This window comes from Aeromonas sp. 602658, from assembly GCF_049173005.1.
In the GTDB taxonomy this organism is placed as follows: domain Bacteria; phylum Pseudomonadota; class Gammaproteobacteria; order Enterobacterales; family Aeromonadaceae; genus Aeromonas; species Aeromonas veronii_A.
In genome coordinates this window covers 1-55,867 of the sequence record NZ_JAAKRF010000005.1, presented here as the reverse complement: position 1 = coordinate 55,867, position 55,867 = coordinate 1, and the positions used below count along the sequence as shown (strand labels likewise).

Here is a 55,867-nt window from a genome sequence, read left to right as displayed (position 1 = left end):
CAGCTCTCCCGCGAGCCGCGCCCGCTGCCGACCCTAGTGATCAAGCGCAAACCTGACTCCATCTTCGATTACAAGTTCGAGGATTTCGAGATCGAGGGTTATGACCCCCACCCAGGCATCAAGGCGCCCGTCGCCATCTGATAGCAAGGCGCCTCAGGGCGCCTTTTTTATGCAGTTAAATAATTGAAAATTCATTTTATTGATTAATAAGACGGTAACCAGAGACGAGGAAAAACCTGCTTATAGCAGGTATGTTCTATTTTGCCTTCGGTTTTTTCGTTGTATTGAGCAGCAAGAAACGATTTTCCATTGGTTGTTGCAAGAGATAGACTCAAACCAAAGCAATACGGTGGAAAATTTAACCATGAGTGATGTAATCAAAAAGTTCCTGAAGCTGGAGGCCGCCTCCGGAATTATTCTGATCATGGCTGCCATGCTGGCAATGATTTTAGCCAATACCGCGCTGGCTGGCGGGTACCAGGCGTTTCTCGACACGCCGGTGCAGGTGCGCATCGCGGCTCTCGACATCAACAAGCCGCTGCTGCTCTGGATCAACGATGGCTTTATGGCGATCTTCTTCCTGCTGGTTGGCCTGGAAGTGAAGCGTGAAATGCTGGAGGGGGCGCTCTCCTCCCGGGTGCAAGCGACTTTTCCGGCCATCGCGGCGGTGGGCGGCATGCTGGCTCCAGCCTTGATCTACGCCTTTTTCAACTATTCGGACGAAGTGGCGCGTGCTGGCTGGGCGATCCCGGCTGCGACCGACATCGCCTTTGCCCTCGGGGTGATGGCGCTGCTCGGCAAGCGGGTGCCGGTGAGCCTCAAGGTATTCCTGCTGGCGCTGGCCATCATGGATGACCTCGGCGTCATCATCATCATCGCACTCTTCTATACCCAGCAGTTGTCGCTTGAGGCGCTGGCGATCGGTCTTCTGGCTACCTTTACCCTGTTCTGGATGAACCGTCGTGGCGAGGACAGGATCAGCCTCTACATGCTGGTTGGTCTGGTGCTCTGGGTTGCGGTGCTCAAGTCTGGCGTCCATGCGACCTTGGCGGGTGTAGTGGTGGGCTTTATGGTTCCGCTTAACGGCAAGCGTTACGCCTCGCCGCTCAAGTATCTGGAGCATCAACTGCACCCCTGGAGTGCCTATCTGATCCTGCCGCTGTTTGCCTTTGCCAACGCAGGGGTATCCCTTGAGGGGATAGGTCTCTCCTCCCTGTTGAATCCGGTGCCCATGGGCATCATGCTGGGGCTGTTTATCGGCAAGCCGCTCGGGGTGTTTACCATCAGCTGGCTGTCGGTCAAACTGGGTATCGCCCAGTTGCCGCCCGGGGTTAACTTCAAGCAGATTTTTGCGGTCAGCATCCTCTGTGGTATCGGATTCACCATGTCGATGTTTATCGCGTCACTGGCCTTTGAGCATGGTGGGCTAGATTACGGCAGCTACTCGCGCCTCGGGATCCTCGTTGGATCCAGCATTGCAGCGCTGGTTGGCTATCTGGCCTTGCGATTGTCACTCCCCAAGAGTGATGGGGACCAGAATGCGGAGGGTTTATGAGAAAACAGGCATGGTTACTGCTCTTCTTGGTCAGTCCTATGGGATTAGCTGGCGGGTTTGAAGAGTGTCGACAGGAGGCTGGTTCGGCCAGCTGTTCGGCCTATCTCAACGGGGTGGTGGAGAGTGCTCTGATGTTGGGGGACAAGCAGGCTAAGGCTCGTTTCGGCGAGACCTTCTCCGAGCGGGCGTTGAGCAGTCGGGCAGGGGAGATGGTCAAGCGTTCCAACAAGCGTTATTGCGCTGACCGAATGCCGGACAAAGCACGCCTCAAGGCCAGTCTGATGGAGCAGTTTGGCGCGAACAAGGTTGACTCGGTTAGCGACATGTATGACATTCTGGCGGTTGAACTCAGCTGCTACCGGAGTCCGCGTCAAGCGGGAACCCCATCGGATGTCACACCTTAATTACAACCATCTCTACTATTTCTGGATGACTCAGAAGAAGGGCTCCGTTACCCAGGCTGCGGAAGCCCTTTTTTTGACCCCGCAAACCGTCACCGGTCAGATCAAGCTGCTGGAGCAGCGCCTCGGGGGCAAGCTACTCAAACGCAAGGGGCGCTCTCTTGAGGCGACCGAGCTGGGCCAGCTGGTGTTTCGCTATGCCGACAAGATGTTCAGCCTCTCCTACGAGATGCTCGATATCGTCAACTACCGCAAGGAGAGCCAGATCCTGTTCGACGTCGGCATCGCCGATGCCCTCTCCAAGCGCCTTGCCAGCCGCGTGCTGCTCTCTGTCATCCCCAATGATGGTTCCATCCATCTGCGCTGTTTCGAATCGACCCACGAACTGCTGCTGGAGCAGCTGAGCGAGCACAAGCTCGATATGATCCTCTCCGACTGTCCGGTGGACTCCAGCCAGCATGCGGGCCTGCTCTCCAAACGGTTGGGCGGCTGTGGCGTCAGCTTCTTCTGCAAGGCGCCGTTGCCTGAAAAGCCCTTTCCCGCCTGTCTGGAAGAGCGCAAGCTGCTGATCCCCGGTCGCCGTACCGCCATGGGGCGTCAGCTGACCCAGTGGTTCGAACAGCAAGGTGTCTCCCCCAGCATTCTTGGCGAGTTTGATGATGCCGCCTTGATGAAGGCGTTTGGCTTCTTCAATCAGGGCATCTTCATGGCGCCGACCATCTATCGGGAGGAGATCCTCGAGGGGGAGGGGGTGATGCTGATCGGGGAAACCCAGGATCTGATGGAGGAGTATTACGTCATCTTCGCCGAGCGGATGATCCAGCATCCGGCGGTGAAGCGGGTCTGCGAGAGCGATTTTACCTTTCTCTTTTCCGGCCAGGAGAACTTCTCCGCCATCCAGCCGGCCACCCTGTCGTTTTAAAACGACCCGTCACCACGTATCATCGGCGATGAGTGGTAGAGGAGAGATGTGATGCAACTTGAAGAGATGGAAGCCAATGCGAGTAAAGCGGTGGCCTTGCTCAAGGCGCTGGCCAACGAACGGCGGCTGTTTATTCTGTGCCAGTTGCTGGAGCGCGAACTGTCAGTGGGGGAGCTCAACGAGCGATTGGGATTGAGTCAGTCGGCCTTGTCACAGCATCTTGCGCTGCTGCGGCGGGATGAGCTGGTGATGACTCGCAAAGAGGCCCAGACGGTCTACTATTCGCTGCGCAGCCATGAGGTGCGTGAAATGATCAGTTTGCTGCATCGACTTTATTGCAGCGCAGATAAATAAAAAACCGGCACTAAGGCCGGTTTTTTCAGCTTTGATCAGCAGAAGCTGATTAAGCCATAGCTTTGATCTGGGCAGACAGGCGGCTCTTGTGACGAGCAGCTTTGTTCTTGTGGATCAGGCCTTTGGTCGCCATACGATCCATGATCGGCTGAGCAACAGCGAAAGCGGCAGTCGCAGCAGCTTTGTCGCCAGAGGCGATAGCAGCAATGACTTTCTTCAGGTAGGTACGGGTCATGGAACGACGGCTGGCGTTGTGCTGACGGCGTTTTTCTGACTGAAGAGCGCGCTTCTTAGCAGATTTGATGTTAGCCAAGGTAAAACTCCTAAAACTGTCTTAGCGAGTGTATTGAAAAGGCCCGGAAATATGCCCTTCCAACCACATATTGTCAAATGATTTGTGCAAATAAACACCGCCTCCCGGTGGTGTGTCAGTAGGGAGACGGTTAAACTGTCGGCCGATTCTAGCAGCATTCTTTTCATTCTGACAGTTCCAGAGGCCTCGTCTTGAGTAAGAAATTGATCAAATCCGGCATGATAGTGTCCGGAATGACGCTGGCATCCCGCGTAATGGGCTTGGTTCGCGATGTGGTCATCGCCAATCTGCTTGGTGCCGGGGTGGCCGCCGACGTCTTCTTTTTTGCCAATCGCATTCCCAACTTTCTGCGTCGTCTGTTCGCCGAAGGTGCCTTCAACCAGGCCTTTGTTCCCGTGATGACGGAGTACAAGAAAAATGGCGACGAGGGGGAAGTGCGTGAATTGCTGGCTGCAGTGGCGGGCACGCTGGGGGGGATAGTGACGGTAGTCACCCTGCTTGGTGTGCTGGGGTCGGGTGTGCTGACCGCGCTGTTTGGCTGGGGCTGGTTCTGGGACTGGCTGCATGGCGGCCCTGCGGCCGAGAAGTTCGAGCTCGCCAGTCTGATGCTCAAAATCACCTTCCCCTACCTCTGGTTTATCACTTTTACCGCCATGGCGGGGGCCATCCTCAACACCTTCGGCCGCTTTGCTGTCTCGTCGTTTACGCCGGTGTTTCTCAACATCACAATGATTGCCGCGGCCTGGTGGATTGCACCGCTGATGGACAAACCTGAGATCTCGCTGGCGATTGGTGTCTTTTTGGGCGGTTTGGTGCAGTTTTTGTTCCAATACCCCTTTTTGCGCCAAATCAACATGCTGGTATGGCCCAAGTGGGGATGGAATCACCCTGGGGTAGTGAAGATCCGCACACTGATGATCCCGGCCCTGTTCGGGGTCTCGGTCAGCCAGATCAACCTGCTGGTCAACACCATGCTGGCTTCCTTCCTGGCGACTGGTGCCATCAGCTATCTCTACTACTCGGATCGCCTGCTGGAGTTCCCCCTCGGGCTGTTTGCGGTGGCCATCAGTACCGTGATCCTGCCAGCGCTGGCCAAGAAGCATGTGGATGCCGATCCGGCGGACTTCTCCCGCACTATGGATTGGGGGGTGCGGATGGTGATGCTGCTCGGCCTGCCCGCCATGATAGGCATTGCGGTCATGCGCGAGCCCATTTTGCGAGTGCTGTTCATGCGCGGCGAATTTGGCCTGCATGAAGTGAGCATGTCGAGCGCCAGCCTGCTGGCCTCCACTACCGGTCTGCTCTCCCTGATGCTGATCAAGGTGCTGGCCCCCGGTTATTACGCCCGTCAGGATACCAAGACGCCGGTGCGGATCGGGGTGATGTCGATGATTGCCAACATGGTCTGCAACCTCATCTTCATCTACCCGCTCGGTTACGTGGGGCTGGCGCTCTCGACCGCCTGCTCGGGCACTCTGAATGCGGCCTTGCTGTTCAAGGGGTTGTACCAGCAGTGCGTCTATCGTCCCTCCCGCCATACTGGCGTGTTCTGCCTCAAGTTGCTGGTCGCCAGCGTGCTGATGGGCTGTGTGCTCGCCTATCTGTCGCCGGATTTGGCCCAGTGGGGGGCGTGGAGCATGGGCAAGGCCAGTTTGCAGCTGACCATGCTGCTGTCGCTGGGGGCTGCGGTCTATGCCGTGGTGTTGCTGCTGCTGGGCATTCGGCCGCGTCACCTTAAATCGGGGCAGCAGTAGCCGTGATCCTGCGGCGCCATGGGGATAGTGCCTCATGGCGCCGCAGGGGGGCGTGATTGGGCCCGGATAGTTGAAATCAGGCTATGAGGGCTGACCCTGCCTGCTGCCTGATATATAATCCGCCGATTTCCATGGCAGCAACGCACAAGGCACTGATGGAGCTTATTCGCGGCATTCACAATCTCAAGCCCCGTCACCGGGGATGTGTATTAACCATTGGCAACTTTGATGGGGTTCATCAGGGTCACCATGCGGTATTGGCACGTCTCAAGGAGAAAGCGGCCCAGCTGGGATTGCCCGCCTGCGTCATGCTGTTTGAGCCGCAGCCGCTGGAACTGTTTGCCGGCACGGCAGCGCCCGCCCGGCTGAGCCGGTTGCGGGAAAAGTACGAAGCGCTGCAGGGGCTGCATATCGATCGCATGCTCTGCGTGCGCTTCAGCCACCGTTTTGCCGAGCAGGCGGCCTCGACCTTCATCGAGCAGTTGCTGGTGGAGAAGCTCGGGGTGCGCTATCTGGTGGTCGGCGATGATTTTCGCTTCGGCAAGGGGCGGGAAGGGGATTTCCACCTGCTGGAGGAGGCGGGCCATCGCTTCGGCTTCGAGGTGATCAGCACCCAGAGCTTCCAGCTCGAACGGCAGCGGGTCAGCAGCACCCTGGTGCGTGAAGCCCTTAAGGCGGGCCGGATGGCTGAGGTGGAGCTGATGCTTGGCCGCCCCTACACCATCAGCGGCCGGGTGGCCCACGGCGACAAGCTAGGGCGCACCATAGGTTTTCCCACCGCCAATCTGGCCCTCAAACGCCAGGTTGTCCCGGTCGGTGGCGTGTTTGCGGTGGAAGTGATATGTTCCGGCAAGACCTTCCCCGGTGTCGCCAATGTGGGTGTACGGCCGACCTTGAGCGGTACACAAGCCAGATTGGAAGTACATCTATTTGATTTTTCTGGTGATCTATATGGTCAGCAGGTCAAGGTGCTGCTTCGCCACAAGCTGCGCGAAGAGCAGAAGTTTGACTCTTTCTCCGCCTTGAAAGAGCAGATCGAACGAGATGCCCTGGCGGCCCGAGCCTGGTTCGGGCTGCCACAATTCAATTTACCCAGCACTCTTTTAGAAAAGAAGGGAACCCAGGACTGATGAGCGACTATAAACACACCCTGAATCTTCCGGAAACCGAGTTTCCGATGCGTGGCGATCTGGCCAAGCGCGAACCCAACATGCTGAAACGTTGGTACGATCAGGATCTCTACGGCGCTATTCGCCGCGCCAAAGCGGGCAAGCCTTCTTTCATTCTGCATGATGGCCCCCCCTATGCGAACGGCAACATTCACATCGGTCACTCGGTCAACAAGATCCTCAAAGACATCATCATCAAGTCCAAGGGCCTCTCCGGTTTCGATTCCCCCTATGTGCCGGGTTGGGATTGCCACGGTCTGCCTATCGAACTGAAAGTGGAAGGCATGGTCGGCAAGCCGGGCGAGAAGGTTTCCGCTGCCGAATTCCGCGCCGAGTGCCGCAAATACGCCAAGACCCAGATCGAAGCGCAGAAGACCGACTTCATCCGTCTGGGTGTGCTGGGTGACTGGGAACATCCCTACCTGACCATGGATTTTGGCACCGAAGCCAACATCATCCGCTCCATGGCCAAGATCGTTGAAAACGGCCACCTGCACAAAGGTTCCAAACCGGTGCACTGGTGTACCGATTGTGGCTCTGCGCTGGCTGAAGCCGAAGTGGAGTACTACGACAAGAACTCCCCCTCCATCGACGTGCGCTTCAAGGCCGTTGACGAGGCTGCCGTTGCCGCCAAGTTTGACTGCGCCGAAGGCCACACCGGCAAGGGCCTGATCTCTGCGGTGATCTGGACCACCACTCCGTGGACCCTGCCAGCCAACCGCGCCATCGCTATGCACGCCGATCTGGACTACGCACTGGTGCAGGTTGAAGGTGAGCACCCCGAGCGTCTGATCCTGGCCGCAGAGCTGGTCAAGGATGTGATGGATCGCGCCGGTATCGAGAAGTTCCACAATCTGGGCTATGCCAAGGGTGCCGCGCTTGAGCTGCTGCGCTTCAACCACCCCTTCTACAGCTTCGATGTGCCTGTGGTACTGGGTGATCACGTTACCCTGGATGCCGGTACCGGCGCCGTACACACCGCCCCTGGCCACGGTCAGGAAGACTTCGTGGTCGGCCAGAAATACGGTCTGGAAGTGGCCAACCCGGTTGGCAGCAATGGCGTTTACCTGCCTGATACCGAACTGTTTGCCGGCCAGCATGTGTTCAAGGCCAATGCTTCCGTGATCGAAGTGCTGACCGAACGCGGTGCCCTACTGCATCACAAGGTGTTCAACCACTCCTATCCGCACTGCTGGCGTCACAAGACCCCGATCATCTTCCGTGCTACTCCGCAGTGGTTCATCAGCATGGAGCAGAAGGGTCTGCGCAAGCGCGCGCTGGAAGAGATCGAGCGCATCGAGAAGGACGGTATTGCCCAGCAAGGCCAGAGCGGCTGGGTACCGGCCTGGGGTAAAAACCGTATTCAGGCGATGGTTGAGAACCGTCCTGACTGGTGTATCTCCCGTCAGCGCACCTGGGGTGTGCCTATCTCCCTGTTCGTCCACAAAGAGACCCAGGAACTGCATCCGGAATCCGTGCGCCTGATGCACGAAGTAGCCAAGCGGGTCGAGCAGTCCGGCATTCAGGCATGGTGGGATCTGGACAAGGCCGAGCTGCTGGGTAGCGACGCCGACATGTTCGACAAGGTGCCTGACACTCTGGATGTCTGGTTTGACTCCGGTTCTACCCACGCTTCCGTGGTTGATGCCCGTCCCGAGTTCAACGGCAAGCCGGCCGACATGTATCTGGAAGGTTCTGACCAGCACCGTGGCTGGTTCATGTCCTCCCTGATGATCGGTGTGGCCATGAAAGACAAGGCTCCCTACAACCAGGTGCTGACTCACGGCTTCACCGTGGATGGTCAGGGTCGCAAGATGTCCAAGTCCATCGGCAACGTGGTGAGCCCGCAAGACGTAATGAACAAGCTGGGTGCCGACATCCTGCGTCTGTGGGTAGCGAGCACTGACTACACCGGCGAGATGACTGTCTCCGATGAGATCCTCAAGCGCTCTGCCGATGCTTATCGCCGTATTCGCAATACAGCCCGCTTCCTGCTGGCCAACCTGAACGGCTTCAATCCGGCGACCGACATGGTGGCACCTGCCGACATGGTGGTGGTGGATCGCTGGGCTGTGGGTCGTGCCAAAGCGGTACAGGCCGAGATCATGGCGGCATTCGACGAGTACAACTTCCACGGTGTAACCCAGAAGCTGATGCAGTTCTGCTCCATCGAGATGGGCTCCTTCTATCTGGATGTCATCAAGGATCGCCAGTACACCGCCAAGGCTGACAGCCTGGCCCGTCGCTCCTGCCAGACCGCCCTTTATCACATCGCCGAGGCCATGGTGCGCTGGATGGCGCCAATCATGAGCTTCACCGCTGATGAAATCTGGGCCCTGCTGCCGGGTGAGCGCGGCGAGTTCGTCTTCACCGAAGAGTGGTACGACGGCCTGTTCGGTCTGGAAGCGGGTGAATCCCTCAACGACGAGTTCTGGGCCGAGATCCTCACCGTGCGTGGTGAAGTGAACAAGGCGCTGGAAGTGGCCCGTGGCGAGAAGCGTATCGGCGGCTCCCTGCAGGCCGAACTGACCCTGTTCGCCAAGCCGGAGCTGGCTGCACGCCTGAATGCCCTGGCCGATGAGCTGCGTTTCGTGCTGCTCACCTCCAAAGCCAAGGTTGTGGAGGCTGACACTGCGCCGGAAGGCTCTGTGGCGACCGAGCGTGATGACCTGTGGCTGAGCGTGGCCCAGTCTGCTGCCGCCAAGTGCGACCGCTGCTGGCACCATGTAGAAGATGTGGGCACTATCGCGGGTCACGAAGAGATCTGTGGTCGCTGTGTGACCAACGTTGAGGGTGACGGCGAAACTCGTCAATTTGCCTGATGAACATGACTCAACATAAAAGCGGCCTGCGTTGGCTGTGGCTGGCAGTGCTGGCCTTTGTACTGGACCAGGCGAGCAAGCTCGCCGTGGTCAAGTTGCTGCCATTTGGCTACCCGGGGGTGGAGATCACCCCCTTCTTCAATCTGGTTCACGTCTACAACAAGGGCGCCGCATTCAGCTTTCTGGCTGATCAGGGGGGCTGGCAGCGCTGGTTCTTCGCGGTGCTGGCTTTTGCCATCTGTGGATTGCTGATCCACTGGCTGCGCAAGCAGTCGGTGACCCAGCGTTGGAGCGGTATCGCCTATTCACTCATCATCGGCGGCGCCCTCGGCAACGTCTTTGATCGACTGGTGTTGGGCCATGTGGTCGATTTCCTCGACTTCTACTGGCAGCGTGCGCACTGGCCGGCATTCAATCTGGCCGACAGCTTTATCTTTATCGGGGCCGCCATGATCGTGCTGGACGGTTTCCGTGGTGAGAAAAAGGAGCAGGCATGAGCCAGCAGATCACCGCTAACAGCAGCGTGCTGTTCCACTTCTCCATCAAGCTGGAAGATGGCTCGGTTGCCGACAGCACGGCGCTGCACGGCAAACCTGCCCGCCTGCGGATGGGCGATGGCAGCCTGACCCCCACCTTCGAGCAGTGTCTGCTGGGCCTGTGCGAAGGGGAGAGCAAGAGTTTTACTCTGGCGCCGGAAGAGGCCTTTGGTCTCTCCAATCCCGACAACATCTACCATCTCGACCGTGCCAAATTTGGCGCCGATGTGGAGCCAAAAGTCGGCACTATCATCCTGTTCGACCAGCCCAACGGCAGCGAGTTGCCGGGCATCATCCGGGCGGTAGCCGGGATGTCGGTGACGGTCGATTTCAACCACCCGCTGGCCGGTCATACCGTCACCTTCGAGGTGGAGATCCTGGGCGTTGATGATGAGGAGAAGGTGCATTAATGGATATTCTGCTCGCTAACCCTCGCGGTTTTTGCGCCGGTGTCGATCGCGCCATCAGCATTGTCGAGAGCGCGCTGGAGAAGTTTGGGGCCCCCATCTATGTCCGCCACGAAGTGGTGCATAACCGTTATGTGGTGAACAAGCTGAAAGATGCGGGCGCCGTCTTCGTCGAGGAGCTCGACGAGGTGCCGGACGACAGCATCGTCATCTTCTCTGCTCACGGCGTGGCCAAAACAGTGCGCGAGATGGCCAAGTCCCGCGCCCTCAAGGTATTCGATGCCACCTGTCCGCTGGTGACCAAGGTGCATATGGAGGTGCATCGTGCCAGCCGCAAGGGCTCCGAGGCTGTGCTCATCGGCCACGCCGGTCACCCCGAGGTGATCGGGACCATGGGGCAGTACGAGAATCGCGAAGGCGGCATGTATCTGGTGGAGACGCCTGAAGATGTCGCCAAGCTCAAGGTGAAGAATCCGGATGACCTCTGCTTCGTCACCCAGACTACCCTGAGCGTGGATGAGACCTCTGACGTGATCGATGCGCTGCGCAAGCACTTCCCCAAGATCCAGGGGCCGCGCAAGGATGATATCTGCTACGCCACCCAGAACCGTCAGGATGCGGTGCGGGAGATGGCAGGGCTGGTGGACGCCATGTTGGTGGTGGGGTCTCGCAACTCCTCCAACTCCAACCGGCTGCGCGAGCTGGCCGAGAAGGTGGGCGCCAGAGCCTATCTTATCGACGATGCGTCGATGATCGAGGCGAGCTGGTTGGAAGGGGTGAAGGCGATCGGCGTCACTGCTGGCGCATCTGCTCCCGAGGTGCTGGTGCAGTCTGTGATTGCACGCCTGCGGGAGTTGGGTGGCAAGGTGGTCGCCGAGCATCCAGGCCGTGAAGAGAACGTGGTGTTTGAAGTGCCGCCAGAGCTGCGGATCCTCTGATCCCTCTCATCTCGCTGGATGTCGGTTTATTGCCAGAGCCACCTCGTTGAGGTGGCTTTGTTTTTTTTGGCTCTAACGAGTCCTATTTTCATGTTCGCAACCAGATTGCAGCGAAAATTGATGATGCAGCTCGAACTTTTGCATTGCCGGGATTGAAACACCAAGTGCCCGGCATAGACTGCCAGCAAGCCCTTACTCTGGCTTAGCACACATGGAGTGTGTCTGTCCTCCTGGAACAAATCAGAGCGAAACAGGATGTTTTTGCGTTCAGGTTTTAGCCTTATCGAGCTTATGGTCACCATAGCGCTCGTTTCTTTGTTACTCACGTTGGGGGTTCCTTCCTTCAACGCTTTGCTGCGCACTATTTCTCTCAATACTCAGGCTAACAACTTTGTTGCGGCCATCAACCTTGCCCGCTCAGAAGCCATTCGCCGCAACACGGTAGTGACCCTCTCCGCCTCTGCCGATAACCTGACCCAGCATCACTGGGAGGCTGGCTGGCAGATCTGGGTCGATGGCAACGGTAACGGCATACTGGATAATGGTGAGTTGTTGCGAGGCTTTCCCGACATGGGGGGCGGGGTATTGAGCAGCAATACCTCCCTGCTGCGTTTTAATAGCGAGGGTTTTCTTGATGGCCGCACTCCGTTGGCACGGGTATTTTCCCTGCGTCCTGATGAGTGTCGGAATGAGCCCTCCCGTGATATCAACATCACAGTGGCTGGTCGCCCTTCCATTACCGAGGCTAGCTGCCCATGATGCGAGAACGGGGTTTGTCACTGCTTGAAATCATGATCTCGGTACTGGTGCTCTCCATCGGTATTCTGGGCATGGCGACTCTGCAACTGCAGGCTCTCAAGAGTAACCAGTCGGCGCTGACGCGTACCGAGGCGACCCAGTATGCATACATGATCAACGACATGATGCGGGCTAATCGCAGCGCGGCTCTGAACGGGCAATACAATATCGACTTGGGCGAAACTGTCTCGGGTAGCTCTATGGCGGTTCAGGATCTGCAACACTGGAAGCGGGTCGTGGCCGAGCTACCAGGTGGCGATGGCGCCGTATCGGTCAGTGCCGGAAGGGCCACCATCACTATTCAGTGGGATAGCAGTCGGCTGTCGACTGATCCTGCGTCGCGCAGCATGATCCTGAGGACGGACCTATGAGCAGGAGCGGTTTGCCGCTACACCAGCACGGGATCGGCTTGGTCGAGGTGATGATCGCCCTGGTGCTCTCGCTGATAACGGTGGGTGTCATGATTCAGGTGTTTCTCGGCAATCACAAAACCTATCTCACCGGCGAGGCCATTGCCCGGGTGCGGGAAGATAGCGGATTTGCCACCAATCTGCTGCAAAAAGAGCTGCGTATGGTGGGCTATCAGGGGTGTCTCAGCAAACAGGGGGTCAATATCACCAATACCCTCAATAACAGTACGGCACAGCCCTACAACTTCACCACCTTTTTGCGTGGTTACGACAATGTGACGTCCACTTTGCCAGCCGAGCTGTCTGCTCTGTTCAGCGGTTCCGAGCCCAGACCCATGCCGGGTAGCGATATCCTGTTGGTTCAGGGGCCGGTTGGGGTTGGGGTTCCGCTCAGTCGTGATAATCATAACAGTGCCGCCCAGCTGTTTGTGCAGCAGCTATCCAGCAAGGCCGACTATTGTGGTTCCGGCGCACAGGGTTATAGCGATCTGTGCGAGGGAGATATTGTCATGGTCTCCGACTGTCAGAAGGCCAGAATATTTCAGGTCACCAAAGTACAGGGCGTGGCAGGGGGGCGTGAGGTCAATATCGTCCACTCCAATGACAACAAATATACGCCAGGCAATGCCAGCAGTTCCTGGGGGGGGGCCAGCAGCCCACCCGAGGAGCGATTCGGTCTTGGCTCGGTCGTGAACAGGGTGGAAACCCGTCTCTACTATATCGCCCGCCCCTCTGCCAACAGCCCCTACGCGCTTTATCGCAAGAACGGGGTGGCTGCAGGTATGCCCCTTATCGAAGGGGTGGCCAATATGCAACTTACATTCGGCGAGGATCAGAACCGGGATCGGGCGGCAGATCGCTATGTGAGCGCCGCCAGCAATCCAAACTGGAACAATGTACTGGGGATTGGAGTACAGCTTCTTATGCGCAGTAACCAAGGCAATGTGGTGTCGTCTCCGCAGGCCCTTAGCTTTGCCGGAGCCACCTTCCGGGCGACCGATCGCAACTGGTACTGGGTCGCCGAAACCACAGTTGCGCTGCGCAACCGGCTACCTTGAGGAGCCCAGTCATGATGGATCGACAGCAGGGGATGGCGCTGGTGATCAGCCTGATTTTTCTGGTCATGGTGAGCCTGCTGGGTATGGCCAGTATGCGTGGGGCGCAGTTGCAAGAGAAGATGGCGGGTAACCAGAAAGAGGCGCTGCAGGCATTGCAGGCGGCAGAAGCGGGCCTGCGCGCTGCCGAGCGCTATATCGAGGCTGGCAACTCGGGTCCCTATGACAACAGCGCGGGCCTGTATGAATTTATCGACACCGCGGTGGATCCTGCCTCCCCTTCGACCGCTTGGCGTACCTATACCAACAGTGGTCTGGCGGGGCGCGCTCCCGAATACTTTATCGAACGGTTGCCCTATACCCAGGGGGGGAGCGAGGATCTGGCAGTCGATGAGCCCATCAGTGAGCGTCGTCTATATCGTATTACTGCAAGGGGATTTGGTCTCTCTGACGAGAGCCGGGTGCTGTTGCAATCGACCTATAGTCGCTAGGAGGCGGTGTATGGGCAAACTTGGTTTTGGCCTTTCGGTGATGCTCTGCTGTGCTTCGGCACAGGCGGCGCTCGATATTGCCCAGGTTCCCCTCTATCTCGGCACCCGGGCCGATCCCAATATCATGTTTACCCTAGATGATTCGGGTTCGATGCATTTCGAGATCATGCCCGAGTCCTTGATCGAGAACGATGCGCGTTATGTCTACCCACGTGCTAACAAGGTCTATGGTAGCGATGATTACGATAATCGTACCGTGACCTTTGCTGCGGGCAGTAATCGTAATGCCTACACCCGTTCCAGCCATAACAACAAGCTTTATTACAATCCGCAGTTGACCTATCGCCCTTGGGTCAAGGCGGATGGCACCTTGATGAGTAATGCCAAAATTACCTGCGCCCCGCACAATCCATTGAAGAATCCCGATAGGTCGTGCCGTGATTTGACCAATGAAGGTACGGAGTACGCAAATGCCGATAACGCTACTTTCTATAAAAAATTTAATGATGATGAAGTAAATAAAACGGAAGAGTTCTGGCCTGCCGTCTATTTCGACTACAAAGGTAGCGGTGATGTCAAGAAGGTGAGTAGCTATAACAGGGTGGAGATAAGTAAAAGCACGTCAAGTTACCTTGGGCGGCCCAATCGCAGCGACTGCAAGAGCGCGCCTGCCTGTAGCTATGACGAGGAGATCCAGAACTTTGCCAACTGGTATACCTATTACCGTTCGCGGATCCTGGCAGCACGAGCTGGCATTGGGCGTGCCTTTGCCAGTCAGGGGCAATCGCTGCGAGTCGGTTTTGCCACCATCAACGCCAGCGGTAGTGTGATCCGTGATGTAGCCGCTTTTTCGGGTACTAATCGCAGTGACTTTTTCAAAGATCTCTATAGCCGAGATATTCCAGCTGCCGGTACTCCACTGCGGACCAGCCTCCAGCATGTGGGAAACTACTTTTCCAAGACGGGTGGCGATGGCCCCTGGGCCGTCAGTGCCGGTAGCACGCTTCCTCATCTTACCTGTCGCCAGAGTTATAACATCCTGATGACCGATGGTTACTGGAGTGAGGGACGAGCTTATGATCCTGACCCTGCGGTCGGTGACCAAGACAATGATGGAACCGCTGATACCTTGGCTGATGTGGCTTACCATTACTGGAAAACGGATCTGCGTCCCGATCTCGCAAACAAGGTTCCGACCAGCACGGAGGATCCCGCTAATTGGCAGCATCTGGTCAACTTCACGGTCGGATTGGGGGTCAACGGCACCTTGAACCCTGCCAGCGGGAAGCCTGTGAGTTGGCCCAGCCCCTACGGCTCCGATGCAAAGAAAATTGATGATCTGTGGCATGCGGCCGTCAACAGCAAAGGGAATTTCTTCAGCGCGGCAGATCCCGATACCTTTGCCGCAGCTCTGAGCAGTACCCTTGCCCAGATCGCAGCGCGCAACAGCTCCGCCAGCTCGGTAACCGCCAACGCAACCCGGCTGGACAGCAATACCCACATCTACCAGGCCCGCTACAACAGCGGCGACTGGTCGGGGCAACTGGTCTCGATCCCGCTTAACAGCGATGGCACCCTTGGGGAGATCGCCTGGGATGCCGCTACCTTGATCCCCGAGCCTTCGGCACGCAATATCTTCACCCGGCAAGATGGTGTCGGCATCCCCTTCCATTGGGATACGCTGAATGTGACCAACCGGGCTCTATTCAATGTCGCTGGTGACAACCAGGGAGAAAGCCGGGTCGCCTATCTGCGCGGTGAGCGCAGTGGCGAGCAGCGCAATGGCGGTGCGTTTCGCAATCGCAGTGATCTGCTCGGCGACATCATCAATTCTGATCCCGTCTACGTGGGCAAGCGTGATTACGGTTACAGCAGTGCAACCGGTCTGACCCAGACCGAGCGGGAGGGTTACCAGGCTTTTCTAGGCTCGACGGCGATTACCCGGCGCCCACCCATGCTCTATGTCGGTGCCAATGACGGTATGCTGCACGGATTTCGAGTCGCCGACGGTGTCGAGCGACTGGCCTATATCCCGTCCAGCCTGCTGGGCGAGCTGAATCAGTTGACCAGACCGAATTACAGCCATCGCTACTATGTGGATGGGACGCCCAAGGTGGGCGATGCCTATCTGGGCAGTCGCTGGAAGAGCATCTTGCTGGGATCCACCGGTGCCGGTGGCAAGGCGGTATTTGCCATAGATGTGACGGCCCCGGATAACTTCACCGCCGACAAGATGCTGTGGGAGTTCACCGATAGCGAAATGGGGGTTGCACTGGCGGCACCCACTCTGGTGCGGGTCAAAGCCGACAACAAATGGGTTGCTCTTGTTGCGAATGGTTACAACAGCACCAGTCAGACTGCGAGGCTGTTTGTGCTGGATCTGGCGACTGGCGCCATCATCAAAGAGATCGATACCGAGGTAGGGTCTTCCAGCGAGCCCAACGGTCTATCTTCCCCCTTGCCGGTAGATCAAGACGGGGACAGGGTTGTCGACTATGTCTATGCCGGTGACCTGCACGGCAATTTGTGGAAATTCGATCTGACTGACAAAAACAGTGCCCAGTGGGGAAGTGCTTTGAAAACGGGCAACAAGCCCAAGCCGCTGTTCCAGGCCTGTAATGGCAGCTGCAGTGCCGGTACGCGTCAGCCGATCACCATGCGTCCTTTGGCTATTCGGCACCCTAAAGGGGGGGTTATGGTGATGATGGGGACTGGCAGTTATTTTACCAATGATGACAAACTGGTCCCCGCCACGCCGAGGCTGGAAGCGGTGTACGGTATCTGGGATACGGGGGCTACCGTACTCAGTAGCCAGCTGTTGCAGCAGAGCATCACCCATGAGTTTGTGGCCAACGGCACCACTATCAAGTTCAACGTGAGGGTTGTCTCCAACCGGAATATCAATTACACCAGCCAAAAGGGTTGGTATCTGCTATTGAAATCGCCAAGCTTGAGCAGGGGGGTCGGTGAGCGGGCCGTCTCAGAGATGCTCTATCGACATAAGCGACTGATCTTCAATACCTTGATCCCGTCGGCGGATGCCTGTGACTTTGGTGGCCGCTCCTGGCTGATGGAGCTGGATCCCATCTCGGGGGCCAGACTCACCTACTCGGTGTTTGACGTTAACGGCGACGGGGCTGTCAACGATGATGATTACGTCGCGATCGAGGATGAAGCCGGCAATGACATCAAGGTGCCGGTAAGCGGCAAGCAATTTGATGAGCTCACCACGACGCCAAGCGTAGTGGAAGATGCCGAGATGGAGCGCAAATATATCAGCGGCTCCAGCGGAAATATCTCGGTCACGCTGGAAGAGGGGGCAGGCGATCTGGGTGGCCGCCAGTCCTGGTTGCAACTGGAGTAGAGGTTGGCATGGAACGTGGTTTTACCCTGATTGAGTTGATGATAGTGGTCGCAGTGGTCGCCATTCTGGCCGCGATCGCGTATCCCAGTTACAACAACTACATGGCGGCTGCCAAGCGGGCCGAAGCCAAGGCAGTGTTGCTGGAAGCGGCGCAATATCTGGAGCGGGAGTTTACTGCCAATGGCAATTACGACGCCGGTAACCTAGCCTCTGCCGGCTTGGCGACCCTGCCGAGGGATGGGGGGGCTGCGTATTACAATGTAGCGCTCAATGCCAGTGGGGCCCGTTATACCCTGACCGCCATTCCGACCGGTGTGATGAATGGCGATCCCTGTGGATTGTTGACTCTCGATCAGAGCGGACTGCAGGGGGTATCACGAGCCACCATGACAGCCACCGAATGCTGGTAGCGTTCAGTTCCAGCACTCGGCAGGCGTCTTGATGTCGGCCTTGTTGATAGTCAGGGTATCACAGGCCGTATTGCCGGCCTTGTCGCCGACCTGGGCCCCCTTGCTGGTGGCCACCAGTGTGTAGGCGGTGGCGCTGGCGCCAGAAATGCTAAAGGTGTAGTAATCGCTGGTTGGGTTGCCCACACTGGCTATCGCACTGCTGTAACTGGCATTGGAGATGCGAAATTCTTCTTGTTTGAGCTGCATGGTCAGCAAGCCCTTGATGGCATCGGCTCGACGAGATTTACGCAGACCGTCAGTAAAGCTCGGGTAGGCGACAGCGGCAATGATGGCAACGATGGCAACGACCACCATCAATTCCAGCAGGGTGATTCCGGATTGTTTGATTCTCATGGGCGCGGCAGGGTTCGTTAAACAGATAGATACTATAGGATAGTACTGACATCATACTCTACTGGCATGTGCGAAAAGAAAGGAGTCTTTAGCCAATGGAATTCGCAGAGGGGCGCTCAGCCGGTTTTACCATGATTGAATTGATGATCGCCATGGCTCTGGTCGCCCTGCTGCTAACCGTAGCCATCCCCAGTTATCAGTCATTGCGCCAGGAGCAGATAGTCAAGGCGGCTACCCAAGCCGTTTACACGGATATCATGCTGCTCAAGTCTGAGGCTATCAAACGTAATAAACCGATAATCTTCAAGATATTCAATGCGGGGCAGGCCAATTGGTGCTATCGCATCGCTCTTGATTCGGCATGTAATAGCTGCTCGGATTCATGTTCTGCTATTGAAGGTCGCAAGGGCGTTGATGCCAGCGAGTTTAACGGCATTACTCTGACGACAAACTATGAATTATCCGGTTCTGAAAATGCTCTTGAAATCAATAACCGTAGAGGCTCATTCAAAGATCTTCACGGCAGTGGCGGTTTGGGCAATGGTTCTATTTGTCTGAAGAACGGGACCTCTGAGCACAGGGTTATTATTGCCACAAATGGGCGAGTGAGAACCGAGCCAGTCACGGGGAGCTCTCCATGCGATTAGGTCTGGCACGAGGCTTTAACATCGTCGAGTTAATGGTGGCCATGGTCGCAGGTCTGTTTTTGGTTGCAGCCGTAACATCCTTGTTCGCCACTATTCTCAAGGCCAATCAAACATCGATGCAGGTAAGTCGTCTAAATCAGGAGTTGCAAAGTATCACGGACATGATTGCCCGTGATGTACAGCGAACTGGTTACGATCAGGGAGCTACTGTGTTTCTCAATGCTGCATCAGGCTCCAGATCCCCCTTCTATTTTGATACTGGCAGCGACCTGATGAATGAGACGATCACTGGTTCCAAGATTTATCGCTGTATCCGGCTGAAATACGATGATGATAACAATGGAACCCTCGGTGCCAATGAGATCTTTATTTACAGCTACGACAGTACCGACAAAGGGGTGCAGCTCGGTACCAGTTGCAGCACGGGGAATTTACTCAGTACCGATGACACCATTGAGGTGACTGACCTCACTTTTTCGCTGCTTGGAAGCAGTGCGTCGGCTGGCGCGAGAACGGTGCGCTTGGCCATATCGGGTCAGTTAAAGGCAAATAGTGCACTTAAACTCACCTTGCAGCGTGATATCAAGCTGCGTAACGACGGGTATTGATGCCATGAAACGTTATCTTGGCTTTACCACATTCACTATTACGCTGCTGCTTATTGTGATCCTGCTTGGCATCTCTTTGCTGGTGGGCAAGCTGATGGTTGCTGACCGTCGTGTCAGTCTTAATGAAGTACAGTACCGGCAGGCGTTGGCACTGGCCGAGCTGGGTCTCTCGGATGGGGTCGGACGGCTTGCGCAGGATGCAGCTTGGCGCACCCCCAGTAGCGGTATATCTATCACTGTTTCGGCTGGCAATTATACCCTGTGGGCTCTGGATGAACCGACCGTGATTGTCGGTGGGGCGAACGTAGTTCCGGTTAAAGTGCGCACTATGGCAACCCTGGTGGACAGTACCGCCAATGCAGAGGTTGAGGTGAAGGCCATCAAGATAAGCGTGTTGGCCGGCACTCCCGCAGCTCCCCTGACAGTTGCCGGTGGTATGGCAGTATCCGGCAACTTCACTGTGGTGGCCAACCCTAACGGTGGGGGGCCAGGGGTTCCGTTATCTGTCTGGACGAATGGCAATGTGGATTTGACCAATGGTTCTGGTCAGACTTGCCACCAGGGAGACTACAGCGGCGGGTGCAGTACCTACATTAGCCAGAAGGGTGATAAGCAGTCGGACATCAAAGATAATGATACGGCATTCCCCACAGACCTGGTCTGGTATCTGTTTAACGAGAATGATGACGCTACGGGGTGGGCCAATCTGGAGTCACGAGCAGTACAACGGTTGAATAATTGCGACTCGCTCTCGACCGCCTCAAGCGGCCTTATTATCGTCGATGGAGACTGCAAACCGGGTGGGTCTATCGGCTCGGTTGCTGCGCCCGTGGTACTCATCGTTCGCAATGGCAATCTGATGGTCAATGGGAGCGCTACCCTCTATGGGCTGGTGTTTGCCTATTCATCCACGCCTGCTACGGCGACTACTGATATCAGCTTGAAGGGGGGGGCTATCGTCAACGGTGCCGTGGTGGCCAACTATCAACTGGGCAAAACGGCTAACGGTACCTTTGATGCCAAGTATGATCAGGCGGTGTTGAGCAATATCGAAAATGGGGCTGCGTTTCAGAGCATCAATCTGGTGCCTGGTAGCTGGCGCGACTGGTAGGAGCATGTATGAAACCGCACAAGGGATTTGGGCTGTTAGAGATTTTGATCACTCTGGTTCTGCTGGGAGTGGGGGTCGCAGGATTGGTGGCTATGTCTCGTTCGTTGCTCAATACCTCCCAGGATAGCCGCCGTTATGAGGTAGCCATGCGTCTGGCGGAGTCAAAACTGGATGCGTTTCGTACCTTCAATGGAGTGGTAAGCGCGGTTTCACCGCTTACTGCTTATAACAGTATCGCGGCAGGTTCCAGTTCGGCAACACCTCCTGATGGCGGTGGGACTTATGCCCTTAGTTGGAGCGTCAGTAATCAGTACTGGAATGGCTCTGGCTGGCAGACGGCTATCCCGGCGGGTTATTTGCATGCCTATCCTGGCCGAAAGGTGGTCAATGTCACTGTCAGTTGGAGCGACAGCGTCGGGCAGTCCCATTCCTTGTTGCTTTCCGGTGCGGTATCGCCTGTTGAGTCATTAACCCAGAATCAGTTTAACGGGGGGTTGGATACCAGTCGTGAACCGCCCCATGTGGTTTATACCCCCGGGGTCGCGCCCGATGTCATTTCCATCCAGATTGACCAGGAAGGGCGCAAGCAAGAGACCAGCAAGCCATTGCCCACCGTGACCTCCAAGGATGGTTCTGTTGGCAAACTGGTGCAATTCGAGACTGTTACCTATAAGCCAGACAATGGTGGCAATACTCAACAGGTGCTGCAGGATCTGGCATCGGTCTCCTGTTCCTGCAGTTATGGCTCGAGTGTCAATGCCTACCTGCCCGGTAAGGCCATTTTGACCAGCAGCAACCTGTTGTACTGGAATGTGGGCTCCCAGGTTACCAAGCAGACCGGGGTACTCAACAGCAGTGTCAGAGATCAACCGAGTCTCTGCACCAGTTGCTGCAAGGATCATTTCGATGGCAGCGGCAGCAGTTTCGAACAGTTTTACGCTCCACTCAATACCAGTCGACTGCGTTACAACAGTGGCCTCTCATCGGTCAATAGTGGCGATTATGTGGATGCCTGCCGCTTTGTCAGACTTGATGGTTACTATCGCCCGCTGCCTGACTGGAACCTGATCAAAGTTGTCGTGACCAGCGCTGATTTTCTTGCCAAGCCCGCAAACCAGACCAGCTATCAGAACTACATCAAGTACGTAGTTACTACCTACATCACCTGGCAGAAAAACACCCTCAACTGGACCGCAAACCCTACGGCCACGCCGCCGACGATCACCGAATTTGCGGATTGGTTGCCTGCCAATGCTGCGACAGGGGGAGATACCAGCACCAAGATCACCATGAATACGGGGACCGCCCAGTTGATTGCTAGAGGTATCTACGTGGATCTGCTCTCGCCGGACAGTCTCTCGAAGCTCGATCTGACCTCTCAGGATCTGTTGGCCAAGGTTCCGTTTCAGGATATCAATCTGACCATGCTGGCGGAGTGGAGCTTGGTGCCATTGAGTGGCCAGTTGACTGGCAGTGCCTCTGACTATGTCGGTGTGACCAACGAGCCTGTCAAGACAGTCGTTGATCTTGGCAGCTATTATTTTGGTAGCTACAGCCGTGGTTATTTGTCCGCCAAGAAGAGCACCAAGGATGCATCCAACGTGTTGCAAAGTGCATCGATCAAGGTGACGGCCTACCAAGGTAACTCGGGGATCACAGCTTCACTTATCTCACCGGTAGATCGAAGTGAGGCCAAGGTCGCCACCATGCCTATCTCGATCGATACCAGCTCCCAGACTGTGCCAACTCTCACGGTATCGGGACGGATCGAGTGTCTTGAGCAGGGGAATGGCAACAATACTGCGCCAGTATCTTGCAGCAAAAATACCTTCGGTGGCTTGAATGTCAGTACCACAACTACGGGGGCTACTTGCCGTATTGATAAACCCCAGGCTAACAACCAGCCGGCTACCTATGTCTGTACGGCAGCGCAAAATAGTAGCTTGGTGGTGAACTTCTCCTACAGTGCACAGGGAAATAAAACTTACTTGTTGAAACCAGCTTCCCTCAGCATCGCCATGACGCCACCCGCCAACGGTCAGGTGATTAGTGGTCCTTGTGCCCTGCTGGTGGATAATGGTGTAACCAATGCGGCCAATCTAAGTTGTACCCCTTGAATCCGGGGCGCTGGCACAGCCAGCGCCTTTTCTTTATCATTCCCCATCATTTTCGAATACAAGATGCATCGCCATGGCAAAAGCCCTCTCTCTGATGCTTGCCCAGTTGAATCTGACGGTAGGCGCCATCGAAGATAACACTGACAAAGTGCTCGCTGCGGCGGCTCAGGCCGAGCAGCAAGGTGCCGATCTGCTGGTCTGCTCCGAGCTGGCCCTGACCGGTTATCCACCGGAAGATCTGCTGCTGCGCGCCGATCTGATGATGCGGGTCGATGCCGCGCTGGCTCGCATTGCCGAATGGCAGGGCAACTGCGCCATTTTGGTCGGGCATCCCTGGCGTGAAGGTGAGGCTCTTTATAACGCAGCCTCCCTCTATGAGCGAGGCAAGTTGATTGCCCGTTACTTCAAGCAGGACCTGCCCAACTACGGGGTATTCGACGAGAAGCGCTACTTCACCGCCGCGGCCGAGACTTGTGTGGTTCCCTTCCGTGGTCACAATCTGGGTCTACTCATCTGCGAAGACCTGTGGCAGCCTGGCCCGGCGCTGGCCGCCAAGGCTGCGGGGGCCGAGCTGCTGCTCACCATCAACGCCTCGCCCTATGATCAGGAAAAACCCTGGATCCGCCGCGAGCTGATGGCCGAGCGCTGCGATCAGACCGGTCTGCCGCTGGTCTACCTCAATCAGGTCTGCGGTCAGGACGAGCTGATTTTCGACGGCTGCTCCAAGGTGTTCAGCAGCCAGGGCGAGTTGACTCACAAGCTGGCCCCGTTTGCCGAAGAGCTGGCGCTGGTACGTTTTGCCGATGGCCAGCCAGTGAAGGCGCGGGAACCCGCTGCACCGCTGGAGCCGTTGGCCGAGACCTATAAGGCGTTGGTGCTGGCAGTGCGCGACTACGTTACCAAAAACGGCTTCCACGGCGCTGTGCTGGGCCTCTCCGGCGGCATCGACTCGGCGCTGACGCTGGCCATTGCAGCCGATGCCATCGGTGCCGACAAGGTGCAGGCGGTGATGATGCCGTTCCGCTACACCGCCCAGATGAGCGTGGAGGATGCCAAGGAGCAGGCCGAGCGGATGGGGGTCGAGTTCAACATCATCTCCATCGAGCCGATGTTCGAAGGGTTTATGACCCAGCTGGCGCCGCTGTTTGAAGGTACCGCTCGCGATACAACCGAAGAGAACCTGCAGGCGCGCTGCCGTGGTGTGCTGCTGATGGCGCTCTCCAACAAGCGTCGCCGTATCGTGCTGACCACCGGCAACAAGAGCGAGATGGCTGTCGGCTATGCGACTCTTTATGGCGACATGGCCGGTGGCTTCGATGTGCTGAAAGATGTGCCCAAGACGCTGGTCTTCAAGCTGTGCGAATATCGCAACTCGGTCGACTACGTGATCCCGCAGCGGGTTATTGACCGCCCGCCTTCGGCAGAATTGGCGCCGGATCAGGTGGATCAGGACAGTCTGCCGCCGTACGACATCCTGGATGCCATCCTCAAGCGCTACGTGGAAGAGGATGCTTCCGTGGCCGATATGGTAGCGGAGGGTTTCGAAGAGGCGGTGGTACGCAAGGTGATCCGGCTGGTGGATCTCAACGAATACAAGCGCCGTCAGGCGGCGGTTGGGCCCCGCATCACGGCCCGCAACTTTGGTAAGGATCGCCGTTACCCCATTACTTCCGGGTTTGGCAAACAGAACTGGTAAGGAGACACCATGAAGAAGATTGAAGCCATCATCAAACCGTTCAAGCTGGACGATGTGCGCGAGGCCTTGGCCGAGATCGGCATCAACGGCATGACCGTCTCCGAAGTCAAAGGCTTCGGTCGCCAGAAGGGGCACACCGAGCTCTATCGCGGTGCCGAGTATATGGTCGACTTCCTGCCGAAAGTGAAGGTGGAGCTGGTAGTGCAGGACGAGGAGCTCGATGCCTGTCTGGAAGCGATCCAGAACACCGCCCGCACCGGCAAGATTGGTGACGGCAAGATCTTCGTTTGCGAGGTGGAGCGCGTCATTCGTATCCGTACCGGCGAAGAGAACGAAGACGCTATCTGATGTCGTTTTTGCCTCGTTATGTTCAGGAGAGCAAAACAAGTTCTGCTCTGATGTCCCGAAAGCGCATCGCGGCGGTGGCCGGCCTGCTGGCAGTACTCACTGCGTGCAGTACCCGCCCGCCAGCCCAGCCGGAAAACTTGTGCCAGATCTTTCGCGAGAAGCCGGAATGGCACAAGGCTGCGCTCAAGATGAACGAGAAGTGGGGGACGCCGATCCATGTGGTGATGGCCATGATGTATCAGGAGTCCTCCTTCGTACACGATGCCCAGCCGCCGATGGAGTATTTCCTCTTTATTCCAACCGGGCGGGCGAGCTCGGCTTATGGTTACGCTCAGGTGAAAGACGAGACCTGGGCCGATTACCAGCGAGAGACCGGCAATAGCTGGAGCGATCGCGATGACTTTGCCGACGCCATCGATTTTATGGGCTGGTACACTAACAAGGCCCAGCGGCTCAATGGCACCTCCAAGTGGGATGCCTATGGCCAGTATCTCAACTATCACGAAGGGTGGGGTGGCTATCGGCGTGGCAGCTATCGCAGCAAGGGGTGGTTGATGAAAACCTCGCGCAAGGTGGAAGCTCGCGCCCAGCGCTACGGCGCCCAGTATCGACAATGCAAGGATCAGCTCTCCCGTGGGGGCTGGTTCTGGTAACCCAATCAGGAGTCAGAAATGCCGTTATTGGACAGTTTTACCGTTGACCACACCCGTATGGAAGCGCCAGCGGTGCGTGTGGCCAAGACCATGCAGACCCCGAACAAGGACACCATTACCGTGTTCGACCTGCGTTTCTGCGTGCCGAACCAGGAGATCCTCTCCGAGCGCGGTATCCATACCCTTGAGCACCTGTTTGCTGGTTTCATGCGTGATCATCTGAACGGCAATGGCGTGGAGATCATCGACATCTCCCCCATGGGTTGCCGTACCGGCTTCTACATGAGCCTGATCGGTGCGCCGGACGAGGCCCGTGTCGGTGCCGCCTGGCAAGCAGCCATGAGCGATGTGCTGACCGTGCAGGAGCAGGGCAAGATCCCCGAGCTGAACGAGTATCAGTGCGGTACCTACAGCATGCACTCGCTGGAAGAAGCGCACGCCATCGCCCGTCATGTTCTGGAGCGTGGCATCGGTGTTAACCACAACGACGAGCTGGCACTGCCGGAAGAGAAACTGAAGAGCCTGTGAGGCGGATGTGCTGTCGCTCATCTGGTGACCTCTTCGGGGAATGTTAAAAGAGCCGGTCAGCCATGCTGACCGGCTCTTTTTTATTCCGCCCGATCGCGGTTATGGGGATGACTTGCTCCCCTTGCCGACTCTGAGTAGGATGGTTTTTGACCTGAACCTGTTGGCGGAGGTGTGACTATGAAGGGGATATTGCTGCGTTGGCTGGCCCGTTACGACGCGTGGTGCGAGGAGTGGGGCCTCACCCAGGAGAACCGGCGCTGCTGTACGCCGGTTCGTTATGATGATGATTCAAGCAAAGAGCGAGCTTGCACAGAAGAGGCTGAGCTCAATCAAAATTGCGGGTCACGGCACCGGTAACGCTGTTGTACTCGAAGCCGAGGCCATTCGGGTGATCTTGGAAACGGCCGATAGAATCACGCAGAATATAGCTGCAATTGTTGTGAGTTTGGCCATGCTCGTCGGTTGTATAACTGTCGCTAACAGTCGATAGGTAGTCGGCTTTGTCTTGCAACGTTTGGCTTTTATTGCTGGCTTCAACCGTGTATTCAGTTTCGAGTAGCTCCTCGAAGACAAGCTTGCAGTCATCATTGCCGGAAATTGAAATATAGTCAGATGGCAATTTGCTCAGGTCATACGTCTCGTTTATACCTTTTCCTCTGGCTTCTTCGGAGCCTACTGGCCAGCCATAGAGATTGATGTCCATATTCTTGGCACCAAAACTTCCCAGATTATATAGAGCGAGTGCTTGTCCTTGTGTGGCTACTGCCCAGCCAGCATGAGCCAGCTGAACTGCGCTGGCAAAGCTGCCTGCGGTCGCCGAGACCGTGCTTTTCAGGGCATCATCCTTGATATTGATAAAGCGGGGCAGGGCGGTGACGGCCAGGATCCCCAGCACTATGATCACCAGCACCAGTTCAATCAGGGTAAAGCCGTTGTTTCTGTTGTTCATCATGTTCAATGACCCATTAAATACCGCAAACAGGTGTGAGTGATATGCAGCTGATAGATACCCATTGCCATCTCGACTTTCCGGTGTTTGACCAGGACAGGGAGGCACTGCTGGCCCGTTGTCGGGCATTGGGGGTGACGGAGTATATCATTCCTGCCATCGCAGAAGATAACTGGACTCGTGTGATGGCACTGGCAGAGCAACATGACGGCCTCTTTTATGGTCTGGGCGTTCATCCCTGGTATGCCGGTGAGCAGCGGGAGGGGGTGATGGAGCGGTTGCGAATGCTGGTGATAAGCCAGCCTGCCGGGCTGGTGGCCATTGGCGAGTGCGGGCTGGACCTCCGTTCACACGTGCCTCAGGAGGGGCAGCTTGCGCTGTTTGAGGCTCAGATCCGGCTGGCTGCCGATGTCGGGCTTCCCCTGATGATCCACTCGGTGCGTGCCAATGACACTGTGGCCAAGCTGTTGCGCCGCTTCAAGCCGCCACGTGGCGGGGTGATCCATGCTTTCAGCGGTTCGTTGCAGCAGGCGGAGGCCTTCTGGCAACTGGGCTTTCGACTCGGGGTGGGCGGGGTAATCAGTTTTGAACGGGCGAACAAGACGCGAGAGGTATTTCGGGCCATGCCGCTCGAGGCCCTGGTGCTGGAAACCGATTCGCCCGATATGCCCTTACAAGGTGAGCAAGGCACCCGGAATACCCCGGAAGCGCTGCCGAAACTAGCGGAAATATTGATGACCTTGCGGGAGGAATCATCGGCAGATGTTGCCAAGGTGTTATTTGAAACTGCCCGACATATTTTCCATCACGACCAATAGCCATGAAACAAATTCGCAACACCTGATTTAGTTGTCAGGAAAAAAATGAGCGTAAAAATCGTTTGCTGTCTAATTTTGTGACACTTGGACATTTTGATAACGATAAAATGTGACCAGCATTCTATTTTATCGGACTTTAATTAGTATAATGCGCTCCCCTTGATTAGTTGGGTTTAATAACAACTCACTAACAAGCCAGGTGCTACTAGAGGAAGATAATAATGAATTTGTTCATGGGTCTGGTAGGGATGGCGACGCTCGTCCTTATCGCGGTGCTGTTCTCCAGCAATCGCAAGGCAATCAACGTCCGTACCGTTGTCGGTGCGTTCGCAATTCAAGCCGGTCTGGGAGCGTTTGTTCTCTATGTTCCGGTTGGTCGCGATATCCTGGTCGGCGTGTCCGACGCGGTATCCAGCGTGATCAGCTACGGCCAGAACGGGATCGACTTCCTGTTTGGCGGTCTGGTCAGCAACAAGATGTTTGAAGTGTTCGGTGGCGGCGGCTTTGTCTTTGCCTTCCGTGTTCTGCCGGTCATCATCTTCTTCTCTTCCCTGATTGCAGTGCTCTACTACCTGGGCATCATGCAGATGGTCATCAAGTTGCTGGGCGGCGGTCTGCAGAAAGTACTGGGTACTTCCCGCACCGAATCCCTCTCTGCAACTGCCAACATCTTCGTAGGTCAGACCGAAGCGCCGCTGGTGGTTCGTCCCTACATCGCCAAGATGACTGACTCCGAGCTGTTCGCCGTCATGTGTGGTGGTCTGGCTTCCGTTGCCGGTTCCGTACTGGCCGGTTACGCCTCCATGGGCGTGAAGATGGAGTACCTGATTGCTGCCTCCTTCATGGCTGCACCGGGTGGTCTTCTGTTCGCCAAGCTGCTGGTTCCCGAGACCGAGACCCCGAACTACGACGAAAGCTCTGCCGATGCCGAGCTGGATGACAAGCCTGCCAACGTCATTGACGCTGCTGCTGCTGGCGCCTCTGCCGGTATGCAACTGGCCCTGAACGTCGGCGCCATGCTGCTGGCCTTCATCGGTCTGATTGCCATGATCAACGGCATCTTCTCCGGTGTGGGTGGCTGGTTCGGTTATCCGCAACTCTCTCTGGAACTGCTGCTGGGCTGGATCTTCTCCCCGCTGGCCTTCCTGATCGGTGTGCCCTGGAATGAAGCAGTGGTTGCCGGTTCCTTCATCGGTCAGAAGCTGGTAGTGAACGAGTTCGTGGCTTACCTGAACTTCGCTCCGTACCTGAAAGACGAAGTGCTGATCAACGGTGTGGCCATGTCCGATCACACCAAGGCGATCATCTCCTTCGCGCTGTGTGGTTTTGCCAACCTCTCCTCTGTTGCCATCCTGCTGGGTGGTCTGGGGTCCATGGCGCCGAACCGCCGCGGCACCATTGCACGCTTTGGCCTGAAAGCCGTATTGGCTGGCTCTCTGTCCAACCTGATGTCTGCCACTATCGCAGGCTTCTTCCTGGCACTGTCCGGCATGTAATCGCCGCCTGACTGACAGGGTATAAACACGAACGCCACGGCATCTGCCGTGGCGTTCGCGTATGGAGCGGTGACAACCGTTTTCCTATCTAAACTAATAATAAAATGAGTCAAATCGGAGGTTATATGAATGAAGTGCTACTGGCGATGGTGGCCGGCTTTATAGTTGGTTTGTTGTTTTCTTTCCTCAAATTGCCGATCCCTGCGCCTCCCGTTTTGTCCGGGGTAATGGGGATCGTCGGGGTCTATTTGGGGGGATTGGCCTACTCCTGGATCCTGACTCGTTTCTTTTCATAAGGCTTTTTTAGACCTGGATTTGCCAGATGTGAGGTACCTCTGAAATTGGCAAATCCGGCTTGCAAACAGGGGGTATCTCGGCTGAAATAGGCGTTGCCAGCAGGGTGCTGGCAATGACTAATACTCGATGAAATCGGGTGTTGGCGGTCAAATGGAATTGATTGGGAAGTCGGGTCAGATGTTGTCGGCCTTTCTCAAGTCTTCATGGAACCAAGTCCGCACTTTTGTAAGAAAGTGACAGGGCTCTTGCCTTATTTACAGTCGCAGTGCCTGCAGGGTGTTTTGAATAGCATCCCGATAGTGCCGGTGCCTTCGCACTGTAATTCCATTCCCGTATAGCTGGGGATTACTGCCTGTGCATCCATCGCTGGATGGTATGGTGGTGCCCGGTTATCTGGATTAAATCGAGACTTTGGAGAACAGAATGACTGATCTGAAAGTGGCCGCTCAGCGCGCTCTGAACCTGATGGACCTGACCACCCTGAACGATGACGACACCGATCAGAAGGTGATCGACCTGTGCCATAAGGCCAAGTCACCGGCTGGCCTGACCGCCGCCGTCTGCATCTACCCCCGTTTTATCCCTATCGCTCGCAAGACCCTGCGTGAGATCGGCGCTGCCGACGTACGCATTGCGACCGTGACCAACTTCCCGCACGGCAACGACGACATCGAGATCGCCGTGGCCGAGACCCGTGCCGCGGTCGCCTACGGTGCCGACGAAGTGGACGTAGTGTTCCCGTACCGCGCCTTCATGGCTGGTAATGAACAGATCGGTTTTGATCTGGTCAAAGCCTGTAAAGAGGCCTGCGGTGCCAACGTGCTGCTGAAAGTGATCATCGAAACCGGCGAGCTGAAAGAAGAGGCGCTGATCCGTCGCGCTTCCGAAATCTGTATCGATGCCGGTGCCGACTTCATCAAGACCTCCACCGGCAAGGTGCCGGTCAATGCGACCCCAGAAGCGGCACGCATCATGATGGAAGTGATCAAGGCCAAGAATCCGAAAGTCGGCTTCAAGCCTGCCGGTGGCGTGAAAGATGCCGCCGTTGCCGGTCAGTATCTGGCCATGGCCGAAGAGATCCTCGGCAACGACTGGGTATCTGCCCGTACCTTCCGCTTTGGTGCATCCAGCCTGCTGGCCAGTCTGCTGGCCACTCTGGGGCATGGCGACAAGCCGGCCAACACCAGCGGTTACTAATAGGTTGATGAGAGGGCGGACTGCTGTCCGCCCTGTTAGCCCCCACCATGCGGTGTGCGGGCAAGGATTCAGGCTTGTGTAACGCCAGCAATGGCGGAGGGAATGAAAGATGTTTTTGCCTCAAGAAATTATTCGCAAGAAGCGCAACGGTGAAGCGCTCAGTACCCAAGAAATTCAATTCTTCGTCCAGGGCATTACCAATAACACCATCGGCGAGGGGCAGATCGCTGCACTGGCGATGGCGGTCTACTTCAAAGACATGACCATGGATGAGCGGGTCGCCCTGACCTGCGCCATGCGCGACTCCGGCATGGTGCTAACCTGGGATCACCTCAATCTGGGTGGCCCGATTGTCGACAAACACTCCACCGGCGGTGTGGGTGATGTGGTCTCTCTGATGCTTGGCCCGATGGTCGCTGCCTGTGGCGGTTTCGTGCCGATGATCTCCGGTCGTGGTCTGGGCCATACCGGCGGTACCCTCGACAAGCTGGATGCCATTCCCGGCTACCAGACCTCGGTCGACAACGACCGTTTCCTGAAAGTGGTGAAAGAGGCGGGTGTCGCCATCATCGGCCAGACCGGCGATCTGGCCCCCGCTGACAAGCGTATCTATGCAGTACGTGACATTACTGCAACCGTCGAATCCATCGCCATGATCACCGGCTCCATCCTCTCCAAGAAGCTCGCCTCCGGGCTCGAAGCGCTGGTGATGGATGTGAAAGTGGGCTCCGGCGCCTTTATGCCAACCTTCGAAGCCTCCGAAGAGCTGGCCAAGAGCATTGTGGCCGTGGCCAACGGTGCCGGTTGCCGCACCTCTGCGCTCTTGACCGATATGAACCAGGTGCTGGCCTCCAGCGCCGGTAACGCGGTGGAAGTACGTGAAGCGGTGCGTTACCTGACAGGTGAATACCGCAACCCGCGGATCCACGAAGTGACCATGGCGCTGTGCGCCGAGATGCTGATCTCCGCCGGTCTTGCCAGCGACGAGCGCGATGCCCGCACCAAGCTGCAGGCGGTGCTGGATAACGGCAAGGCAGCCGAGATCTTCGGTCGCATGGTGACTGGTCTCGGTGGCCCGGCCGATTTTATGGAGCGTTATGACGCTTACCTGCCCAAGGCTGCCATCGTGCGCCCGGTCTTCGCGGCCAACAGCGGTTTCGTGACCGCCATGGATACACGCGAGCTGGGTCTGGCCGTGGTGGCGATGGGCGGTGGTCGCCGCGCTGCCGGTGACAAACTTGATTATGCGGTCGGTCTGACCGACTTTATCCGCCTGGGTCAAAGTGTTGATGCTGACAAGCCGATCGCGATGATCCACGCTCAGACTGAAGAGCAATATGCTCAGGCTGCCAGCATGGTGCAGGCGGCTGTCCGGATTGGTGGCGAGCGGCCGGAAGCACTGCCTGAAGTGTACCGCCGTATCACCCTGGCCGATTTGTAACAAGGGGAAGACCCATGAAACGTACCTTTATTCTGATGATGGACTCTTTCGGTATTGGCGCTGCTGCCGATGCCGACAAGTTCGGAGATGTGGGCGCCAACACCCTTGGCCATATCGCCAAGGCGTGTGCGGCAGGTGAAATTGAAGGCCGTGGTGCCCTCAATCTACCCAACCTCAACAAGCTGGGTCTGGGCCACGCTTGCGAGCAGGCTTCCGGCTACTTCCCGGAAGGGCTGAAGAAAGATATCGAGGTGGTCGGTGCCTACGGCTTTGCGCAGGAGCTCTCCTCCGGCAAGGACACCCCGTCCGGTCACTGGGAGATCGCCGGTGTGCCCGTGCTGTTCGAGTGGGGCTACTTCAAGGATCACCACAACAGCTTCCCGCAGGAGCTGCTGGACGCCATCGTCGAGAAGGCTGGTCTGCCGGGCTATCTCGGTAACTGCCACGCTTCCGGTACCCAGGTGCTGGACGATCTGGGCGAAGAGCACATGAAGACCGGCAAGCCGATCCTCTACACCTCTGCCGACTCCGTATTCCAGATTGCCTGCCACGAAGAGACCTACGGCCTCGAGAAGCTCTATGAGCTGTGCCACATCGTGCGCGAGCTGCTGGAGCCCTACAACATCGGCCGCGTGATTGCGCGTCCGTTCGTGGGTACTGGCAAGGGCAACTTCAAGCGCACCGGCAACCGTCACGACTACTCAGTGCTGCCGCCGGCGCCGACCGTGCTGGATTACATGAAAGATGCGGGCGGTCAGGTGGTCTCCATCGGCAAGATTGCCGACATCTATGCCCAACAGGGCATCACCAAGCAGGTGAAAGGGACCGGTCTGACCGAGTTGTGGGATCGCACGCTGGAAGAGGTGAAAGCGGCCGGTGACAACACCATCGTCTTCACCAACTTTGTGGACTTCGACTCCTCCTACGGCCACCGCCGTGATGTTGCCGGTTATGCCGGTGCGCTGGAGTATTTCGATTCCCGCCTGCCGGAGCTGTTTGAGCTGCTGCAAGATGGCGACGTGGTGGTGCTGACTGCCGACCACGGCTGCGACCCGACCTGGGGTGGTACCGACCACACCCGCGAATACATTCCTGTGCTGTTCTTCGGCAAGCCGGTCAAGGCCGGCTCCGTTGGTCGTCGCGAGACCTTTGCCGATATCGGCCAGAGCATCGCTGCTTACCACGGTCTGCCGAAACTGGCGTACGGTACCAGCTTCCTGTAATTTACCCGCCCGCCACTTCGGCGGCGGGCAATTTATAAAACAATAAAACTCAACCTAGTGTGAAGGAATCAAGAGAATGGCAACTCCTCATATCAATGCGAAAGATGGCGCCTTTGCTGATACCGTGCTGATGCCGGGCGATCCCCTGCGCGCCAAGTACATCGCTGAAACTTTCCTGGAGAACGTCGAGCAAATCTGCGACGTGCGCAACATGTTCGGCTTTACTGGTACCTACAAGGGCCGTCGTATCTCTGTAATGGGCCACGGTATGGGTATCCCCTCCTGCTCCATCTACGCAAAAGAGCTGATCACCGATTACGGTGTGAAGACCCTGATCCGTGTGGGCTCCTGTGGCGCCGTGCGTGAAGACGTGAAACTGCGTGACGTGGTGATCGGTATGGGTGCCTGCACCGATTCCAAAGTAAACCGTCTGCGCTTCAAGGATCACGATTTCGCTGCCATCGCCGACTTCGACCTGGTTGCCAATGCCGTGCAGGCCGCCAAGAACAAGGGCGTTGCCGTGCGCGTCGGTAACATCTTCTCCGCCGACCTGTTCTACACCCCGGACCCCTCCATGTTCGACGTCATGGAAAAATACGGCATCCTGGGTGTCGAGATGGAAGCCGCCGGTATCTACGGCGTGGCCGCAGAGTACGGTGCCAAGGCGCTGACCATCTGCACCGTCTCCGACCATATCCGTACCGGTGAGCAGACCACCTCTGAAGAGCGTCAGCTGACCTTCAACGATATGATCGAAATCGCGCTGGATTCCGTCCTGTTGGGCGACAACTAATCCCGCAGCCTCTGGAACCATGCAAAAACGGCGACCTCTGGTCGCCGTTTCTTTATCCGTTTACTGCGCCGCATCATTGTTGGTTGGCGGCGGGGAGGGTGGAGGACTTCGTTTTTTGTGCTTGCGCACTCGCATATAGTTGCGACGAATGCCATAGGAGATAAGCAGACCTGCCAGCAGCGCAATCAGCAATATCAGCCGCTGTTTCTCCTGAATCGTTTTGAGTCTGGTGTCCTTGTCCGCCAGCATCTGCTGCTCTTCCAGGGTGATGCGCAGGTAGCCCAGTGTCTGATCGCCATCCAGGACCTCATGTACGAACTGGATCCGCCCCTTGCCTTGTTCCGGCAGCGATTTGTTATTGTCACCGATGGGTAGCAGGCTCTCCAGCGGTACGGCCTGTTCCGACTGGGCGAGGGGAATGCCGCGTCCATCATAGAGTGTGACATCGAGGATCTCCGGCTCGGTCGCCAGATCCCGGGCCAGCCGTTCCAGCTCACTGCTGTTCTCCTCCTTGAGCCAGCGCTTCATGTCGCGGGCAGCATAGGCGACCAGTGCCTGGGCGCGGTTGCGTGCTTCGGTGTGCAGCGCAGCCTGGCTCTCTCCCTGCATATGAAGGAGAACAACCAGTACCCAGCAGCCGAGCAGCAGGCCGGCTACCAGACTGAGCACACGTTTGATGGGAAGATGACGCTGCAAGCGCGAGACCTCATGCTGACAAGGAGTGCCGGATCTTGGCGCTTGCCTGCGCAAAAAGCAATACGCTACTCTGGGTCAGCATTGTTAACCCCCTGATCACCAAGGAAGGCGTATCTCTTATGTTGTTGTCCCGGCTCCCCCCTCTGTTATCCGATTGGCCTGCGTTGTTATCCGGCTCACCCTGTTGGCAGCTCAACGCCGATGCGTTGCAACCGACAGAGACCCCGCAGGCGGGCGGCTGGTTGGTACTGTTTGGCAAGGGGCTGGGCGCCTCCCATCTGACGCATCTGTCACCACTGTTGGCTGCGCAGGGGCTGGTGGCCACCCTCTATCCTCCCACCGAGGTGACGGAGGTGCCGCTGCTGCTGCTTGGCTGCGATCGCTTCTCTTCCGAGTTGGTGGCCGAGCTCAAGAGCGGTGAGTGGGAGATCGATCTCTGCCACCTGCCGGCACTACCCACCCTGAGCGAACCCGGCCTGTTGGTGATGGACATGGATTCCACCGCGATCCGTATCGAGTGCATCGACGAGATCGCGCGGCTGGCGGGGGTCGGCGATCAGGTGGCGGCGGTAACAGCTGCTGCCATGCAGGGCAAACTGGAGTTCTCCGACAGTCTGCGTAACCGGGTGGCCCTGCTGGCTGGAGCGCCGGTCACCATTCTCGACGAGGTGGCCGCCAACATGCCGTGGATGCCCGGCTTGCAACTGATGGTCGATACCCTCAAAGAGGCTGGCTGGAAGGTGGCCATCGCCTCCGGCGGTTTTACCCGTTTTGCCGGCGAGTTGCAGCAGGCGCTGGGGCTCGATGCCATCTTCGCCAACGAGCTGGCGGTGGAAGGGGGTCAGCTGACTGGCAAGGTGAGCGGGCGCATCGTTGATGCCAGCGTCAAGGCCGAGGTGTTACAGCAGCTTGCTCAGGAGTACGGCATTGCTGCCGCCCAGACCGTGGCCATCGGCGATGGTGCCAACGATCTCAAGATGATGGGCGTGGCAGGTCTTGGGATTGCTATTCATGCCAAGCCGCTGGTGCGGGCGCAGGCTGCGGCCACCCTCAATCATCACGATCTGGAGGGGGTGATCTGCCTGCTGGCGGCGCGGGCCTGCAGCGAACAACGCTGGGACAAGCGCTGACTGTGTTTCAAGGAGGAAACCAATAAAAATGGAATTGTTGCAGCAGTCTCTGTTTATCCCCTGTGGCGCCCATCAACTGCATGTTCGCCACATCAAACCCCGGGTCGCCGTGCATGGCGAGCCGATCCTGATGGTGCACGGCGCCATCGAGAACGGCCGCATCTTTTACACCGAATCGGGCAAGGGGCTGGCCTGTTTTTTGGCCCGCCACGGCTATCAGGTCTATGTGGCTGATTTGCGGGGACGGGGGCTCAGCACTCCGGCCATCGCCGAGCAGGCGGAGCACGGCCAGCACGAGCTAATCACCGAGGACTTGCCCGCCCTGCATCGCTGGATTGCCGAGCACCATCATGGCTTCAAGGTGCACTGGGTGGCCCACTCCTGGGGTGGCGTCATCATGGCCTCGACCCTGGTGCGCTTTCCCGAGCTGGCGGAGCAGGTGGCCAGTCTGCTGTTTTTTGGTACCAAACGGGGCGTGTCGGTGCACAATCCCGAGCGCTGGCTGAAGGTGGATCTGATCTGGAATCGGCTGGCCCCCTGGCTGGCTCGCCGCCGCGGTTTTCTGGCTGCTCGCACTCTGAAGATAGGTGCTGACGACGAGCCGCTGCGCTATCTGCAGGAGACCATCCCCTGGGTCAAGTGTGGCCCCTGGCGGGATCCTCACGACGGTTTTGCCTATGACGAGGGGGCGGCACGGGTCAACTGGCCGCCACTCTGGATGATCTCGGCCAAGGCCGACAAGGTATTGGGCCATCCGACCGATGTGCGCCGTTTCAGCGACGAGATAGGCTCGGCTGCTCGTCACACCCGCCTGGGGCGTGATAATGGCAACCGGCTTGACTATGACCACATCAATATGCTGACCGCCCCGCAGGCGCAGGAGGATCACTTTCCCCGGATCCTGGAATGGCTGCTCAATCCGCAGGCAGCATGACAAAAAACAGGGCACATAGTGCGCCCGTGTCGATGGGATCAGCGGGGCGGCTGCGTGATGCCGAGCCGGAACAGGGTCGCCTGGGTGGTGTCGGTCAGCTCGCCAACCCCCACGACACTCCACAACTCCTCTTCCAGCCGCTTTGCCTTGTGAATGGCGAACTTGGCGATGTAGTCCAGCTCATTGGCAATGAAGTTGGTGTCGGGGCGTCCGGTGCGGGAGATGCCGACCAGCACCGAGTAGAATTCTCCCTGCTGCAGTGCCAGCTCGATGAACTGGCGTTTATCTTTGAGGTTGCTAAAGCTGCTGGCGAGGCGGCTGGTGAAGATGGGGAGGCCCGCCTTGGTCTGGATGCTGGCAATATAGACCTCATCTTCCCGCGGTTTGTCCTCCCGCTCGATGGCGCGCAACGGATTCATCAGCAGCTCCTTGAACAGCTCCCCCTGAAACAGCGGATAGAGATTCTCCTGCTCAGGTTGCTCGGCACAGGCGGTTAACAGTCGTTGCAGGCTGCGCGGAGTGAGTGACTTGCCGATGGCGGCTGGCTTGGGGGCACCCTTCAGTTTGTTGATATAGACCGGTGAGTTGAACAGGTGGTGGGTGTAAATATTGCGCAGGGCTCGCGCCAGTCCGCGATAACGGCGCTGCTCCTGCGCCGCCTTGAGCTTGTTCTGGTTGCTCTCGATCAGCAGGCTGAAGAACTGACGACCTGTATGACGATCGGAATCCCCGTCGATACAGAGGTGCAGCACGGTGCGAGTCATGTTGAGACTAACCAGCCGGTAGGAGAGATGCTGCAGATCCATGCTCTTGGATAACTCCTGCAGACGGGGCAGGGCGATGGTCACCACATCGTTTTTATCACCGGCAAACGCCTCTTCCAGCTCGACCTGCAGGCCATGGGCAGAAATATCTCGGGTCCAGCCAAGCCATGACTTGCCGTTGTGATGGATGGCAACGGCTGTTTTGTGGATATAGCGCAGCTCCTTGCGCAGCTGGACATAGTGCAGGGATTCAATCTCGAAGGGGGCAACGCCCAGCTCGTGACCAAAACGTTGCAATTCATTGGCATTATTGCCCAGCTCGCCCTCCGGGCGGAACTCCTCCCGTTGGGACTCCAGACTGATCTCTTGCAGCAGGCCGCAATACCCAATCAGTTTGAGACGTTCGAGTAACAGAATATCCTGCAGTTGCGAATTTTCGACCCCCTGCAACTGCCCTACATCTGCCTCCAGTGATTCACACGCCTCCAGTGAAAACTTGTAGACACGCCAGCTGGGACGCCGGGAGCCCACCTGGAAGAAGAGGGCGGTGAGGCCACTCTGGCGCAGCTCTTCAGCAGTGGCAGAGAAGAAATAGATATGGCTGCGTACCGTGTGGGTAAAGCAGTAGATGAGGGTTTCGGTCGTGGTGCCGGGTGCAGGGCAGAGGCGTTTCATCCGTTTTGCTGAGAAGAGTCCCGCGAGGGCATCGCGGTTTTTCTCGTCGCGCCAATACTCCAGCAGGTGCTGGTTGTTCTCGGTGCGCAGTGCTATCTCGAGTGAGGGACTGTCTCCTGTGCTGAAGAAAAGCGGCATGCCGGTCATCCGTGGCAGGTAGAACTGCTCATATCCCTTGATGATGGCGGCGGAGAGCAGATAGTCGACGCTGACCCGATAGCGGATCTTGTTGGCTTCGATAAAGTCGCTGAGGAAGGCATCGAAGGCGGGCTGCTCACCGGAGCGTACCAGCCTCAGCCAATACTTCCCTTCCTTGCTCTCTTCACCGAGGATCTGGTAACCGACCGGCTGATGCAGCACCGGATTGGGGTGATCCCGCTCCAGCCCGGTAAAGAAGACCTCGACCTGAGCGCCGGTCTGGTAATTGGGCAAATAGGGGACCGAGACTCTCATGCCGCCGAGGGAAAGATCGGAACTTTTGGCGAACAACTTCTCCCCGTCATGAAGTTTGATGAGCAATGGCGAGCTGAAGTGCATCCGCTCTTGTCGTCGCCCGTAGTAACTGGCAAAGACGATGGTGTTGACGTCGTATTGCCGGAAGGGGCTGACAGGGGGTTGCAGCAGGCCATCCACCCGGGCGTGGTGATGGTTCTTTTGCCATTGTTGCAGCGCTTCGTAAACGCCAAGGGTATAGGCGTCACGGTAGAGATAGCACTGGGACTGAAACAGTCCGATGGCCTCGGCCGGCATAAAGTGGGTGATACCGTCGAACTCGTGCACCAGGCACTCGTCCTCCAGTTCATCGCGCATGTCGATAATCCTGCGGCAAGGGGAGCATTTGCGATTGAGCTCCATCTTGATCAGAAAACGGCCGTTACTGTTTTCGTCCTGGGTCAGACGGTTGAAGATCTCTTCGAAATCTTTCTCCCGCAGCAGGGGTACAAGTTGTTCAATCAGATGTTGTTGGTGTACTGAATCCATGTGTTCCTGCCACGGAAAGTCACTTTTCCGATTCTGGGTTTGATCTGTCGGTCGCAAACAAGTATATCAAGCAGGAATTCATCCTGTCCCCGAGTTATCAATGGCTAAAAATAAAACTGCTTATGTTTGTTCCGAATGTGGTGCCGACTTCACACGCTGGCAAGGTCAATGCAGCGAGTGCAAGGAGTGGAATACCATCACCGAGGTACGCCTTGGCTCCGTCACTCCCGCAGGCAAGAGTGCCCGTTACACCGGTTATGCCGGCGCGGTCGGCAGTCAGGTACAGACACTGGCAGAGATCGCCACCACCGAAATCCCCCGTTTTACTTCCGGTTTCAAGGAGTTGGATCGGGTGCTTGGTGGCGGTGTGGTGCCCGGCTCGGCGATTCTGATCGGTGGTAACCCGGGGGCGGGTAAATCGACCCTGCTGCTGCAGACCATGTGTGGTCTGGCAGAGCGGATGAAAACTCTCTATGTCACCGGTGAGGAGTCGCTCCAGCAGGTGGCAATGCGGGCCAACCGCCTTGGTTTGCCTACCGACAAGCTACGGATGCTCTCCGAGACCAGCGTTGAGCAGATCTGCCTGATTGCCCAGCAGGAGCAGCCGCAGATCATGGTGATCGACTCCATTCAGGTGATGCATGTGGCGGATGTCCAATCTTCTCCCGGTTCGGTCTCACAGGTGCGTGAGGCAGCAGCGTTACTGACCCGTTACGCCAAGCAGAACCATGTGGCCATCTTCATGGTGGGTCATGTGACCAAGGATGGCAGTCTGGCTGGCCCCAAGGTGCTGGAACACTGCATCGACTGCTCTGTGCTGCTTGACGGTGGCCATGACTCCCGTTTTCGGACTCTGCGCTCTCACAAGAACCGCTTCGGGGCGGTCAACGAGCTGGGGGTCTTTGCCATGACTGAACAGGGGATGCGCGAGGTGAGCAATCCCTCCGCCATCTTCCTCAGTCGGGGGCAGGAGCAGGCGCCCGGTTCCATCGTCATGGTGATCTGGGAGGGCACCCGGCCGCTGCTGGTGGAGTTGCAGGCGCTGGTGGATTACTCCCAGCTCTCTAACCCGCGTCGGGTAGCGGTGGGGATGGATCACAACCGGCTCGCCATGTTGCTGGCGGTGCTGCACCGTCACGGTGGGCTGCAGATGGCGGATCAGGATGTCTTCATAAACGTGGTTGGCGGGGTCAAGGTCGAGGAGACCAGTGCGGATCTGGCGCTGCTACTGGCGATGGTCTCCAGTTTCCGGGATCAGGCGCTGCCCAAGGATCTGGTGGTGTTTGGCGAAGTGGGGCTCTCAGGGGAGATCCGTCCTGTCCCCTCTGGTCAGGAGCGGCTGCAGGAAGCAGCCAAACACGGTTTTCGTCGTGCCATCGTGCCGCACGCCAATGCCCCCAAGCATCCTATCGAGGGGATGGAAGTGGTGCCGGTCAAGAAGCTATCAGAGGCGCTCGAGGCGTTATAACCGTAGCAATAGAGGCTGAATGAACAGAAAAGAGCACCATGTCTGGCCGGGCGTCGTTACGACTGGTTGTGCTCCTGATGCTCGTTCAACAGCTGTTCCAGCTCCCGATGCAGCAGCTCTTCGTCACCTACGTTGAGCTCTATCATCCGCTTGAGGTGGGTGGCACTGTCGATGTCGATGTGGTGGCAGTAGAACCCCAGCTTCTTGCTGGCTTCATGGGTTAGCTCGACCTGCATCTTGATCTCGATGTCGCTGCCACCCAGGACAAAACTGAGCTGGTACTCCTTGTTGTCACGGCTCTCCCAATCATCCGGTCGGATTAACAGGGCGCCCTGCAGGGATATGTCGACAAGCTGAGTCTGCCACTTGTGCTCCCCCTGGGTGAGTTCGGCCGTGGTCAAATAGAGGATCCGTGCAAAACGGCGGCGCTCAGACATGCTCATCTCCTAGTTTGGAATCAGCTGGACACAGGGAATCATTGCTCTGAGTGTAATGCACCTTGGCTGCCAGTATCTTGAACTTGCTCCGAAAATAGCAATCAGGCTTGCTGGGCACTGAGGAACTCCACCACATGGAGTGCCTTGACCAGACGATCTTCCTGTTTGAAGCGATCCTCCAGTACCGGACCCAATTCGTTGAGGTCATCATCGAGCAGTAGCAGTTGGGCCTCGTCGGCATCACTGTATTTGTCGTTGAATTCGAGGGCAAACTCGGTAGTGGCACGAATATGGGGATAAATGCGCTTGGCCAGCTCCAGTGTTTCGCCGCTGGCTTGCTCGAAGGCGGTGACGACGTGGTGGTAGATCTCGAAATGGCCCGCGCTGACATAGTCGACTAGGCGGTCGCAAAACTGATGCAGCTCTTCTGTTTTGGGCAGGCTGCGTTGCTTGGTCCGCGCCGGAGTAAGGCCTGCCAGCTGCATGTATCCAACCAGCAACGCTTGCCTTGCATCCAGCCAGTCGTCGATAGCTTTATGCTTGCCTGCCAGCGCCTGCTTGGTCTGTTCCAGTTTCGTCAACATAATCCCTATCCCTCCGTGGGGCAAAGGCTGGCCGATTGTTCGGTATTCCGAGCCGTTTGAGCAGTGACACAACCTATAACTAGGGAAAATCTGGGCAAGCGTCAATAGCCATGGGGGGATAATGTTAAGTGGCGAAGAAATAGTCAGCGGATTGTGTCTGCGTGCTAGCAGGTTTCAGGCCTGCTCACGGTTTTTCGCGTGTGGAATGTGACTATTTCCGCAGATCTTGATGAAAACCCCAGCGTTTGACGCGTTCGGCTCGATAAAGGCTTTGCCTGTGCGTTTTTTTTTGCATAGAGTGACCCAGCGCTAAATGCCCGATCATAAAGGAAATGTTATGAACAAAGCTCAACTTGTCGATGCGATTGCCGCCAAAGCAGATCTGAGCAAAGCTCAGGCCAAAGTGGCTCTGGAAGAGATCATCAATGGTATTACCCAGAGCTTGAAAGAAGGCGATGCTGTGCAACTGGTCGGTTTTGGCACCTTCAAGGTCACCCACCGCGCAGGCCGCACCGGTCGTAACCCGCAAACTGGTAAAGAGATCCAGATTGCTGCTGCCAACGTGCCTTCATTCGTGGCTGGCAAGGCTCTGAAAGACGCCGTCAAGTAAGTCCGAAAGTCTGTTTTGTCCAATGCCAGTCAGCTTGCTGACTGGCATTGTTTTTATGGGATTCTCCCATCCTTCCTGACTTTTCCTTTTGTCGGCCTCGTTGCGGCTGAGGCCTTATGCCGTTTGCGGGTTGGATGGCAGCGGCCAGATCCGCTCATAGGCCCAGGTAAAGACCATGATGTAGACGAGGTAGAAGGCGACGAAGCCGAGATCCAGCATCAGGGCGTCCCACACTCCCAAATCGAGCCAGAACATGACGCAGGGGAGGGAGAGCATCATAAAGCTCGCCTCATAGCCAAACGCGTGCAGGAAGCGGTCCAGTGGTCGCTTGTTAGTGCGTCCGCAAAGTTTGAGCAACCCCTTGTCGAACAACAGGTTCCAGCCGTAGGTCCAGGCGGTGGCGACGATGGAGAAGAAGATGGCCAGTGAACCGACCTCGGCGACGCCCTGACCGAACAGCTGGCTGATCAGCGGTGCGACCAGTGCCAGCCCGATGCCTTCGTAGAGAACCAGATAACGAAGTCGATCGGGGGTGGTGCGTAGTTGGGTACTACTCATGGGGATGTGCCTCCTGTGGGAGGCGCATTCTAATCAGGGAGTGGTTAAAAGAGAAGCATCGGCCCGTCATGACGGGCGTTGAGGGGCATGATGATGCCCCCTCATTTGCGATACGTCTCTATTGCCAACTTGGGCGTTAGCCCTGAGTGGTCAAGTCTGCGACTCAGGCGCCGGTTGGCGTGACCCGGGTCAGCATGGCAAAGCCCTCTTCCACTTGAGTGAGCTCTACCTTGACCTCTCCCAACTCGGCGAGCGAGGCAACATGGGTGCCGCCACAGGGGATGGTGACCTCCTGGCCTTCCAGCGAGCAGTGCCAGTAACGGGAGTCGATGATCGCCTCGCCGGCCCGGCTTCGGCGAATGTCAGCTCCGCTTGCTACCCAGTCGGCCAGCTGGCGGTTGACCTGCACTTCAATCTGCGCCAGCTCTGCCAGCAGTGCCTCGCTGTTGACTCCTTTCTTGCGCAGGCTCTTGCCGATCCGGTACTGCTCCCGCGATCCGCAAGGCTCGACCCGCGAGCTTTGAATAGCAAGACGATCGAAGTCGGGCTGGTCCTGTGCATCGCGCTCGCTTACCTCCTTGCGCCAGTAGGGAGTCAGTACTCGATTGAGCGCCAACGCCGCCAGATGGCAGCCACTATGGCCCAGACTCAACGCGTGGCGGGCAGCCCTATCTACTTGCAATTCGACCTGGTTGCCAACGGCTAGTGCGTGGTCTCCGGTCAGTGGATGGACCACCACGAAACTCCACCCCTCTGCGCCCCGTTTGACCGGAATCGCAGTATCGACAAACAGCTCGCCATCCGGGCTGATGGCCCCCATCCGGCAAGGGCCAATGGCGGCTTCGCCCCCTTCCCAGCGAGCATGGCCCACATCCCCCGGCTGATCGGGCCAGAGGTGGCTCTGGGGATGAAAGGGGGTGAGGTCGGTAACCAGCAGTGTGGTGTCGCCACGCTGACAGCAGACCACGCTGGCTTGCTCCTGATGATGGCCCAGCACGAAGCTGACTCGGGTATGTTCCATGGCAAGGCTCCCGCAACGATAAATGAGAAAAGAAAGCGGCAGCATACGCCAAAGTGCGAAGAGGCTCATTAACCAGAGTTAATGAGCCCCTCTTCTCGGTTTGACGGTTCGCTAGATCATGGCGACCAGCAGGTAGGCGTTGAGCCCGATCACCAGGGCGACGATGAGGCGGCCGACCGCCTGGGTCACCGGGTGGTTGCGATACTCCCCCATCAGGGCGCGATCGCCGGTCAATATCAGCAGCGGGATGAGCGCCAGCGCGATGCCGAAGCTCAGCACCACCTGGCTCAGCACCAGGATCTCGGTGGTGTTGAGGCCCATGGCGATTACCACGAAGGCAGGGGCCATGGTGATGGCGCGGCGCAGCCAGAGCGGGATGGTGAAGCGCACGAAGCCCTGCATCACCACTTGGCCGGCCAGCGTGCCCACCACGGTAGAGCTGATGCCGGAGGCGACCAGCGAGAGGCCGAACAGAGTCGCGGCCGCCTGACCCAGCAGCGGGGTGAGGGTCTGGTAGGCCGACTCCAGCTCGGCTACTTGCTGGTTGCCGGAGCTGTGGAAGGCGGCCGCCGCCATGGCCATCATGGCCAGATTGACGAAGCCGGCGATGGTCATGGCAATCGCCACATCGACCCGGGTGGTGTGCAGCCGCTGGGGGACCGAGCCCTGATCCTGGGTGTGCTGGGTCAGTGCCGAGTGCAGGTAGATAACGTGGGGCATCACGGTGGCGCCGAGCACGCCGGCCGCCAGATAGACGGCGTCACTGTTGGGCAGGCCGGGGAAGAGGGCGCCCTCCAGCAGGCTAGGCAGATGGGGGCGGGAGAACACCAGCTCGACGATGTAGGCCGCCGCCACGAACAGCAGCAGGCCGCCCACCACGAACTCCAGCGGTTTCTGGCCGCGGGATTGCAGCATCAGGATCCCCCAGGTCACCACGGCGGTGATGCAGGCCCCTTCAAGCAAGGTCACGCCAAGCAGCAGCTTGAAGCCGACGGCGGCGCCGATAAATTCGGCGAGATCGGTGGCCATGGCGATGATCTCTGCCTGCACCCAGTAGGCCCAGACCGCCGGTTTCGGCAGTCGGTCGCGGATGTGCTCCGCTAGATTCTTGCCGGTGACGATACCGAGTTTGGCCGAGAGGGTTTGCACCAGCATGGCCATCAAGTTGGCCCATACCACTACCCAGAGCAACTGGTAGCCAAAGGTAGAGCCCGCCTGAATATTGGTGGCGAAGTTGCCCGGGTCGATATAGCCGATGGCGGCGATAAAGGCAGGCCCGAGCAGGGTCAGTTTGAATTTGCGGGCTGGAATCGTAGTCGTCAGTGCGGGTTGCATGGCATCACCCTCCATAAGGATATGGAGAGAGAATAGATCTAAATGATAATTGTTATCAATTGTTGTTTTTGATGGTTTCCATCGGGAAAAACATTTAAGGCAGTCAGTTGCAGTGAGGGATGTGATTTCGTACAATACGCCGCCCTAGAAAAGCAGCGACTAAACACCTTTATGTTCCTTGCCTCCGAGGTCTGGCTGCACCTGGGCGGAGGCTGAATTAATCCGTAAGGAGCTAAAATGCGTCATTACGAAATCGTCTTCATGGTTCATCCGGACCAGAGCGAGCAAGTTCCCGGCATGATCGAGCGTTACACCGGCGCCATCACCACCTCCGGTGGTACCATTCATCGCCTGGAAGATTGGGGCCGTCGTCAGCTGGCTTACCCGATCGACAAACTGCACAAAGCCCACTACGTTCTGATGAACGTAGAAGCAGAGCAAGCCGTTATCGATGAGCTGGAAACCAACTTCCGCTTCAACGATGCCGTTATCCGCAACATGATCATGCGCACCAAGCACGCCGTGACTGAAGTTTCTCCGATGGCCAAGGCCAAAGAAGAGCGCTTCACCCGTCGTGACGACGAGCGCCGCGAAGAAGCTACTGAAGCTGCTTCCGAAGAGTAATTCTGGATCACTGACTAGAGGATAAAGGCCATGGCACGTTATTTCCGTCGTCGTAAGTTCTGCCGCTTCACCGCCGAGAACGTTACCGAGATCGACTACAAAGATATCGTTACTCTGAAAAACTACATCACTGAATCTGGCAAGATCGTACCGAGCCGTATCACCGGTACCCGCGCCAAGTATCAGCGTCAGCTGGCACGCGCCATCAAGCGTGCTCGTTACCTGGCTCTGCTGCCGTACACCGATCTGCACAACAAGTAAGAATCGGCCCGGCACTTAAGCCTAACTCAACGAAATTTATAGAGGAAAGGTAATGCAAGTTATCCTGCTCGACAAAATCGCCAAACTGGGCGGTCTGGGTGACCAAGTTTCCGTGAAATCTGGTTATGCCCGTAACTACCTGATCCCGCAAGGCAAAGCTGTTATGGCCACCAAAGCCAACATCGAAGCTTTCGGTGCTCGTCGCGCTGAGCTGGAAGCCAAACTGGCTGCCAACAAAGCTGCTGCTGAAGAGCGTGCTGCCAAGCTGGCCGAACTGGCTACCGTGGTTATCGCTTCCAAGTCTGGCGACGAAGGCAAGCTGTTCGGTTCCATCGGTACCCGTGACGTGGCTGAAGCCATCACTGCTGCCGGCGTAGCCGTTGCCAAGAGCGAAGTCCGCATGGGCAACGTTCTGCGTAACACCGGTGACTACGAAGTTGCTGTTCAGCTGCACGCTGACGTTAAAGCAACCGTACAGATCCAGGTTGTTGCCCTGTAATAGCGATTCGCTTTTGCAGAAAAAACCCGCGCTCTTGCGCGGGTTTTTTATTTTCCGGCCCGGGGGTAGAGTGAAGGTCTGTTCCACTGGAGGAGATCCTTATGGCTTGGGTAGAAGGCCGCGTCATCGAACGCATCGAATGGACACCCACCCTGTTCTCCCTGCGGGTAGCGGCCGAGCTGGCCCCCTACAAGGCAGGCCAATTCACCAAGCTGGCCCTCGAGCAGGGTGATCGCCGCATTCAGCGCGCCTACTCCTTCGTCAATCCCCCCTCTGCGCCATACCACGAGTTCTATCTGGTCGAGATCCCGAGCGGTGAGCTGACTCCCTCGCTCGGCTCGCTGCAAGCAGGCGATACCCTGCTGGTGCAATCCCAGGCGACCGGCTTTCTGACGCTGGATGAGGTGCCCGCCGGGCGCGATCTCTGGCTGCTCTCGACCGGCACTGCCATCGGCCCCTTCCTCTCCATGCTGGCCGATGGCGAGGCCTTCAACCGTTTCGAGAATCTGGTGCTGGTGCACGGGGTGCGTAAAGGCGAAGAGCTGAGCTATCAGGATTTGATCGCCAGCTTTGCCGAGCAATATGGCGAGCGTTTTTGCTATGTCCCCTTTGTCAGCCGCGAGCCTTGGCCCGATGCAATGGCAGGGCGGATCCCGGCGGCGATTGCCAATGGTCAGTTGCAGGCTAGAGTGGGGTTGGAGTTCTCACCCGAGCTGAGCCAAGTGCTGATCTGCGGTAATCCGGAGATGGTGAAAGAGACCCAGCAGACCTTGCTGGCGCTGGGGTTGGCCAAGAATCTGAGGCGGGCGCCGGGCAATATCAGTGCGGAGAATTATTGGTAAAACAATCAGCACAGGGGCGCCAGGCCCCTGCTGCATCAGGAGAGGGAGTTCAGTTCTTCTTGCCGTTACCCTTGTTTTTATCCTTCTGTTTGTCGTGACCTTGCCCGGGGTTATTGCCGCTGTGGATGCTGCGGTTGTAGTGATCCCGGTACTTGCCATCCATCTTGTCGCAGTTGAGTTTGATCCGGCTGTCGCCAATGCCAAGATCCAGACAGTTGTCCTGCCACCAGTCGTACTCTTTGTCATCCCAGTCGAGATTGATCTTGATGTCATCACCGGAGATCTTGATGCCATCGCTATTTTTGCTTGGCGGTGCCGCAACCGCGATGCCGTGCGCCATGAGCAGGGAAAGCAGCAGGGCGCCGCGCCGGATAACGGGGTTGTGTTTAGCTTGGGTCATCGCAAGGGTACTCCTGTTGTTACTGGTCGCTCTGCGAGTTGGCAGGGACCTGGTTGGTTTTCGGTGGCTGGTTGCGATTCTCTTCATCTTCCAGATTGAATTTGACCGCCTTGCAGTCGACGGAGGAGGTCTCCCCGATATCCAGAGTGAGGCAGTCGTTCTGGGTCCAGCCGAACTGCTTGTCATCCCAGTCCAGATTGAATTTAAGCTCATCGACGGAGAATTCGGAGCCACTGCTCTCTTGATATTGCTGGGTCGCTGCGGCGTTGCCGGTAACCAGAAGAAGGGAGAGTAGCAAAGTGGTCTTACTGTTCATGATGGCCTCGGATAATTGCAACGGTGGATGAGTGTACAGACCGGAGCTGAACCCGGGCGGAACTGTTCCCCATCTCACCACATGATCAAGTCAGGGAGGGATTGTATCGCTTTTCTGCTGCCGATTTGTCCGTTTTGGTCGCACTCTGGGCAGCTGATTGCCAATCTGAAGGAATTCAGTCATTTGCCCTTCTCTGGGCGAGTCTGGAGACTATAATCGGCAGCCAACTTTTCCTGCACAGCACACCCCTTCATCATGACCACACAGGACTCCTCCACATTGCGCTACCCCAAGGGGTGGTTTGCTCTGACGACGGTATACAGTTTCACCGGGTTGGCCATTCTGGCTTCCATTATCTTCTCCCTGCTGCTGTTCCTCTCCATCGATGACAACCCGCTGATGAAGTGGCTGTTCGGCGGCTTGGCCATCATCTTTGAGCTGGGCAAGTTTTACGTCTGGTACGAGTACGGCGAGCGTAAGGCGCGGCGGGATTTGAGTGGCGCTTTCTGGTCGTTGCTGTTTTACAGCGTGCTGGCGGCCATCTCCATCGGCGGCAGTATTGGTGGCATCAACAGTGCCACCAACACGGTACTGAGCCAGCAGGCGCGCCACGAGCGGGAGCTTGCCCGTTTCGACGAGCAGATCGCCAGCATCGAGCGGCAGATCCAGCTCAACGAGGAGGCGGCCCGCAAATATATCGAGCTGGAGCGCATCTCCAGCGGCGTCTCCTCGTTGCAGCATGCCAACACCAAGCTGCGCTTGCAGCAGGATGAGCTGCGCCAGCAGCGCGATGCCAAGCCGGTCAACGAACAATCCTCCATGCTGGGGCTGATGAGCAGTTTGGCGGACGGGGTGGGGATGAGCATCAGTCAGGTGCAGTTCCTGCTGGTCTGCTTCCTCTCGGTGCTGCTCGACGTGTTCGGTGCCTTTTTCGTCAGTCTGATCGGCGAGGAGAACCGCTTTCGCCGGATGTGGCGTGGGCAGCAGGACCAAGCTCGCAGAGAGGCGCAGGAAGCGTTGGCGATGGCGGCACAGCCCGAGCCCATCATGCCCCCCGAGCCCGCCCCCGAAGTGCTGGAGCAGGTGCGCGGAGCGCTGATGAGTGGTGAGCTCAAGTGCAGCAAGCGCTCGGTGGCGCAGGCGTTGTCACTCTCGCTGGAGGAGGTGGATCGGGTGTTCCACCATCTGCTGTCGCAAGGGGTGCTGGGGCAGGGGAGCAATCGCCACTACTACCTAAATCCGGCGCTGGAGCAGCAAGCCGGATAGTGAGAAGGCCACCGGAACGCGGTGGCCTTTTTCGTTATCGAGTGGCGATAGCACTCAGTGAGTCAGCACCATCATCAGGCTGAGGAAGGCGGCCAGTCCGCCACCGATGCCGATGATCCAGTAAAACCCCTTGGCCCCCTGTTTGAGCGGGATGCGGAAGTAGAGTAGAAACGCCCACCACCCCAGTGCCAGCAACAGAGGAATAAGAAACATTCGAGCCATGGTGTCCTCGCTGTTATTCTGTTGACCCTTGATCAATCAACAGGATGGATTGTGCAATGACGCAACTACAGATTACCGCATTCGGTGACCCCTCGGTACTCAAGCTCAACCCTTCCCTCGATAAGGTGCCAGCCGATGGTGAAGTGCGGGTGCGCATCTGCTTTGCGGGGGTCAATCCCATCGATGCCAAAACCCGCGCCGGTCTTGGCTGGGCGGCGGCCCAGAACAAGGACAAGCTGCCCTGGACACCGGGTTATGACATCTCCGGCGTGGTGGAGAAGATAGGCCCCGGCGTGACCTCGCTGGTTGAGGGGGATCTGGTGTGCGGCATGGTCGGTTTTCCCCTCGCTGCCGGTGGCTACGGGGAGTCTGTGGTGGCAAGCGAAGGCGAGCTGGTCAAGCTCGACGGAGTGAGCCTGCAGCAGGGTGCGGCGCTGCCACTGGCCGGTCTCACCGCCTGGCAGGGGCTGCTTGAGCACGGCGGCCTCCAGAGCGGTCAGCGGGTCTTGATCCTCGCCGGTGCCGGTGGGGTCGGCCATCTGGCGGTGCAGTTTGCCAGCGCTTATGGCGCCGAGGTGGTGGCCACCGCCAGCCCCGACAACCATGGTTTCCTGCACGCTCAGGGGGCGCGCTGGATGGTGGATTACCACGATACGAACTGGCCCGCACAGGTGGTGGCAGAGGCCGGTCAGGTCGATCTGGTGCTGGATCTGGTGGGTGGCGAGAGCGGCAAGGCGGCGCTTGCCTGCGTCAAGCCGGGTGGCCGGCTGGTGACTGTGCCCACCATCACTGCCCAGCTTATCAAGGATGCCGGCGCGGCTGCCGGTATCGAGGTGGTCGGCATGCTGGTGCACCCCGACCAGAAGCAGTTGAGCCAGATGTTGATGCTGCTGCGGCAGGGCGAAGTAAAGATTGCCATCGCCGGTGAATTTGCCCTGAGCGAAGGGGCGCTGGCTCATCAGCGCATCGAGGGTGGCCATGTACGCGGCAAGCTGCTGCTGCGCATTCCCGCCGCCGATGGTTATCCTGCATGAGCGGGATGATGGCGATGGCACATGGTGTGGTTGTTGCTGCGTGCCTCGCGTCCTTGCCTCTGTGGTGGGGAAGCGCATCATGAATGAGTTGATGCAGATGGGGCTGGGGTGGCTCTTTTTGAGCGCCTTTACCTCAGCCACTCTGTTGCCCGGCAGCTCGGAAGTGCTGCTGGGGGCCATGGCGGCCAAGGGGGAGTGGAGCATGGCGAGCCTGCTGCTGTGGGCGACGCTGGGCAATACCCTCGGATCCATGACCACCTGGTGGCTTGGCTGGCTCGCCACCTTCAAGAAAAAACCGGAAGATTTTCAAGGCCGTGGGGAACAAAAAGCCTTAGGCTGGCTCAAACAACATGGTCACTGGTGTCTGCTGCTTGCCTGGACGCCGGTGGTCGGTGATGGTCTCTGTCTGTTGGCCGGTTGGCTGCGCCTCTCCTTCTGGCGCTCTCTCATTCTGATCGGGCTCGGCAAATTGTTCCGTTATGCCCTGGTTTTTCTGCTGGCCAGTCACATTTTCTAGCCTGTTTTTGTCACTCACGAGGTTACCGTGAACAAAGTCATACCTTTAACGATTCTGCTGGGTTTCACCCTGCCGGTGCTGGCGGCACCGACCCTGATCGCCGAACAGGGCAAGGAGGAGGGCAAGCTCGCCATCCCCTACCAAATGTACAAGCTGGACAACGGCCTGACCGTGATCCTGGCCCCCGATCGCTCCGATCCGCTGGTGCACCTCGATGTGACCTATCACGTCGGCTCATCCCGCGAGACGGTCGGCAAGTCCGGTTTCGCCCACTTCTTCGAGCACATGATGTTCCAGGGCTCGAAACACGTCGGTGATCAGGAGCATATGCGGATCATCAACGAGGCCGGTGGTGACATGAATGGCACCACCAACAAGGATCGCACCAACTACTACGAGACTGTGCCGGCCAACCAGCTGGAAAAAGTGCTCTGGCTGGAGGCAGATCGGATGGGCTTCCTGCTCGATGCGGTGAGCCAGAAGAAGTTCGAGATTCAGCGCGCTACCGTCAAGAACGAGCGGGCCCAGCGGGTCGACAACCAGCCGTACGGGCTGGTGAGCGAGAAGGTGGGGGAGGCGCTCTATCCGCGTACTCACCCCTACTCCTGGCAGCCCATCGGTTACGTGGAAGATCTCGACCGGGTCGATGTGAACGACCTCAAGCAGTTCTTCCTGCGCTGGTATGGCCCCAACAACGCCACCCTGACTCTGGGCGGCGACTTTGACAGCAAGCAGGCCCTCGCGTGGATCGAGAAGTACTTTGGCTCCATCCCGCGCGGCCCGGACGTGGCCGAGCCGACGCCAAAGCCGGTGACCCTGCCCGAGACCCGCTACGTGACGCTGCAGGACAAGGTGCACCTGCCGCTGCTCTATATCAGCTATCCCACCGTCTCCCTTGGCGATCCGCAGGAGCCGGCGCTCGACATGTTTGCCGACGTGCTGGGCGGCTCCGCCAGCTCCATGCTCTACCAGTCGCTGGTGAAAACCGGCAAGGCGATCGATGTGGGGGCGTCCCACTACTGCGAAGAGCTGGCCTGTACTCTGACCGTCTACGCCTACCCCAATCCGTCGCAGGATGGCAGCCTCAAGACCCTCAAGGGGGAGGTGGACAAGGTGATCGGCGAGTTCGCCCAGCGCGGCCTCAAACCGGAAGATCTGGAGAAGGCGATCGCCAAATATCGAGCCTCCGCCATCTGGGGTCTGGATAGCGTCTCTGGCAAGGTGAGCCAGCTCGCCATGGGTCAGGTGTTTGCCCAGGATCCCAACTATGTGTTCAAGACGCTGGATGCCATCGGCAAGGTGACACCGGAGCAGGTGAAGGCCGCCTACGACAAGTTCATCGCCGGCAAGCCTGCGGTGGTGCTGAGCGTGGTGCCCAAGGGCAAGACAGAGTGGCAGGTTGCCACCCCGAACTTTACCCCCGCCAAGCGCGATCTGCCGGATTACAGCAAGCATGACGAGGCGCTGGCCGAACGACCGGTTAAAGACAATTTCGATCGCAGCGTGCAGCCCAAGGCGAGCGAGGCGGTGAGCGTCAAGGTGCCCGCCATCTGGCACGGCAAGCTCGACAAGAACATCGAGATTATTGGCACCAAGAGTGACGAGATCCCCGCGGTCTCCATCATGATCGCCCTGCCGGGTGGTATTCGTGCCGAAGATAAAGGACAGCTTGGGCTGGCCAATCTGACCGCCGCCATGATGGGACAGGGCACGGTGCGCCTGACCGAGGCTCAGCTGAGCGACGAGCTGCAAAAGCTGGGATCTTCCATCGATGTCTCCAGCGCCCAGTACAACAACCTCATCACCGTCAGCTCGCTGGCCGACAAGTTGCCCCAGACTCTGGCGCTGGTGCGCGAGGTATTGGAGCGCCCGGGCATGCGGGAGGCTGACTTCGAGCGGGTCAAGGCGCAGCTGCTGCAAGGGATGCAACAGGCCCAGCAGCAGCCCGAGTGGCTGGCCGGGCAGGCGTTCCGAGAGCTGGTCTACGGCAAGCAGAACCGCCTCGGTCAACCTACCGACGGGGTAGCGGCTGATGTGGCCAAGCTGACCCTGGCGGACGTGAAGCACTTCTATCAGGCCTACTACAACCCCACCAATGCCAAAGTGGTGGTGGTCGGTGATGTGGACCAGAAGCAGATCGAGGAGCAACTTGGCTTCCTGACCGAGTGGAAGGGGGCGACGCCGACTCTGGGGGATCTCAAGCTCAAGGGGGAGCAGGCCAAGCCGGGTATCTATCTGGTCGACAAGCCGGGGGCGCCCCAGTCGGTGATCCGCATCGGTCGTCGCGCCATGCCGTTCGATACCACGGGGGATTACTTCACCGCCGGGCTGATGAACTTCAACTTGGGTGGCAACTTCAACAGCCGCATCAACCTCAACCTGCGGGAAGACAAGGGCTACACCTACGGCGCCAGCTCGGGTTTCTCCGCCAACCGCGAGGTGGGCACCTTCGCCACCGGCGCCAATGTGCGGGCCGATGCCACCGTCGATGCCATCCGCCAGTTCCTCAAGGAGATGGACAACTACCGCAAGATCGGCCCGACCCCGGTGGAGCTGGCCTATATGCGCAGCGCTGTCTCCCAGCAGGATGCCCTCTCTTACGAGACCTTGGGCCAGAAGGCGGGCTTCCTGCTGCAGATGGTGATGTATGACCTGAAACCGGACTATGTGCAGGCCCAGAACAACCTGATCAAAACGGTGTCGCCCGAGGCGCTGAAGGCCAGTGCCGCCCGTTGGCTCAATCCGGCCGACATGGTGATCGTGGTGGTGGGAGACAAGCAAAAGCTTGAAAAACCCCTGAAGGAGCTTCATCTTCCCATCTATCCGCTGCAGTTGCCGTAACTGACGCTTTATAAAAATCAAGAGCCGCCCCGAATGGGGCGGCCTCACATGAGCCGTGAATATGACTACAACAAGCTTGTCGCTCACCGAGTTGCTGAATGCGTTGGGATCACCGGAGCGCCTCACCGCGCTCAAGGGGATCCGGCGCGGGATCGAACGTGAATGCCTGCGCATCACGCCGGATGGCCGACTCGCCCAGAGTGACCATCCCCGGGCGCTGGGCTCGGCCCTGACCCATCCCAATATCACCACCGACTACTCGGAGAGTCTGCTGGAGTTCATCACCCCGGCCACCGACTCCATCGACAGCCTGATGGAGCAGCTCGGCGATATCCATCACCATGTGATTCAGCATCTGGGTGACGAGCGGATTTGGCCGCTCTCCATGCCCTGCTTCGTCGGCGGGGAAGAGAGCATCCGGTTGGCCCAGTACGGCAGCTCCAATATCGGCCGGATGAAGACCCTCTACCGTCAGGGATTGAAGAACCGCTACGGCAGCCTGATGCAGGTGATCGCCGGGGTGCACTTCAACTTCTCCATGCCCGACAGCTTCTGGAGCGAGTGGCAGGATCTGGTGTGCGAAGGGTGCTGCAGCCAGCGCTTTATCTCCGACAAGTACATGGGGCTTATTCGCAACGTCTACCGCTTCGGCTGGCTGGTGCCCTATCTGTTCGGCGCCTCCCCGGCCATCTGCGAATCCTTCCTCAAAGGGCGCAAGAGCAACCTGCCGTTCGAGAAGACCGGCAAGGGCACCCTCTATCTGCCTTACGCCACCGCGCTGCGTCTCTCCGATCTCGGTTACACCAACAGCGCCCAGGCTGGGCTCAAGATCAGCCACGACAGCCTGCCAGCCTATGTCAGCAGCCTGCGCCGCGCCATCAACACCCACAATCCCGACTTTGCCAAGATCGGGGTCAAGGTGGATGGGGAGTATCGTCAGCTTAACGACAACGTGTTGCAGCTGGAGAACGAGCTATACGCCCCGATCCGCCCCAAGCGCACCCCGCGCAGCGGCGAGAAGCCCTCGGATGCGCTGGATCAGCGCGGCATCGAATACATCGAGCTGCGCACCGTGGACGTCAACCCCTTCACCCCTCTCGGCATCGATGCCGACCAGATCCGCTTCTTCGATCTGTTCCTGGTCTGGTGCCTGCTGCGCCCCTCTCCGGTGTTGAGTGACGAGGAGATTGCCCGCAACCGCCGCAACCAGAACAAGGTGGTGCTGGAGGGACGTCGTCCCGGCCTGATGCTTGAAGATGAGCAGGGCAATGCCATTGGCCTCAAAGAGTACGGCCTCAAACTGTTTGACGAGCTGGCTCAGGTGGCCGATCTGCTGGATCGCTGCTGTGGCCGCAACCGCTATCGCGAGACGCTGGCGATGCACCGCGAGAAGCTGCTCAACCCAGAGCTCACCTACTCCGCCCGCATGCTCAAGGAGCTGCTGGAGAGTGGCAAGGATAACGGCTGTTACGGTGACAAGCTGGCGACCCGCTATCGCGAGGAGCTGCTGGCAGGGGAGCTGCAGTACTGGGATGAGGCCTACTTTGCCGGTGAGGCGAAGGATTCGCTGGCCAAGCAGCGCGAACGCGAGCGCAGCGATAGCCTGTCGTTCGATGACTTCCTGGCCGACTACTTCGGGACCAGTACCACCACGGCCTGAAGGCGGGTTCGTACCAACCCAAGTGCCAGCAAAAAGCCGCTCGAGTGAGCGGCTTTTTTATTTCTCTTTGTCCCGTCCTGAATATGGTTTACACCTTTCCCCCCAATAAATGGAGAACCCGATGGGACAAGGTGTGAAACGGACACAGCGCGATTACTCGCTGACTTTTAAACTGGCA

58 protein-coding genes (1 of these 58 cut by a window edge) are annotated in these 55,867 nt (G+C 57.8%); 45 read left to right on the top strand and 13 right to left on the bottom strand.

Features of this window, described 5'->3' with window-relative positions:
* From thyA to G5253_RS06655, 5 genes are all read left to right on the top strand, one after another.
* Positions 1–141, top strand: the 3' portion of a protein-coding gene (gene thyA / locus G5253_RS06675) for a thymidylate synthase (RefSeq protein WP_227341905.1). The gene continues 654 nt to the left of window position 1, outside the view; 141 of the gene's 795 nt are visible here — the last part of the coding sequence; the start codon falls outside the window, past its left edge; it ends in the stop codon at positions 139–141.
* A gap of 223 nt (positions 142–364) precedes the next feature.
* A complete protein-coding gene (gene nhaA, locus G5253_RS06670; protein ID WP_421202931.1) occupies positions 365–1,555 on the top strand; it encodes a Na+/H+ antiporter NhaA in 1,191 nt (396 codons plus the stop codon).
* A 38-nt stretch (positions 1,556–1,593) separates the two neighbouring features.
* Positions 1,594–1,959, top strand: coding sequence for a hypothetical protein (locus G5253_RS06665; protein ID WP_216954529.1), 366 nt, complete (start codon positions 1,594–1,596; stop codon positions 1,957–1,959).
* Positions 1,946–2,878 carry a transcriptional activator NhaR gene (nhaR, locus tag G5253_RS06660; RefSeq protein ID WP_005340434.1) on the top strand — a complete coding sequence of 311 codons (933 nt, stop codon included), beginning with the start codon at positions 1,946–1,948 and terminating at the stop codon, positions 2,876–2,878. The genes G5253_RS06665 and nhaR overlap by 14 nt, the downstream gene beginning before the upstream one ends.
* Before the next feature lie 51 nt (positions 2,879–2,929).
* Positions 2,930–3,232, top strand: coding sequence for an ArsR/SmtB family transcription factor (locus G5253_RS06655; protein ID WP_100646798.1), 303 nt, complete (start codon positions 2,930–2,932; stop codon positions 3,230–3,232).
* 49 nt (positions 3,233–3,281) lie between these two features.
* Here the strand turns inward: G5253_RS06655 and rpsT are convergent, their stop codons facing one another.
* Positions 3,282–3,545, bottom strand: a complete 264-nt coding sequence (gene rpsT, locus G5253_RS06650; RefSeq protein WP_005308808.1) for a 30S ribosomal protein S20 — start codon at positions 3,543–3,545, stop codon at positions 3,282–3,284.
* Between the two features lie 191 nt (positions 3,546–3,736).
* On the opposite strand from rpsT, the gene murJ reads away from it, so the two are divergent.
* The 12 genes from murJ (at position 3,737) to tppA (ending at position 17,699) form a co-directional block, all read left to right on the top strand.
* Entirely contained in the window at positions 3,737–5,299 is a 1,563-nt protein-coding gene (gene murJ / locus G5253_RS06645) for a murein biosynthesis integral membrane protein MurJ (protein ID WP_421202928.1), read from the top strand.
* Between the two features lie 155 nt (positions 5,300–5,454).
* Complete coding sequence (gene ribF, locus G5253_RS06640) at positions 5,455–6,429, top strand: bifunctional riboflavin kinase/FAD synthetase (protein ID WP_421203012.1); 975 nt, start codon at positions 5,455–5,457, stop codon at positions 6,427–6,429.
* Positions 6,429–9,290 (top strand): isoleucine--tRNA ligase, encoded by a 2,862-nt coding sequence (gene ileS / locus G5253_RS06635; RefSeq protein WP_421202926.1) that lies wholly within the window; start codon positions 6,429–6,431, stop codon positions 9,288–9,290. The genes ribF and ileS overlap by 1 nt, the downstream gene beginning before the upstream one ends.
* A complete protein-coding gene (gene lspA / locus G5253_RS06630; protein ID WP_005340447.1) occupies positions 9,290–9,787 on the top strand; it encodes a signal peptidase II in 498 nt (165 codons plus the stop codon). The genes ileS and lspA overlap by 1 nt, the downstream gene beginning before the upstream one ends.
* Entirely contained in the window at positions 9,784–10,236 is a 453-nt protein-coding gene (fkpB, locus tag G5253_RS06625) for an FKBP-type peptidyl-prolyl cis-trans isomerase (protein ID WP_042059691.1), read from the top strand. Before lspA ends, fkpB begins: the two co-directional genes overlap by 4 nt.
* Positions 10,236–11,171 (top strand): 4-hydroxy-3-methylbut-2-enyl diphosphate reductase, encoded by a 936-nt coding sequence (ispH, locus tag G5253_RS06620; protein ID WP_421202924.1) that lies wholly within the window; start codon positions 10,236–10,238, stop codon positions 11,169–11,171. Before fkpB ends, ispH begins: the two co-directional genes overlap by 1 nt.
* A gap of 255 nt (positions 11,172–11,426) precedes the next feature.
* Positions 11,427–11,930 (top strand): type IVa pilus pseudopilin TppE, encoded by a 504-nt coding sequence (gene tppE, locus G5253_RS06615; RefSeq protein WP_100646794.1) that lies wholly within the window; start codon positions 11,427–11,429, stop codon positions 11,928–11,930.
* Positions 11,931–11,944: 14 nt separating this feature from the next.
* Complete coding sequence (gene pilV / locus G5253_RS06610) at positions 11,945–12,340, top strand: type IV pilus modification protein PilV (protein ID WP_272950156.1); 396 nt, start codon at positions 11,945–11,947, stop codon at positions 12,338–12,340.
* Positions 12,337–13,437 carry a PilW family protein gene (locus G5253_RS06605; protein ID WP_421202922.1) on the top strand — a complete coding sequence of 367 codons (1,101 nt, stop codon included), beginning with the start codon at positions 12,337–12,339 and terminating at the stop codon, positions 13,435–13,437. The genes pilV and G5253_RS06605 overlap by 4 nt, the downstream gene beginning before the upstream one ends.
* Before the next feature lie 11 nt (positions 13,438–13,448).
* Complete coding sequence (locus G5253_RS06600; RefSeq protein WP_123173790.1) at positions 13,449–13,925, top strand: pilus assembly PilX family protein; 477 nt, start codon at positions 13,449–13,451, stop codon at positions 13,923–13,925.
* A gap of 10 nt (positions 13,926–13,935) precedes the next feature.
* Positions 13,936–17,289, top strand: coding sequence for a pilus assembly protein (locus G5253_RS06595; RefSeq protein ID WP_421202920.1), 3,354 nt, complete (start codon positions 13,936–13,938; stop codon positions 17,287–17,289).
* A gap of 8 nt (positions 17,290–17,297) precedes the next feature.
* Positions 17,298–17,699, top strand: a complete 402-nt coding sequence (gene tppA / locus G5253_RS06590) for a type IVa pilus pseudopilin TppA (RefSeq protein WP_100654567.1) — start codon at positions 17,298–17,300, stop codon at positions 17,697–17,699.
* Between the two features lie 3 nt (positions 17,700–17,702).
* On the opposite strand, the gene G5253_RS06585 is transcribed toward tppA, so the two are convergent.
* Positions 17,703–18,092: a type IV pilin protein gene (locus tag G5253_RS06585; protein WP_100654566.1), complete on the bottom strand. Its 390-nt coding sequence runs from the start codon at positions 18,090–18,092 to the stop codon at positions 17,703–17,705.
* A gap of 95 nt (positions 18,093–18,187) precedes the next feature.
* On the opposite strand from G5253_RS06585, the gene G5253_RS06580 reads away from it, so the two are divergent.
* The 8 genes from G5253_RS06580 (at position 18,188) to luxS (ending at position 25,800) form a co-directional block, all read left to right on the top strand.
* Positions 18,188–18,739 carry a GspH/FimT family pseudopilin gene (locus tag G5253_RS06580; protein WP_216952860.1) on the top strand — a complete coding sequence of 184 codons (552 nt, stop codon included), beginning with the start codon at positions 18,188–18,190 and terminating at the stop codon, positions 18,737–18,739.
* A gap of 20 nt (positions 18,740–18,759) precedes the next feature.
* Positions 18,760–19,347 (top strand): PilW family protein, encoded by a 588-nt coding sequence (locus G5253_RS06575; protein ID WP_216954532.1) that lies wholly within the window; start codon positions 18,760–18,762, stop codon positions 19,345–19,347.
* A gap of 4 nt (positions 19,348–19,351) precedes the next feature.
* Entirely contained in the window at positions 19,352–20,458 is a 1,107-nt protein-coding gene (locus G5253_RS06570; RefSeq protein WP_216952861.1) for a PilX N-terminal domain-containing pilus assembly protein, read from the top strand.
* A gap of 8 nt (positions 20,459–20,466) precedes the next feature.
* Positions 20,467–22,575 carry a type IV pilus modification PilV family protein gene (locus G5253_RS06565; protein ID WP_266134752.1) on the top strand — a complete coding sequence of 703 codons (2,109 nt, stop codon included), beginning with the start codon at positions 20,467–20,469 and terminating at the stop codon, positions 22,573–22,575.
* A gap of 73 nt (positions 22,576–22,648) precedes the next feature.
* Complete coding sequence (locus tag G5253_RS06560; RefSeq protein ID WP_421202917.1) at positions 22,649–24,271, top strand: NAD+ synthase; 1,623 nt, start codon at positions 22,649–22,651, stop codon at positions 24,269–24,271.
* A gap of 9 nt (positions 24,272–24,280) precedes the next feature.
* A complete protein-coding gene (glnB, locus tag G5253_RS06555) occupies positions 24,281–24,619 on the top strand; it encodes a nitrogen regulatory protein P-II (RefSeq protein WP_025325723.1) in 339 nt (112 codons plus the stop codon).
* Positions 24,620–24,669: 50 nt separating this feature from the next.
* Positions 24,670–25,272 (top strand): transglycosylase SLT domain-containing protein, encoded by a 603-nt coding sequence (locus tag G5253_RS06550; protein ID WP_203132093.1) that lies wholly within the window; start codon positions 24,670–24,672, stop codon positions 25,270–25,272.
* 18 nt (positions 25,273–25,290) lie between these two features.
* Positions 25,291–25,800 carry an S-ribosylhomocysteine lyase gene (luxS, locus tag G5253_RS06545; RefSeq protein WP_033135492.1) on the top strand — a complete coding sequence of 170 codons (510 nt, stop codon included), beginning with the start codon at positions 25,291–25,293 and terminating at the stop codon, positions 25,798–25,800.
* Positions 25,801–26,125: 325 nt separating this feature from the next.
* Here the strand turns inward: luxS and G5253_RS06540 are convergent, their stop codons facing one another.
* Positions 26,126–26,752 (bottom strand): type II secretion system protein, encoded by a 627-nt coding sequence (locus G5253_RS06540; RefSeq protein ID WP_421202914.1) that lies wholly within the window; start codon positions 26,750–26,752, stop codon positions 26,126–26,128.
* A 41-nt stretch (positions 26,753–26,793) separates the two neighbouring features.
* Here G5253_RS06540 and G5253_RS06535 point away from each other — a divergent pair, with 41 nt between their 5' ends.
* From G5253_RS06535 to deoD, 7 genes are all read left to right on the top strand, one after another.
* Positions 26,794–27,567 (top strand): TatD family hydrolase, encoded by a 774-nt coding sequence (locus tag G5253_RS06535; RefSeq protein WP_421202912.1) that lies wholly within the window; start codon positions 26,794–26,796, stop codon positions 27,565–27,567.
* 221 nt (positions 27,568–27,788) lie between these two features.
* Positions 27,789–29,063 (top strand): NupC/NupG family nucleoside CNT transporter, encoded by a 1,275-nt coding sequence (locus G5253_RS06530; protein WP_005340466.1) that lies wholly within the window; start codon positions 27,789–27,791, stop codon positions 29,061–29,063.
* A 125-nt stretch (positions 29,064–29,188) separates the two neighbouring features.
* On the top strand, positions 29,189–29,359 hold the full coding sequence (locus tag G5253_RS06525; RefSeq protein ID WP_005340467.1) for a XapX domain-containing protein: 171 nt from the start codon (positions 29,189–29,191) through the stop codon (positions 29,357–29,359).
* A 424-nt stretch (positions 29,360–29,783) separates the two neighbouring features.
* Positions 29,784–30,557, top strand: a complete 774-nt coding sequence (gene deoC, locus G5253_RS06520; RefSeq protein WP_005340468.1) for a deoxyribose-phosphate aldolase — start codon at positions 29,784–29,786, stop codon at positions 30,555–30,557.
* 109 nt (positions 30,558–30,666) lie between these two features.
* The gene (gene deoA / locus G5253_RS06515) at positions 30,667–31,998 is read left to right on the top strand and encodes a thymidine phosphorylase (protein ID WP_005358033.1); all 1,332 of its coding nucleotides are present in this window, start codon (positions 30,667–30,669) and stop codon (positions 31,996–31,998) included.
* Between the two features lie 14 nt (positions 31,999–32,012).
* Positions 32,013–33,221: a phosphopentomutase gene (locus G5253_RS06510; protein WP_021230981.1), complete on the top strand. Its 1,209-nt coding sequence runs from the start codon at positions 32,013–32,015 to the stop codon at positions 33,219–33,221.
* Positions 33,222–33,297: 76 nt separating this feature from the next.
* Positions 33,298–34,014: a purine-nucleoside phosphorylase gene (gene deoD / locus G5253_RS06505; RefSeq protein ID WP_040096807.1), complete on the top strand. Its 717-nt coding sequence runs from the start codon at positions 33,298–33,300 to the stop codon at positions 34,012–34,014.
* 60 nt (positions 34,015–34,074) lie between these two features.
* On the opposite strand, the gene G5253_RS06500 is transcribed toward deoD, so the two are convergent.
* Positions 34,075–34,710, bottom strand: a complete 636-nt coding sequence (locus G5253_RS06500; protein ID WP_421202909.1) for an AhpA/YtjB family protein — start codon at positions 34,708–34,710, stop codon at positions 34,075–34,077.
* Between the two features lie 119 nt (positions 34,711–34,829).
* Between G5253_RS06500 and serB the strand changes: the two genes are divergently transcribed.
* Positions 34,830–35,840 carry a phosphoserine phosphatase SerB gene (serB, locus tag G5253_RS06495; protein WP_216952868.1) on the top strand — a complete coding sequence of 337 codons (1,011 nt, stop codon included), beginning with the start codon at positions 34,830–34,832 and terminating at the stop codon, positions 35,838–35,840.
* A gap of 28 nt (positions 35,841–35,868) precedes the next feature.
* Positions 35,869–36,774 (top strand): alpha/beta fold hydrolase, encoded by a 906-nt coding sequence (locus G5253_RS06490; protein ID WP_421202907.1) that lies wholly within the window; start codon positions 35,869–35,871, stop codon positions 36,772–36,774.
* Between the two features lie 38 nt (positions 36,775–36,812).
* On the opposite strand, the gene G5253_RS06485 is transcribed toward G5253_RS06490, so the two are convergent.
* Positions 36,813–39,194, bottom strand: coding sequence for a PilZ domain-containing protein (locus G5253_RS06485; RefSeq protein WP_421202905.1), 2,382 nt, complete (start codon positions 39,192–39,194; stop codon positions 36,813–36,815).
* Positions 39,195–39,294: 100 nt separating this feature from the next.
* Here G5253_RS06485 and radA point away from each other — a divergent pair, with 100 nt between their 5' ends.
* Complete coding sequence (gene radA / locus G5253_RS06480; protein WP_005341318.1) at positions 39,295–40,662, top strand: DNA repair protein RadA; 1,368 nt, start codon at positions 39,295–39,297, stop codon at positions 40,660–40,662.
* A gap of 56 nt (positions 40,663–40,718) precedes the next feature.
* On the opposite strand, the gene G5253_RS06475 is transcribed toward radA, so the two are convergent.
* Together G5253_RS06475 and rsd are read right to left on the bottom strand one after the other, a co-directional pair.
* Entirely contained in the window at positions 40,719–41,099 is a 381-nt protein-coding gene (locus tag G5253_RS06475; protein WP_421202903.1) for a PilZ domain-containing protein, read from the bottom strand.
* A 101-nt stretch (positions 41,100–41,200) separates the two neighbouring features.
* A complete protein-coding gene (gene rsd / locus G5253_RS06470; protein WP_216952872.1) occupies positions 41,201–41,683 on the bottom strand; it encodes a sigma D regulator in 483 nt (160 codons plus the stop codon).
* Between the two features lie 337 nt (positions 41,684–42,020).
* Between rsd and hupA the strand changes: the two genes are divergently transcribed.
* Entirely contained in the window at positions 42,021–42,293 is a 273-nt protein-coding gene (gene hupA / locus G5253_RS06465; RefSeq protein WP_005340484.1) for a nucleoid-associated protein HU-alpha, read from the top strand.
* 114 nt (positions 42,294–42,407) lie between these two features.
* On the opposite strand, the gene G5253_RS06460 is transcribed toward hupA, so the two are convergent.
* From G5253_RS06460 to G5253_RS06450, 3 genes are all read right to left on the bottom strand, one after another.
* Complete coding sequence (locus tag G5253_RS06460; protein WP_005358045.1) at positions 42,408–42,851, bottom strand: PACE efflux transporter; 444 nt, start codon at positions 42,849–42,851, stop codon at positions 42,408–42,410.
* A gap of 163 nt (positions 42,852–43,014) precedes the next feature.
* Positions 43,015–43,872: a hypothetical protein gene (locus tag G5253_RS06455; RefSeq protein ID WP_421202901.1), complete on the bottom strand. Its 858-nt coding sequence runs from the start codon at positions 43,870–43,872 to the stop codon at positions 43,015–43,017.
* A gap of 111 nt (positions 43,873–43,983) precedes the next feature.
* Positions 43,984–45,207: an Nramp family divalent metal transporter gene (locus G5253_RS06450; protein WP_227341920.1), complete on the bottom strand. Its 1,224-nt coding sequence runs from the start codon at positions 45,205–45,207 to the stop codon at positions 43,984–43,986.
* A 237-nt stretch (positions 45,208–45,444) separates the two neighbouring features.
* On the opposite strand from G5253_RS06450, the gene rpsF reads away from it, so the two are divergent.
* From rpsF to G5253_RS06430, 4 genes are all read left to right on the top strand, one after another.
* Positions 45,445–45,831, top strand: a complete 387-nt coding sequence (rpsF, locus tag G5253_RS06445; protein WP_005308887.1) for a 30S ribosomal protein S6 — start codon at positions 45,445–45,447, stop codon at positions 45,829–45,831.
* Between the two features lie 30 nt (positions 45,832–45,861).
* Entirely contained in the window at positions 45,862–46,092 is a 231-nt protein-coding gene (gene rpsR, locus G5253_RS06440) for a 30S ribosomal protein S18 (RefSeq protein WP_005308890.1), read from the top strand.
* A gap of 52 nt (positions 46,093–46,144) precedes the next feature.
* Positions 46,145–46,591 (top strand): 50S ribosomal protein L9, encoded by a 447-nt coding sequence (rplI, locus tag G5253_RS06435; protein ID WP_005340490.1) that lies wholly within the window; start codon positions 46,145–46,147, stop codon positions 46,589–46,591.
* 101 nt (positions 46,592–46,692) lie between these two features.
* Positions 46,693–47,433 (top strand): ferredoxin--NADP reductase, encoded by a 741-nt coding sequence (locus tag G5253_RS06430; protein ID WP_421202899.1) that lies wholly within the window; start codon positions 46,693–46,695, stop codon positions 47,431–47,433.
* Between the two features lie 49 nt (positions 47,434–47,482).
* Here the strand turns inward: G5253_RS06430 and G5253_RS06425 are convergent, their stop codons facing one another.
* Positions 47,483–47,833, bottom strand: a complete 351-nt coding sequence (locus G5253_RS06425) for a hypothetical protein (protein ID WP_042053367.1) — start codon at positions 47,831–47,833, stop codon at positions 47,483–47,485.
* Between the two features lie 19 nt (positions 47,834–47,852).
* Positions 47,853–48,149 carry a hypothetical protein gene (locus tag G5253_RS06420; RefSeq protein ID WP_202003097.1) on the bottom strand — a complete coding sequence of 99 codons (297 nt, stop codon included), beginning with the start codon at positions 48,147–48,149 and terminating at the stop codon, positions 47,853–47,855.
* Between the two features lie 255 nt (positions 48,150–48,404).
* Here G5253_RS06420 and G5253_RS06415 point away from each other — a divergent pair, with 255 nt between their 5' ends.
* Positions 48,405–49,415 carry a Preprotein translocase subunit SecY gene (locus G5253_RS06415; RefSeq protein ID WP_421202897.1) on the top strand — a complete coding sequence of 337 codons (1,011 nt, stop codon included), beginning with the start codon at positions 48,405–48,407 and terminating at the stop codon, positions 49,413–49,415.
* Between the two features lie 54 nt (positions 49,416–49,469).
* Here the strand turns inward: G5253_RS06415 and G5253_RS06410 are convergent, their stop codons facing one another.
* Complete coding sequence (locus G5253_RS06410) at positions 49,470–49,637, bottom strand: hypothetical protein (protein WP_005308905.1); 168 nt, start codon at positions 49,635–49,637, stop codon at positions 49,470–49,472.
* A 56-nt stretch (positions 49,638–49,693) separates the two neighbouring features.
* Between G5253_RS06410 and G5253_RS06405 the strand changes: the two genes are divergently transcribed.
* From G5253_RS06405 to gshA, 4 genes are all read left to right on the top strand, one after another.
* Complete coding sequence (locus tag G5253_RS06405) at positions 49,694–50,671, top strand: NADP-dependent oxidoreductase (protein ID WP_421202896.1); 978 nt, start codon at positions 49,694–49,696, stop codon at positions 50,669–50,671.
* 79 nt (positions 50,672–50,750) lie between these two features.
* Entirely contained in the window at positions 50,751–51,188 is a 438-nt protein-coding gene (locus G5253_RS06400; protein ID WP_139462233.1) for a YqaA family protein, read from the top strand.
* A gap of 27 nt (positions 51,189–51,215) precedes the next feature.
* Positions 51,216–54,029, top strand: a complete 2,814-nt coding sequence (locus G5253_RS06395; RefSeq protein WP_421202894.1) for a M16 family metallopeptidase — start codon at positions 51,216–51,218, stop codon at positions 54,027–54,029.
* Positions 54,030–54,090: 61 nt separating this feature from the next.
* Positions 54,091–55,689, top strand: a complete 1,599-nt coding sequence (gene gshA / locus G5253_RS06390) for a glutamate--cysteine ligase (protein ID WP_421202893.1) — start codon at positions 54,091–54,093, stop codon at positions 55,687–55,689.
* Positions 55,690–55,867 lie beyond the last annotated feature (178 nt).

Excerpts from the sequence above, each read along its gene's own strand:
- nhaA (WP_421202931.1), top strand. The coding sequence starts at position 365 with ATGAGTGATGTAATCAAAAAGTTCCTGAAGCTGGAGGCCGCCTCCGGA.
- G5253_RS06665 (WP_216954529.1), top strand. The coding sequence starts at position 1,594 with ATGGGATTAGCTGGCGGGTTTGAAGAGTGTCGACAGGAGGCTGGTTCG.
- nhaR (WP_005340434.1), top strand. The coding sequence starts at position 1,946 with ATGTCACACCTTAATTACAACCATCTCTACTATTTCTGGATGACTCAG.
- G5253_RS06655 (WP_100646798.1), top strand. The coding sequence starts at position 2,930 with ATGCAACTTGAAGAGATGGAAGCCAATGCGAGTAAAGCGGTGGCCTTG.
- ribF (WP_421203012.1), top strand. The coding sequence starts at position 5,455 with ATGGAGCTTATTCGCGGCATTCACAATCTCAAGCCCCGTCACCGGGGA.
- ileS (WP_421202926.1), top strand. The coding sequence starts at position 6,429 with ATGAGCGACTATAAACACACCCTGAATCTTCCGGAAACCGAGTTTCCG.
- lspA (WP_005340447.1), top strand. The coding sequence starts at position 9,290 with ATGAACATGACTCAACATAAAAGCGGCCTGCGTTGGCTGTGGCTGGCA.
- fkpB (WP_042059691.1), top strand. The coding sequence starts at position 9,784 with ATGAGCCAGCAGATCACCGCTAACAGCAGCGTGCTGTTCCACTTCTCC.
- ispH (WP_421202924.1), top strand. The coding sequence starts at position 10,236 with ATGGATATTCTGCTCGCTAACCCTCGCGGTTTTTGCGCCGGTGTCGAT.
- tppE (WP_100646794.1), top strand. The coding sequence starts at position 11,427 with ATGTTTTTGCGTTCAGGTTTTAGCCTTATCGAGCTTATGGTCACCATA.
- G5253_RS06605 (WP_421202922.1), top strand. The coding sequence starts at position 12,337 with ATGAGCAGGAGCGGTTTGCCGCTACACCAGCACGGGATCGGCTTGGTC.
- G5253_RS06600 (WP_123173790.1), top strand. The coding sequence starts at position 13,449 with ATGATGGATCGACAGCAGGGGATGGCGCTGGTGATCAGCCTGATTTTT.
- G5253_RS06595 (WP_421202920.1), top strand. The coding sequence starts at position 13,936 with ATGGGCAAACTTGGTTTTGGCCTTTCGGTGATGCTCTGCTGTGCTTCG.
- tppA (WP_100654567.1), top strand. The coding sequence starts at position 17,298 with ATGGAACGTGGTTTTACCCTGATTGAGTTGATGATAGTGGTCGCAGTG.
- G5253_RS06585 (WP_100654566.1), bottom strand. The coding sequence starts at position 18,092 with ATGAGAATCAAACAATCCGGAATCACCCTGCTGGAATTGATGGTGGTC.
- G5253_RS06580 (WP_216952860.1), top strand. The coding sequence starts at position 18,188 with ATGGAATTCGCAGAGGGGCGCTCAGCCGGTTTTACCATGATTGAATTG.
- G5253_RS06570 (WP_216952861.1), top strand. The coding sequence starts at position 19,352 with ATGAAACGTTATCTTGGCTTTACCACATTCACTATTACGCTGCTGCTT.
- G5253_RS06565 (WP_266134752.1), top strand. The coding sequence starts at position 20,467 with ATGAAACCGCACAAGGGATTTGGGCTGTTAGAGATTTTGATCACTCTG.
- G5253_RS06560 (WP_421202917.1), top strand. The coding sequence starts at position 22,649 with ATGGCAAAAGCCCTCTCTCTGATGCTTGCCCAGTTGAATCTGACGGTA.
- glnB (WP_025325723.1), top strand. The coding sequence starts at position 24,281 with ATGAAGAAGATTGAAGCCATCATCAAACCGTTCAAGCTGGACGATGTG.
- G5253_RS06550 (WP_203132093.1), top strand. The coding sequence starts at position 24,670 with ATGTCCCGAAAGCGCATCGCGGCGGTGGCCGGCCTGCTGGCAGTACTC.
- luxS (WP_033135492.1), top strand. The coding sequence starts at position 25,291 with ATGCCGTTATTGGACAGTTTTACCGTTGACCACACCCGTATGGAAGCG.
- G5253_RS06540 (WP_421202914.1), bottom strand. The coding sequence starts at position 26,752 with ATGATGAACAACAGAAACAACGGCTTTACCCTGATTGAACTGGTGCTG.
- G5253_RS06535 (WP_421202912.1), top strand. The coding sequence starts at position 26,794 with ATGCAGCTGATAGATACCCATTGCCATCTCGACTTTCCGGTGTTTGAC.
- G5253_RS06530 (WP_005340466.1), top strand. The coding sequence starts at position 27,789 with ATGAATTTGTTCATGGGTCTGGTAGGGATGGCGACGCTCGTCCTTATC.
- G5253_RS06525 (WP_005340467.1), top strand. The coding sequence starts at position 29,189 with ATGAATGAAGTGCTACTGGCGATGGTGGCCGGCTTTATAGTTGGTTTG.
- deoC (WP_005340468.1), top strand. The coding sequence starts at position 29,784 with ATGACTGATCTGAAAGTGGCCGCTCAGCGCGCTCTGAACCTGATGGAC.
- deoA (WP_005358033.1), top strand. The coding sequence starts at position 30,667 with ATGTTTTTGCCTCAAGAAATTATTCGCAAGAAGCGCAACGGTGAAGCG.
- G5253_RS06510 (WP_021230981.1), top strand. The coding sequence starts at position 32,013 with ATGAAACGTACCTTTATTCTGATGATGGACTCTTTCGGTATTGGCGCT.
- deoD (WP_040096807.1), top strand. The coding sequence starts at position 33,298 with ATGGCAACTCCTCATATCAATGCGAAAGATGGCGCCTTTGCTGATACC.
- serB (WP_216952868.1), top strand. The coding sequence starts at position 34,830 with ATGTTGTTGTCCCGGCTCCCCCCTCTGTTATCCGATTGGCCTGCGTTG.
- G5253_RS06490 (WP_421202907.1), top strand. The coding sequence starts at position 35,869 with ATGGAATTGTTGCAGCAGTCTCTGTTTATCCCCTGTGGCGCCCATCAA.
- G5253_RS06485 (WP_421202905.1), bottom strand. The coding sequence starts at position 39,194 with ATGGATTCAGTACACCAACAACATCTGATTGAACAACTTGTACCCCTG.
- radA (WP_005341318.1), top strand. The coding sequence starts at position 39,295 with ATGGCTAAAAATAAAACTGCTTATGTTTGTTCCGAATGTGGTGCCGAC.
- G5253_RS06475 (WP_421202903.1), bottom strand. The coding sequence starts at position 41,099 with ATGTCTGAGCGCCGCCGTTTTGCACGGATCCTCTATTTGACCACGGCC.
- rsd (WP_216952872.1), bottom strand. The coding sequence starts at position 41,683 with ATGTTGACGAAACTGGAACAGACCAAGCAGGCGCTGGCAGGCAAGCAT.
- hupA (WP_005340484.1), top strand. The coding sequence starts at position 42,021 with ATGAACAAAGCTCAACTTGTCGATGCGATTGCCGCCAAAGCAGATCTG.
- G5253_RS06460 (WP_005358045.1), bottom strand. The coding sequence starts at position 42,851 with ATGAGTAGTACCCAACTACGCACCACCCCCGATCGACTTCGTTATCTG.
- G5253_RS06455 (WP_421202901.1), bottom strand. The coding sequence starts at position 43,872 with ATGGAACATACCCGAGTCAGCTTCGTGCTGGGCCATCATCAGGAGCAA.
- G5253_RS06450 (WP_227341920.1), bottom strand. The coding sequence starts at position 45,207 with ATGCAACCCGCACTGACGACTACGATTCCAGCCCGCAAATTCAAACTG.
- rpsF (WP_005308887.1), top strand. The coding sequence starts at position 45,445 with ATGCGTCATTACGAAATCGTCTTCATGGTTCATCCGGACCAGAGCGAG.
- rpsR (WP_005308890.1), top strand. The coding sequence starts at position 45,862 with ATGGCACGTTATTTCCGTCGTCGTAAGTTCTGCCGCTTCACCGCCGAG.
- rplI (WP_005340490.1), top strand. The coding sequence starts at position 46,145 with ATGCAAGTTATCCTGCTCGACAAAATCGCCAAACTGGGCGGTCTGGGT.
- G5253_RS06430 (WP_421202899.1), top strand. The coding sequence starts at position 46,693 with ATGGCTTGGGTAGAAGGCCGCGTCATCGAACGCATCGAATGGACACCC.
- G5253_RS06425 (WP_042053367.1), bottom strand. The coding sequence starts at position 47,833 with ATGACCCAAGCTAAACACAACCCCGTTATCCGGCGCGGCGCCCTGCTG.
- G5253_RS06420 (WP_202003097.1), bottom strand. The coding sequence starts at position 48,149 with ATGAACAGTAAGACCACTTTGCTACTCTCCCTTCTTCTGGTTACCGGC.
- G5253_RS06415 (WP_421202897.1), top strand. The coding sequence starts at position 48,405 with ATGACCACACAGGACTCCTCCACATTGCGCTACCCCAAGGGGTGGTTT.
- G5253_RS06410 (WP_005308905.1), bottom strand. The coding sequence starts at position 49,637 with ATGGCTCGAATGTTTCTTATTCCTCTGTTGCTGGCACTGGGGTGGTGG.
- G5253_RS06405 (WP_421202896.1), top strand. The coding sequence starts at position 49,694 with ATGACGCAACTACAGATTACCGCATTCGGTGACCCCTCGGTACTCAAG.
- G5253_RS06400 (WP_139462233.1), top strand. The coding sequence starts at position 50,751 with ATGAATGAGTTGATGCAGATGGGGCTGGGGTGGCTCTTTTTGAGCGCC.
- gshA (WP_421202893.1), top strand. The coding sequence starts at position 54,091 with ATGACTACAACAAGCTTGTCGCTCACCGAGTTGCTGAATGCGTTGGGA.